This is a genomic window from Streptococcus criceti HS-6 (assembly GCF_000187975.2).
In the GTDB taxonomy this organism is placed as follows: Bacteria; Bacillota; Bacilli; order Lactobacillales; family Streptococcaceae; genus Streptococcus; species Streptococcus criceti.
This window is the reverse complement of the sequence record NZ_AEUV02000002.1, coordinates 403,378-461,048: the sequence shown is the minus strand read 5'-3', so window position 1 is coordinate 461,048 and position 57,671 is coordinate 403,378. Positions and strand designations below refer to the sequence as shown.

Genomic DNA, 57,671 nt, shown 5'->3' with positions numbered 1-57,671 from the left:
GAACGTCCAGCAGTGCCATAGTCTCCCTTTAACCAATAAGGATAAGGAAGTGAAATAAATTCTAGTTTTTCCACACGCTCCCATTTAGGAATCGGCAAATTTAACTGGTCTGAAATTTCAGCAAAAGCGATCTTCCCGGCTAACTTTTCAAATTGTTCCTTATCAGCAAGCGCTACTGGCAAACAAGTTGGTAAAAACTTCTTCCCACTCGCCAATAACCAGCCTTCTTCATGTGTTGGCAAAATAGCCACATAATTTTTTGATGAAACAGCTGATTAACTTGTTTCAAATAATCTACAGGAAAACGATTCACATCAACTGTCGGAATTCTATGAGTGAGTCGACTGAATCTTGCAATAGAAAACTTATCAGGAGACAAGACATCAACCTTGTAGCCCCCTTTTAGCAATACTGTTAGCGTCTCTCTTGAAGTTAAGCTAGAACCTTCTAAAAATAGCAGTCTATTTTTCATTTTTCAAACACCAAAATTTTATATTCAAGCCTCATGTCTCAATATTTAATACGCCTGAATTATAAAGCTTTGCTTCCGATGTCATGTCGGTAGAAAAGTCCGTCTGTGTTTTGTTTGGCGAGTTCCTTGTAAATTTTGTCCTGACAAGCTTTGACCGTGTCTGCTGTAGTGACTAGCATGTAGACACGTCCGCCGTTGGATAGCAGGGCTCTGCCATTTTCCGCAAACTTAGCCCCTGCATAGTAAGTGATGATATCGCCGTCGGTCTTAGCTGGCAGCTCCACACCCTTTTCATAGGCGAGGGGATAGCCGTTTGATGCGACAACCACGCCCAGAGTCACTCCCTTATCCAGCCAAGTCATGTGCGGTTCTTTACCCTCCAAAATATCCGTGATGTTCTGCGCAAAATCAGACGTCAAACGCGGCAGGATAGTCTGAGTCTCAGGATCGCCAAAGCGGGAGTTGAACTCGATGACCTTAGGACCATCAGCGGTCAGGATAAGCCCCGCGTAAAGCACGCCAAGATAAGGACGCCCTTCCCTAATCATGCCTTCAAGCACTGGCTTGACAATGCTGTCAACCGACTGGTCAATTACGCTTTGCGGTAGGTGGGGAACTGGTGCATAGGCCCCCATACCACCTGTATTTGGCCCCTTGTCGCCATCATAGGCACGCTTGTGATCCTGCGCCGCAGGCATGACGTAGAACTTATCCCCATTGACAAAGGCAAAGAGCGAGAACTCCTCACCGTCCAGAAATTCTTCGATAACCACACGCGCACCAGAATCGCCAAACTTATTGTCCAGCAGCATTTCATGCGCTGCTTCGACCGCTTGCTCCACGGTTTCAGCCACGACCACGCCCTTGCCCAGCGCCAAGCCGTCCGCCTTCACGACGATTGGTGCCCCCTGCTTTTCGATGTAGGCCTTGGCTTCCTCAAAGTCGGTAAATGTGCCATAGGCTGCAGTCGGAACACCGTATTTGGCCATGATCGACTTGGCAAAATCTTTGGACCACTCCAGCTCCGCTGCTAATCTGGTTGGACCAAAAGCTTCAAGCCCAGCCTGATTAAAATCATCAACGATCCCAGCCGCTAGCGCATCATCAGGACCGATAAAGGCCCAAGCGATATCATTGCTCTTTGCAAAATCAATCAGCTTGGAATGTTCGGAAATTCCAATATTAACCAAATTCAACCCATCAAGGGTCATGCCATCATTGCCGGGCGCCACAAAGACCTGCTCAACCTGCGGAGACTCCAACAATTTCTTCGCAATCGCATGCTCGCGACCGCCAGAGCCAACAACCAAAAGTTTCATAGCTAAGATACCTCAATATAAAGAAAACGTCTGGAAAAATTTCCAAAAACTGAGTTTATTTCGTAAAATACAGATGTTTAACGAATTATATAGGGTTATTATAACATATTTGTTCGGGAGTTTGAAATGAAGGGAAAGAAAAAGTACACGCTAGAATAGCCTAACGTATACTTACTTGTGCCAATTGTAAAAATTTTTCGATATGACCAATTTCTGTTTCTTTTGAAAAGAAAATATATTCAATGCCCTTGCTTGGTTTAGTAACAGAGTAGTTAAGACAGTAAAGGTAATTTTCATAAGCTGAATATAGATCCCCAATAGTGATATTATAATCATATGTCACAATCCATTGTTTGTCAGACATATATTTTTCGATTGTTTTTGCTAAACTCTCGTGGTCTTTAGGTTTATAAAAATTTGTATAAAGACCTGGTCCTTTTTCGTAATATGGTGGATCAAAAAATGTGAAAGAATTTTTTGTTCTAGATATTGACCTTCTAATAAATTCTTCAGCATCTGAATTATAAATTTTAGGCGCTTGTGCTAGTTAACAAAGACATAAAGTAAGGGGTGCTGCACATTCAAGTAAAGACCGACCGAGAAACCCGACAGCTGTCATACCCAGAGCAGCTACTGCTGCTAGGTTAAGGAACCTCGTCCTTCTTTTATTTAGCAAAACGCATGCCAAAGAAAACACTAAAAACCGTTTCAATACAATGCTGAGTTTTTTATGGATTATTGAGGAGCTTGTGCAGAAGCTCAGTCAACAATGTCTGCCAAAGGGCTGATTGTGATGCCTTTCTGTTGAAAGGTTTGTCTGATTTCTTTGACAAATTTAAGTGCTTTGGGGCCGTCCCCGTGGACACAGACAGAGTCAGCTTCAATCGGTATGGTCTTGCCATCAATACTGACAACTGTCTTATCCTTAATCATTCGAATCAAGCGTTCAATAGCCAAGTGTTCATCGGTAATCATGGCGCCTTCTTTGTTTCGGCTAACCAAGGAGCCATCATTTTCGTAGGCACGATCAGCAAAGACCTCCTTTGCCACTCGTAAACCGCTGGCCTTGGCAGCCAGCGCTAATTCACTGGCACCGGGACACAAAAGAATTAATCTGTCATCGTAACTGGCAACCGCCTGAGCAATGGCTCTGGCCAGCTTGCTGTCCTTGCAGGCCATATTATAAAGAGCACCGTGGGGTTTCACATGCTGCAGTTGCATATTGCTGGCCTTAGCAAAAGCATCTAAGGCTCCTATCTGATAGGTCGTATCGGCTGCAGCCTCTTTGGTGCTTATCTGAAGGTTGCGGCGGCCAAAGCCCATTAGGTCAGAGAAACCTGGGTGAGCTCCCATAGCAATTTTATTTTCCTGAACCAACTGGGTTGTTCTTAGCATAACCAAGGGATCTCCTGCATGAAAGCCACAGGCAATATTCGCTGAGCTAATCAAAGGAATAATTTCACTGTCTTGTCCCATGTGATAAGCACCAAAGCTCTCACCTAAGTCACTATTCAAATCAACTTTATATGTCATACTGATCTCCTTGGGTTAAGAATTCATAATGATTCTATCAAATTTTTATCAATCTTACCTTCTCTAAATTTGGGGTCTTCCATTATACTATACTGAAAATCCAAATTGCTTTCAACACCAAGCACTACCATTTCATCTAAGGCTGCCTGCATTTTTTGAATGGCCGCCAATCTATCGGCTGCCTGAACAATAATCTGAGCAATTTCTGGATTATAATTTTCAGGAATTTGATAACCAACATAAAGAGCGGTATCCACCCTGATACCATTTCCCGCAGGCAGATGCAAATGCTTTACTAAGCTAGACTCTGCCTTAGAATCTTTGCAGGAAAGCTGTGTTCTAATACGGCAGGCAAGAGCATGCCCCTTGCTAGTAATGTCTTCCTGTTTAAAAGATAGGAGCTGCCCGTCGGCGATTCTAATCTGCTCAACAATCAGGTCTGTACCCGCTACCATTTCTGTCAAAGCATGACCAGATAAGATGCTAGCAGTGACTCCTCTAAAATAGAATCGATTTGATTTGTCCATCGCAAAGCTAACCGTCCCGGCATTGGTATAGTGTGCAGCCTTAGCGATCTCAACAGCAACCTGTCCTAAATTTTTTCGACTTTTCGTATCAAGAGCAGGTGAGGGCGTCTCTTCCAGTATTGTCTGTCCATTTTCCTGACTCAAACAGTCCCTTTCTCCCAAAGCAACAATATTGCCAAAATGATCAGCAACAATTGGGACTTCAATCGTTCGAGAAGAGTCCACGAATTCTTTTGCAGTTTCATTAGAATTAATAGCTGAATTTTCAGATAAGAGATTAGGATTGACTTTTGCCACTATCTGATCCATTTGAGAATTATCATGCAGCTGTTCAAGAAGCTCGGGACTCGGTCCAATAAAAATAAGACCGTGTTGTTGACAAAGCTTGGCAAACTCGGCATCTTCTGCCAGAAAATCATAGCCCGGATGAATAGCATCGGCTCCCGTATATAAAGCAGCCGAAATCATATGCTTCTGGTTCACATAACTGTTTTCAAGCGAGTCCTGACCGATGCAAAGGCTTTGGTCTGCCAGCTGTACATGAAGGCTCCTAGCATCCTCTTTGGAATAAACAGCAACTGACTGGATTCCCAGGCAGCGGCAGGCTCGAATAATACTGACCGCTATCGTGCCGCGGTTGGCTACAAGTATTTTTTCAATCATCACATTTCCTACTTAAATATCACACAATTGCAACGTTCAACCCTGCTCAAAAAGGGCGGCCAGACGTTTAGCGGTAGGACGTCTCGTCAATACTTCCGGGCAGGGCTGATGAATCCGGCTGCGCATTTGTTCCAATTCAGCGGCTTCCTTTCGCAGCAAGTCTTGGGCTTCTTCAATCGAAACAGTCTCAAAGTTAATGCTGTGATTCATCTTTCTTTGAACCAATTTTGGAATATCCACAGAAATAACCGCTGCTATTTTAGTATAGCCACCGGTTGTCTGACGATCGGCCAATAAAACAATGGGTTTGCCATGAGCCGGTACCTGGATGGCACCAAAAACAGTCGCATCCGAAATAATATCTGCCTTGTCCTTGTGGGCAATAGAGGGACCGTCTAAACGGCAGCCCATGCGATCAAAATCTTTGGTAACCGTATAGGTTTCCCTTAGAAAAGTCTGCAGACCTTCTTCCGTAAAATGATGTGCCTGAGGCCCTAAAACAACCCTTAAAACAGCCACATCCTGATCAAAGTCATCCGCCGGTAGTTTTCGGGATAAAAAGTGAGGCAGGTACAGACGCTTGCTGCGAAAGGGAATATAGTCATCCGCTTGTAGCTGCCGGCCTTTAAAGCCTCCCAGGCCAACTTTAACATTGGTTGAGCGGCTCCCCATGACTTCTGGAATTTTCAAGCCGCCAGAAAAACTAATGTAACCCCGCGAACCCGTCCTAGCACCGCCAAAGGCTAGAACATCTCCTCCGTGTATATAAAGAGCAGTATACATGGCTGCCGGCTCTCCGTTGATTGTCGGCTGAAAATCACCGCCGGTGATAGCAATAATCGTATCCTGAGTGAATGCTAAGGTTGGCCCCACCAGAGAAAATTCAAGAACAGCTTCATTTTCAGGATTGTCCAGCAGAAGATTGGCTATCCGAAACGATCTGACATCCATAACACCCGAAACACTGAATCCTTGACTTTGATAACCATTGCGGCCGCTGTCCTGAACAGTTGTCATAAAACCCGGTTTGATGATTCTAATGCCCATCCCTGACCTCCTCTCCGGTCAATACAGTAACCTCATAATTTCCTGCCAAAACCGCTTGATAAATGTTATCATAATCGGATTCGTCAATAACCTTAAAACGAATATAATCACCAGCTCCAAAGATAAAGGGCTGCTGTCTTTGAGGGTCATAGGTCTTAAGAGGTGTTCTGCCAATTAAACGCCAGCCGCCAGGAGAAGCCATAGGGTAAATACCTGTTTGGCTGCCGCCAATGCCAACACTGCCAGCTGCAATAGTCAGCCTTGGATTTTCCAAACGAGGCGTATGAATGGTCTCATCGAGACCACCTAGATAAGGAAAACCTGGCAGAAATCCCAGCATATAAATGAGATAGTCACGGCTAGTATGCCTGGCAATGACTTCCATTTCTGTCAGACCAGCATTCTGAGCGACAAAGGACAAATCCGGACCGTATGCTCCACCATAGCAGACAGGAATTTCAATAATTCGCTGTTGAACTTGGCTTTCCTTGACCTCCTGTTGCAATAAAGTATCTAATTGATTTATTAAACTATCGTAAGAGAGGAGACGCGGATCATAACTGATTAGCAGGGAAGCAAATGCAGGAACCATGTCAAGAATCCCTTCAATAGACTGTTCTTTCAGCCATTGAAGGATAGCCTTGATTTTTTGATTCGTCTCCTGCTTGATTTCCTGCTCAAATTCAATCAGCAGGGCTGAATCACCAGCGATTCTAATCCTGTATTCCATACAAGCCTCCTTTCATTCTCATTATGAGAACAATTGCCCCAGATTTCCTAAGGACACTATTCCTAAATAAGCCGTAATCGCAACAACAATGACACCCAGCCAGAACAGCCATTTAGGATGCTTATAAACCGACCCCATAATGCTGGTTTTTTGGCTGGCAATGAGGCAAATGCCTAAAGTCAAAGGCAAAATCAGACCATTTAAAGCCCCAGCAACAACCAGTAAATTGGCCGGCTGTCCTAAAAAAGCCATGATGAGGGTCGAAATAATGATAAAAATAATGGTAACCGCTTTTTCGTATTTAGCAACTGTCTTGCTCAAGGTCTTTAGGAAAGAAACCGAGGTATAGGCTGCACCAACGATTGAAGTTAAAGCTGCTGACAAAAGCACCAAGCCAAAGAAACGGTAGCCAAGTTCGCCAGCTCCCTGCTTGAAAGCATCTGCTGCTGGATTATTGGGATCTAGGGCAGCACCTTTGGCAACAACACCTAAGATGGCCAGAAATAAGAAAATGCGAACAATTGTTGCAATCGAAATTCCCGTGATGGAACTTTTCTTCACATGATCTAAATTTTCCTGTCCTGTAAAACCAGCATCAATCAAACGGTGAGCTCCTGCAAAGGTAATGTAGCCTCCAACCGTGCCACCTAAAAGCGTTAAAATAGCATTGAATAGATTTGAAAAGCCTGCTGATGGCATAAAGGTCTCTTTTAAAGCGCTTCCATAAGGAGGATTAACAATGAGAATAACAAGAAAGATGACGAGAATCATCAGGCCGCCCAATATCTTGGTGAAAGTATCCATAGCTGTCATGGCATTTTTAAAGAGAAAAATTAAAATGGCCAGACCGCCAGCTAAGAAATAACCGACTTCTGTAGGAAGACCCAACAAGGTATTAAAACCAAGCGCTCCTCCGCCGACATTTCCAATATTAAAAACAAGACCGCCTAAAACGATCAGAAAAGCCAGAACATAGCCTAATCCCGGCAGCACTTTATTAGCAATATCCTGTCCTCTCAAACCGCTGACCGTCAATACACGCCAGATATTGGTCTGAACAATCAAGGCTAAAGCAATCGAAGCAAGAATAACAAAGCCAAAGCTAGCTGAGAAGTCACTGGTAAATTTTGCCGTTTGTGTTAAGAAACCAGGCCCGACAGCAGATGTTGCCATGATAAAAGCAGCTCCCAAGAGAGCACCTTTGTTTCTCTTTTTGTTGTTCATATCTATCCTCCCTTTATCAGAATACTTACATTATAGCCCACAAAAGATAACTTGCCAAGGAAAATATACAAATTGATGTTAGGTTTTGTAACATATTCTCTCTTGCTATTTCGAAAATCCTGTCTTTAAAAATTTCAAGCCTCATCATTTTACAGCGGCTTAACAAAAAGCTCTGCATGTTGTATGCAGAAACTCTTTTGTTCAAATACAGTCTTGGCTTGAACCTGACATAGACGGCTTTTTGTCTGGCTTAATTTTTGATCATTTCAGTCCTAAAAACTGCAGTTGTTGGAGAATTTTTATAGTACAATTGACCGGACACAATAACTGACAACAGCTATAGACTCAAGATAAGTACAATCTTGAGTTGTTTTTATTCTTCTTCAGGATAGGTCATTCCCCATTCCCTTCGCAGCTGGGTCATGATAACCATGACATCCTGCGTGTAATCCAGATGCATGGTGTTTTCGATACCTGCGACAGCCTTTTCCATATCAGCGACTTCGTAAGCGAGAGCCTGCAAAGTGTCGCCTGCTTCGACCACTTCCTGATGGCCATCCTCGGTATAGGTGATGACTGCTTTTTGACCGCGCGGATAGTCATAAAGTTCGATATAGCCTTTATCATAAGCAATGGTTCCCCGTTTAGGCTGCTTAGCGTGGAGGCTGAGGGTAATCGTCGCCATTTGACCTTGCTCATTGGTCAAAAGAATACCGACCTGCTCATCTACACCAGTCGGTGCCAGCTTAACCTGCGATGCTATTTGGTTGGGGCTCGATGCCATAAACCAGCGAACAAAGGACAAAGCGTAGACGCCGATATCCAATAAGGCACCGCCGGCTAAATCACGACTAAAGAAGCGATTGGTCATATCATAGTCCTTATAGCTGCCAAAATTCATCTGGATAAGCTTGAGCTCACCTAATTTCCCCGAATTCACAATCTCTGATAATTGGCGGTAAATAGGCATGTGGAAAATCGTCATAGCTTCTGCTAAGACAACATGATTGTCCTCAGCTAAGTGAATAGCCTCTTCTAACTCTTCAGAATTAAGGGTAATAGATTTTTCACAGAGCACATGCTTACCGTGGGCCAAAGCCTTACGCAGGAAATTGATATGGGTATTGTGGGGTGTTGAGATATAAATAATATCAACGGCTGGATCTTCAAACACCTCATCAATCTTGTCATAGACTTTCTCAATCCTATATTTTTCAGCAAAGGCCACGCCCTTTTCGTAAGTGCGATTAGCAACTGAGTAGAGTTTTCTGCCCTGAGCCTGCAAGGCCTGAGCTAACTCATTAGCAATGACACCCGTTCCTAATGTTGCCCAATTGTACTGCTTGGTTCCTGTCATAATAGTCTCCTAACCTTATCCTCTGAGAGTTTCTTTATACGCTTAATTATAGCAAAGTTCTGATAAAACCTACCAAGGTAAAAGCAAAAGGATTAAATCCGCTAATATAGAAATCCAATCCTTCCATAAAAATCATTCAACTTTTTGAAAGTCTTACCTTAAGTCAAATACTTTTTCACAAATTAAAAAAAGCCAGCAACACCACTGAATCGGTCGCCTGCTGGCTCTCTCAGTGCTATCGTTTTTCAAGAAGTTTCCGCCTTTAAGACCTCCTTCTGAGCACTAATTTTTTATCTGTAAGTATTTTAACACTTGTAAAGATCAACCTACTGCAGTTTTTGTCCGTTGACCAACTCATAGTAACGGGCAATGGCTGAATGGTCGTCTGAACCGTAATCATGAGCTTTCAGCACTTGTAAAATTTCCATGGCTTGAGCTGTGAACGGCGTTGAGACATTGTAGGAATGCGAAGCATCCAGAGCGTTTTGTAAATCCTTGATATGCAAATCAATACGGAAGCCTGGCGCAAAGTCACCGTCAAAGATTTTTTGTGACTTTTGGTCCATAACAGTTGAGCCAGCAAGACCGCCTCGAATAGCTTCGTAAACCCGCGATGGATCAACACCAGCCTTCTTAGCCAAAGAGTAGGCTTCTGACACCGCCGCAATATTGACTGCAACAATCATTTGATTAGCCAACTTAGTCAGATTACCAGCACCAACTTCACCGACTAAGGTTACACTGCTAGCCATAGCCTGCAGGACATCCTTATATTGTTCAAAGACTTTTTCGTCACCGCCAACCATAACAGCAATAGTCCCGTCAATGGCCTTAGGTTCACCGCCAGATACAGGAGCATCTAAGAAGGAAACAGACTGTTCCTTCAATTTATCATGAAACTCTTTACTAGCTACTGGTGAAATAGAACTCATGTCAATAACTGTTTGACCGGCACTCAAACCTTCAGCAATCCCATTTTCATCAAACAAGGCTGCTTTGACGTGCGGTGAATTTGGCAGCATAGTAATCACGATATCGCCCTTCTGAGCGGCATCCTTGCCACTGTCTGCAGCATGACCACCGGTCGCCACCAAAGCATCAATACCCGCTTGATTAAAATCGAAACCATAGACTTCATGACCAGCTTTTACTAGATTGATAGCCATTGGTTTTCCCATAATACCTAATCCGACAAATCCGATTTTCATCTTTAATTACATCCCTTCTAAATTCTTATTCTACATTGTAACAGACCTTAACAGCAAGATAAATAGTCTATATACTACAATTATAAGGTGTTATCGTCAATTATTTGGTCAATGTACCAAATAAACTGATAAGATTACGACTGGCTGAAGCGACTAAAGTTCTCGTATCAGCCATAGCCTCTTCCAAGCTCATTGGCCGATTAACGACATCAAAGACACCCGCTATACCCTGATGGTAAACGTCATCCAAGTCTAAAGAACGGCTACCAACAATAGCCACCGTAGGCACATGATATTTCTGAGCAATGGCAGCAATGCCAATAGGGGCCTTCCCGTTGATGGACTGGCCGTCCATACGCCCTTCGCCAGTGATAACCAAATCCGCCTGTTTGATATCTTCCTCAATATGGATCATTTCCAGAATCTTATCAATACCACGCTCTAATTTACCATCCAAGAAGGCCATCAAACCAGCTCCAAGGCCGCCAGCCGCCCCTGCTCCGGGAATATCTTTAATATCCTTTTGCAAACGTCTCTTAATAACCTCAGCGAAATTGGCAAGACCCTCATCTAAAACAGCAATTAGGTCAACAGTGGCACCTTTTTGCGGCCCATAAACTGCTGTCGCACCGTTATCACCGCAAAGCGGATTGGTCACATCAGATAGAATATGTAATTCTACCGAGCGACAGCTATCCCTTATAGCAGAAGCATCCAAGTCAGCTATTTTTCCTAAATTTTCAGCTGTCGCTGCTAGTTCTTGTTGGTGGCTATCAAAGAATCTGACACCCAACGCTGATGCCATGCCCAAGCCACCGTCATTAGTCGCTGAACCACCGATGCCGATGTAAATACGTTCTACACCATGCTCCAGAGCATCTTTTATGAGCTGCCCAGTACCGTAGGTGGAAGCTTGCATCACATTTAAAGACTCAGGCGCAATCAAGGTAATACCAGAAGCTGATGCCATCTCCAAGACAGCCGTTTTTCCATCGTCAATAATAGCATAGGAAGCGTTGACAGGGGTACCGAGCGGCCCTTGCACACAAACTGTAACCTTTTCACCGTGATTAACATCAAGAATAGCATCAACCGTTCCTTCACCGCCGTCTGCAATCGCAAAAATTTTGGTCTCATAATCAGGATATAGGCTGCGGATACCTTCAGAAATATAGGTTCCAACCTCTTTAGAACTGGCACTGCCCTTAAAAGAGTCCGATGCAATGACAATCCTTTTCCCCATACAGATACCTCCTGCTAATATTATTATTCAGATGGAAGAAAACCACCTTTGCGCATTTCTTCTTTCATTTTTTCTAGGACAGGGCCTACTGTTGCTTCTGTCGGCAAGATTGATTTACCAACGTCCATTCCCATCAGATTGGCCATATCTTTAGTAGCAGCTGGGAAACTTGCCGCATCCTGAGACAGACGAATTGGATTTAGTTTAAACTGAGCTTCCAGAGATTTATCGAAATCACCAGCAACATAGTAATCATAGATGCTGCTGACCAATCGAGTGTACATATTCGCCGTCGAGCAAACACTGCCGACAGCTCCTACGCAGAGCCCCGGAAATACAACGGTATCCTTACCCGTTAGCACTCGGAAATTGACATCCTGAGTCTGGCGGACCAATTCACTGCAAAATGTGATATCTCCGCTTGACTCCTTGATACCGATGATATTGGGCACATCGTGAGCTAAACAGACAATAATATCCAACGGAACAGAATAGCCAGAGCGACCGGGATTATTGTAAATCAACACGGCCGTATCCGAAATACTGTCCGCAATAGCCTTAAAATGATGGTATAAAGCCTCTGGTGTCGGCTTAATAAACATCGGATTCAAAATGGATACAGCAGCAATGTCTCTTTTGGCAGCTCCCTGCGCAAGCTCAATACATTTGCGGGTACGAATAGTCCCTATGCCAAAATAAATAGGAACACGGCCAGCAGCTTCTTCCAACATCACATCGAGGGCACAAAACATTTCATCCGGTTCAAACATGTAAAACTCTGAATTGCTGCCAAAGGCTAAAATGCCGTGTACTCCATTGTCAATGACATGATTAACAATCTTTCTTAATCTGACATCATCAATATTTTCATTATCGTCTACCGGTGTAATAATCGGAACGATAATACCTTTTACATCGTCTTTATCAAACACTGAGATTATCTCCTATCTTACTAAACTTGGCTTTTTATTGTCAAACGTCCAATCTGGAATCAAATATTGCATGGCAGCCGCATCATCACGCGCGCCAAGATTCTTATCAAGGTAGAGCTGATGGGCTTTTTTGATGGCAGCCAGATCAGGTTTGATTCCTAAACCAACAGAATCTTTGGCAATATGAATGACACCATCTCTGATAATATAAGGATTTTCGGTCAGAGCCTGACCATCCTGCCAAATATAATGCGTGTCACAAGCATTGATGTCACCCGGTGCTGCAGCAGCCGCATGGGCTACCATGGCCAAGGAAATATCGAAGTGGTTATTGGAGTGAACGCCCCAAGTCATACCAAAGTCATGGCACATCTGAGCGACACGGACAGAGCCCTGCATGGTCCAGAAATGCGGATCAGCAAGCGGAATCGTTACAGAATGCAAAGCAACAGAATGCTGCATTTGCCGCCAGTCTGTCGCAACCATATTGGTTGCCGTCGGAATTCCAGTAGCTTTGACAAATTCGGCCATGACTTCACGGCCACTAAAGCCATCTTCTGCCCCACAAGGGTCTTCGATATAAGCAGCAATGCCCTTTAAATCTTTACCGATTTCAATGGCCTCCTTCAAGGACCAAGCACCGTTTGGATCAAGAGTGATACGGGCATTTGGAAATTCTTTTTTCAAAGCTTTAATAGCCTTAGCTTCTTCCTTGCCCTCCAGAACTCCGCCTTTAAGTTTAAAATCCTTAAAGCCGTAGCGCTTGTAGGCAGCCTTGGCTAAATCAACAATAGCTTCCGGTGTCATAGCTTCCTTGCGACGCAGGCGGCCCCAGTCATCGGAATCGTCATCTCCTTGTAGATAAGGAAGATCGGTTTTATTAGGATCAGCAACATAGAAGAGATAACCTAAGAAAGGCACATCTTCACGAACTTGTCCATCTCCTAAAAGAGCAGCCACCGGCACTTGCAGATGCTGACCCAAAAGGTCAAGCAAAGGCGTTTCTACTGCTGTTTGAACGTGAACAGTTGTCCGGAGGTCAAACGTTTGGAGACCGCGGCCGCCTGAGTCAAGCTGGCCAAATTGCTGACCAATTTCTTTGACAATATTCTTGTACTCTCCGATGCTGCGTCCGACAACCAATTCTTTAGCCTTTTCCAAAGTATCTGTAATTTTCTGGCCGCCCGGAACCTCGCCGACACCCAGATTACCTGAGCTATCCTCCAGAATCACCACATTGCGCGTGAAGTAGGGCCCATGAGCTCCGCTCAGATTTAATAGCATGGAATCATATCCAGCAACCGGATAAACATCCATTTTAACAACTGTAGGCACTGACATATTTTATCCTCCGAAATCATTTTTTATAAATTACTGCTTATTGAAACAGCTGAGCATCTACTTGTAAGTCCGGCAAAACATCCTGATTGAGGGTCAATCCTAGGCCTAGACGTGTCGGCACTTTCATCTTGCCATCTACCAATTCTACCTTTTCTTCAAAGAGTCCCACTGTTTCAAACCATTCAAAATGTTCCACCCAAGCATCACCGCTATAGCAGGCTGTCAGCGGTAAATGAAGTTCCATACTGTAGTGCGGCGCCAACACTAAATGATTTTCTTCTGCCCGCTGAAGTACCTTTTGAAACTGTGTGATGCCGCCGATACGCGGTGCATCTAATTGACAGACATCAAAAGCCCGTTTTTCAAAGAAGGGAACCCCTTCTTCATAACTGGTCAGCATCTCTCCTGTTGCAATCGGTGTCCCCAGAGCTTGTGACAGGCGCAGGTGGCCTTCAACATCATGGCAGGTTACAGGCTCTTCAAACCAGACGAGATTGTAGTCATCAAAATACTTACCAGCCTTAAGGGCCGTTGAGACATCCCACTGCTGATTAGCATCAATCATAATAGGGACATCATCACCCAGCGCTTTCCTCAAAGCAGCGACACGTTTGACATCCTCCTTGTAGTCGGGTTGGCCGACCTTAATTTTTACACCGCCGACACCTTGTTCCAATACTGTACGAGCATGGGCAATGACCTCTTCAATGGTATCTTGCAGAAAACCGCCGGTTGTATTGTAGCAAGGAACGTATTCCTTGTGCTGACCCAAGAGTTTACTCAAAGGGAGACCGGCACGCTTAGCCTTAATATCCCACAGGGCAATATCAAAAGGCGTGATTCCTTGAACAGCAACACCGGTATTGCCGATGGAAATACTGGACCACAGCAATTTATTCCACAGACGACTAATGTCATTAGGATCCTGTCCCAGCAGCAAGGGTGCATATTCTTTTGACAGAGCATACTGAGCCGGGCCACCATTACGCTTACAATAAGTATAGCCCATCCCCGTGTAGCCTGCTTCAGTTTCAATAAGAGCCGCTGTAATCATGACTTCTTTTAGGGGTGTCTGCTTACCTTGGATAACCTTGGCATCACTGACAGGCTTTTTGAGCGGAACGCGTATCAACTTTACTTCAACTTTTATAATCTTATCTATCATACAATCGAACCTCCATGTAATCAGTGACAGAAGACCGGCCGATTAGGATCGAACTGCCAATCTTTTTCTAAATACTGCATAGCAATCGTATCATCACGATCTTTAAATGCCATTTGATGGTAAAGTTCATTTTGCTTCCCTAATTTATCCAAATCAATCTCAACACCTAAGCCGGGTTTATCCGGAAGCTTGATTTTCCCATCAATAAAGCTGAGCGGTTCTTTAAGCAAGGACTCACCGTCCTGCCAGATCCAGTGGGTATCGACCGGAGCAATCTTGCCTGGAGCTGCAGCCGCAACCTGTACAAAAGTCGCAAGGGTAATGTCAAAATGATTATTGGAATGCGAGCCCCAAGTCATCCCCCATTCATTCAAGAGATAAGCCATGCGAACACTGCCATTTAGAGTCCAAAAATGCGGGTCGGCTAAAACAATATTGACGCTGCGCAGAGCCGCAGCATGGTGAAATTGCCGCCAGTTGGTCGCAATCATATTGGTCGCCACAGGAATTCCCGTGGCATCGCGGTATTCTGCCATGATTTCCCGACTGGAGAAGCCCTGTTCCGGACCGCAAGGATCCTCAATATAAGTCAGCACATTTTTACGGTCTTGTGTCAGAGTAACCGCTTCTTCCAGCGTCCAGGCTCCGTTAGGATCAATGTTGATGCGAGCATCCGGAAAAGCAGCCTTCAAAGCGTCAACCGCCTTCATTTCTTCTGCACCGGCTAAAACACCGCCCTTTAATTTAAAATTATTAAAACCATATTTGTCTTTGAGCACGCGCGCCTGTTTGACAATCGCCTCAGGTGTCATCATTTCCGTTCGGCGCAAAGACTCCCAGCTGTCGCTGCCATCACCCTTTTCATAGGGTAAATCAATCTTGGAAGAATCTGCCGAGTAAAAGAGATAACCTAAGAACTCAACCTCATCACGTTGAATACCACCTTCACCCAAAAGGGCAGCAACAGGCAGCTCTAAGAACTTCCCAAGCAGATCCAGCATGGCACATTCAACAGCTGCTTCAGACTGAACAACAAATTTTAAATTGGAAATATTTAACTGCTGCAGACCCTCACCAGTATCTTGGGCCGCTCTCTCACGGCTCCTGCGAATATTGGTCAGAACCTTGCGGTATTCACTGACCCGTTCACCAAGAACAAAGGGCTTATAGCTCTCAATCTGCTTGGTAATATGCTCTCCGCCGTGTATTTCTCCGATACCAAGATTACCGCTATCGTCTTTTAAAACAACAATATTTCTTGTAAAGTAAGGAGCGTGACAGCCACTTAACGTTAGCAAGGGACTGTCATGACCAGCAACAGGATAAACAGCCATTTCAATGACTTTCGGTGCTTTACCCATATTTTTCTCCTTTATTTAAGATACAAAGGCGTAAGCGACACACAGCAAAATAGGAAAGCTGACGAAGATGCCTAGCATCTAGGAAGTCTTTATCTTTTTGCACAGTGTCGTAGCCGTGTTCAATTACATAAGATACTAAGGGCGTTAAGAAAGCGAGAAGAAAATAGGAGGCTGACGCCATGCCCTTGCGCATAAGGCAGGCTATCTTTTTCTTGACGCTCCTTCAAATGTGATAATTGGCCTTAAACAATACCAAACGAGGCGATAATAGCAATGAAAACTGAATTCAACAGAGGGAAAGCAGCTCCCAGCCAAAATTCATGATAGTAGCCTTCTTTATGAGTTAAGTGAGTATAGTTGAGACGGTTGATAACCGAACCGTTGTGGGGCAGAGAATCCAAACCGTAACAAGAGATATTAACCATACGGTGCAAAACATCTGCGCTGATACCTTGTTTTAAGAAACGCGGTGCAAAGACATTGAGCGAAATAGCTTCACCACCCGAAGCAGAACCTGTAATACCAGCAATTAAGTTCGTCGCAATCGCTAATTGAATCAGCGGCGGTCCTGGGATTTTGTCCAAGTTATTAACCAGATAATCAAAGCCTGGTGCCGCAGCAACAATACCACCGAAACCAACAACAGAGGCAACATTCATGATAGACTTCATCGTTGAGTTCACACCGTCAGCCATGGTATTTTTAAAGTTAGCAAATTTATTATAGTAGAGAGCAAAGCAAGCCAAGCAGCCCAGAGTCAAAGAAAGGTAAGGAGGGACATTAAAAACATTCATAGCGACAATCAGAACAATAGAGGGCACAAGTGCTTTGATAAAATCTAGCGTTGTCGTCTTTTTATCCATAGCCTTTAAGGCTAAAATTTGCGAAGCTTCTTCCATTTTATGCCCAGTCTTTTCGAAACCTTCTCCGCGCTTTTCATTGCGTTTGAGCATCCACCAGATATACCAAGCCCCAAAGATGATGGATACGCCGGCAGCGATAATACCAAGTATGGGTGCCGCCGTTGGTTTGGTTCCTAATGTCTCCATCGGAATCAAATTTTGAATGGCAGGCGAACCTGGTAGGATAGCTGTCCACATAGATCCACCATAAACCGCAACAGCAATGATGAAATGCCAAGGAATATCCAACTCTTTAAAAATACGGAAACATATAGGAGCAATGGTAAAGATAACAACGAAACCACTAACACCACCAAATGAGAGAATAGCCGTAATGAGAGAAAGCCCCATTAAAACCCAAAACTTAGCATTTTTATTGCCCATCTTTAAAGACCACTCTGCAATCTTATTAGCAATATCTTGGGCTGCTCCGCAGTCTCCGAGCATCGAACCAAGAATCGTTGCTGGTAAGAAAATCAAAAAATTGTCTTTTGCGAAATCAGCAAAAGCTGAGGCGTAGTCAGTCGTTAAACTCTTTGTCACTGGTAAGCCTGACAAGAGAATAACGATAAGAGAGGCAACCGGTCCTAAAATCAGAATAGGAAACTGCTTATAAGATCCCCAGATCAAAAAGGTCAAGGCAGCCAGAACACCTAACAAGCTAATTAGTCCACTGTCCATAATCGTACTCCTTTAGTATTGAAATTTAACATTGAGAAAGCAATTAACCAAGATAAAACACTTTATAGTGACATCCCTGCATTAGCATTCTCAATTACCGATGTCTGAGAATTGACAGGCTATCATAAATAACAACTCTATCCTCAGTTCCGATGGCTTCATGGTACCACATCCCTCTTTTTATGTTCAACGTTTCACAAACTATAGTTTACTAGAAAGTTTCCCCATGTTCTTTGGTATACATAACAAATTATTTTCTTAACAGCTAATCCTATTTAGAATTTCAAAAACTTAATGCTTTGGCGATAGCAATTGGAATGAAAGGAATAGTCCGCATTGTTTAAGCAATAGAAAGGCATGAGAGCCTAAAGATTATTCTCTTTTTGACACTTTTATCCAAAAAACTGCGACCGACTAACCATCGTTCTTTTTTATTACAAAAACTAATACCAAAAGTAGTATAATAACTCTAGCACCTGTGTAAGGATAAGGGGAGGAAAAACTTATGATTGAGGCTAGTGTCGTCCAGGATATCCTGACTCGTATGAAAAAAATTATCAATCAGGAACTGAACTTCTTTTCGACCGAGGGAGTCATTATTGCCAGCACCGATCCTAACCGTATCGGTCAAGTCAATCATGAAGGGGCGCAGTTTGCTCTTGATAAAAATCAGCCTATCGTCATTGAATTCGATAACCAATACGAGGGGGCTAAACAAGGGATCAACCTACCTGTTGATATTGATAACCAAATCGTTGGCGTTATCGGTATCACTGGCAAAAAAGAAGAGGTCGCTCAATATGGAGAAATTATTAAAGAGATGACCAAAGTTTTAATCCTAAATAACGCCGCTAGGGAGCTTGTTTATAATCGGCGCAATGTCCACCGAAACATTATTGATTATATTCAAAATGATGATCAGAGCGATGCTTTTTCAGTTGAAATGCTTTATGGTATCAATCTGTCGTCTAAAAAATATACAGCTATTGTTGGTTTGCCAAGCGATGACCGTCTCACGGAGCAATATTTTGAGGATATTTCTAATGTTTATCTGGATTTGGAGCTTCTCTTGGGAGATGAAGATGCCATCTTTGAAGTTAGGGGAAATATGATTCTGGTTCTCTTACAGCTCAAACAGCCTTCAGCTGCTTCTAAAATTATTAAAAAGATAGATGACGTTATCAAAAAGAAATATAACACCACCTTATTGTTCGGTGTTGGAATGTCTGGGCAAGGAAAAAATGAATTAAATCGGAGTATCAGCCAAGCCAAAACAGCTCTGGGCTGGAATAAGACGTTTTATCAAAAACGAGAACTTTTATTTAGCGATATGGAATATGGACTGGTTCTGCACAGTATTGCCGATACTAATAAAAAGTATTTTTTAGATAAGATTTTTACCCATCTCTCTCAAAAAGACATTGAAGACATGATACCGCTTTTAGATACCTACGAAACTTGTAACGGCAGTATTAAAAAATGCGCCGAAAAACTATTTATCCACAAAAACACAGTCCAGTATAAACTTAATAAAATTACCGAGAAAACTGGCCATGATCCAAGAAAGCTTTCAGATTTTTTCATTCTAAAGTTAGCTTCTATTCTTTACAAAATGCAAAAATAAACAGGCGAAAGTCTGCATGCCAAATTCTATAGCATTAAGTCGGAGGTACTCATTATGCATAATGCCTTATTACTACAACCTAAATTAGGAATCGGGACCTGGTTCTTAGGAGAAAAAGCATCTGCTGAAAAAGAAGAACTAGCCGCCTTACAGTATGCTTTGGATAGAGGGGTAACCATTATTGATACAGCAGAAATGTACGGTAATGGTAAAGCCGAGAGGTTGGTCGGTAAGGCCATTCAGCCTTTCAATCGCGATAAGCTCTACCTTATTTCCAAAGTTCTTCCTTCAAATGCTAACAAAAAGCGTATGGAGGCCAGTCTCGATGCTTCACTTAAAGCCTTACAATCAGATTATTTAGACCTTTACCTCTACCACTGGCGTGGCGGAACCCCACTTTCCGAAACGGTGTCTGAGTTAGAACGTTTAAAAAGCAAGGGAAAAATCAAAGCTTGGGGAGTCTCTAATTTCGATCTAGAAGATATAGAAGAACTCCTAGCCTTGCCAACAGGCAGTCATTGCCAAGCTAACGAAGTTTTATATCACCTAGGCTCCCGTGGTATCGAATACTGTTTGAAACCCTTTCAGGACCAGCATCATATTCCCACGATTGCTTACTGTCCTTTAGCTCAAGCAGGATCCTTGCAAAGAAAGCTACTCCACAATAAGAGTCTCGCTGATATTGCCCAAGCATTAAATATCAATATTTACCAACTTTTACTGGCTTTCACTCTGGCCCAGCCTAATATGATCTCAATTCCCCGAACAGGACAAGTGACACACATGAAGGAACTCATCGCTGCCCAAGACGTCAAGCTCACCCCTGACATTATGGAACAGCTTAACAAACTGTTTCCGGCACCCCAGCACCGAGTTCCTTTGGACATTGAGTAAAACCTGTCTTTAGACCTGTATACAAAAAAGCACCTAGCTATGAATGCCGTTAGGTGCTTTCTTATCTTAAATCACTAATTAGTTGTTGAATGACACGTGGACATGGTCCATGTGATTAGCTGTTGCATCACCACGGTCTGGCATGTCATTCCAAGTGTAAGCCGGACCATAGATATTATCGGTTGGAGCATAGAATTTTTGCTGATAAATCACGTAAGAGATATTATTTGCTTCCATGTTTGAAGTGGCATAATTAGCAACTTCTTGACCGAGTTGAGTATCATCATAAGTCATGACATCAACAGCATTACCAGTTCCGTGATCGCCTGAGTCACCTGGACGAACACCGCCGATATCAGTGGTTCCATAACGGTTAGCAACATCATTAGCGAAATTGGCTGCTGATGGTTGAAGACCTGTTGTATCAACAGAAGCATTTTGCGGAGCGGCTTGCTCAGTCGCTGTTGGCTGCTCTGCCTCTGGAGCTACTGGTGCCTGTTGGTCAGCAGGAGCTTCTGCTTGAGCTTGGCTTTCAGAAACTGGTACTGAAGCTTCTGACAAATTGTCTTCTGATGAAGCGGCGGGCATTTCTGAGCTGGCTGGCTCTTGGGCTTGCGGAGCTGTTTGATCGGCCTGAACTTGTTCAGCCACTGGCTGCGCCGCATCAGTTGCTTGATTGTCTGGATTAACAGTTTCTGCTTGAGCTTGGTTCGCTGTTTCCGATGAAACTGGTGCTTGACTAGCTACTTCTGAAGTTTGAGCTTGCTCAGATGCAGGTGCCTCCGGAGCAGGCATAGCTTGGCTAGTATCAGCAGCTGGTGCTTCACTCGAAGCTGGTGTTTCAATAGCATCCAAAGAAGTTGTATTATCACCAACGGTCACCTGATTATTGGATAAATCAACAGAAGCTTGTGGAGCTGTTTGATCGGCAGCCTGAATAGTCACACCTGTCGCACTGTGGTTAGCATCATAAGTGGCCGTAATGACAGTGCCTGGAAAAATCACATTGACATCCGCAATGGCATTGACCTTAGCCAAGACATTAACATCAATTCCCATAGCTTCGGCAATCGTGCTGAGCGTATCACCTGGCTTAACAGTATAGGTTGTTGTGTCACCTTGGTTAGCCAAGTCAGCTTTAACTTCTTCGACAGAACGGGGCGTCCAGTTTTGATTGGCATTGACATCTTCAGCCTGAACTTTAGTGGCTGCAAAGATAGACAAAGCAAGTGTTGAGGCTAGTAGCATTTTTTTATTGAATTTCATGTTATAGTCCCTTTCTTCCTACCCAGTCAAATAACTGAGTTTTATTGGATGAGGCCCGCCACCAAAGAAGCGAACACGCCTAATCATTTTTAGTACGCTATCTATCCTAACATAGATTTTTTAAAAATCCACTTCAACTGCTTGCCTTAACAAAAGTATATTATAGCTGTAACATTTGACTTATTTGTCACATATCACTAACTAGTATTAGATTAGGTTGAACTCACGAGATATCCGCTCAATGCTTATTGTACCTGTAATGCTCAAATACCTGCTCAATTTTCGGCATTAGGCCATGTAACCAAATGACATTGAAGTAAATAAGAGGCACCACTGCCACGAGATAGAGAAAGAAAATCCAGAGGCTTGTCACTGCCTGTCCATAATGAAAAAGCATGGGAATCACCAAGGGTAATTCCAGAATAGCGGTAACAACACCCGGAACATAGCCCTTAAACCAAAAGCAACTGAAATAGTGAAAAAAGAAGTGCAAACTGTAACCTGCTAGAACAGCCAGATAAAAGAGATGATTCCCGCTGGCCTGACAGTAGAGAGCGATCAGTACCAAGAGAAGCAACTCCTCTAAAATACCAACCGCAAAAGCAGACCCATCAATCACCGTTCCAAAAAAAGGACGTTTCAGCTTCTGCAACTTCTGGCTGTGTCTTTGTTTCCACAGAGGCATCATAATCAATTCCTCAAAATCGTGAACAATAAATAAAATCGGTAAAAACCAGTAGTTCATTATCAATGACATTTTTTCTCCTTTGCTTGAACCAAATTTAACTTATACTATAATAGAAATAAGTTGACTGCAGTATAGAAAAAATATCAGGTAAATACAAGAGGAGAAAGGAAATTGGCACAGTTAGCCAAAAGTGTGTCAATTAATCTTCTGGTTAAGGAGAAATATGCAGATAAGAAAAGAAATTGAAGAAGCCTTATTTGATTTATTGGCTGTCAGAAAATCACTCAAGACCATCAGTATTACTGAACTCAGTGAACACGCGCAGATTTCACGCCGAACCTTTTACCGTTACTATCGTTCCAAAGAGCAGGTACTCACCAACTACGCCAATCGTTTGATTGAGCACTACATTAAGACCCTGCAAAGTGCACAGTCTTATTCTTTTCAGCAATTGATCGCTGTCTTCTTCCACTATTGGACAACCTACCAGAATGAATTGAAAATCCTGCAGGAGGCTAATCTGTTGACCTTTTTCTTACATAGCTATGATCAGCAATTACTGACTATTTATACTTCCATTATGGCCCCTTGGCATGTGGCTAATTCTCATGACAAGCAAGTCATTTACGACAGCCGCTATATCGTCGGGGCTCTTTCTGGCATCTTAGAAGAATGGCTACGTTCCGATGATTACCAAGTCATCTCCGTAGAAGACCTTATTGCTATCGCGATCGACAGCAATAAACGCCTCCAATAACTTGTCTGAATCTAACAAAAGAGGCTGAGATAAAAGTTCTCAGCCTTATTTATTGGTCAATTTTATTTGCTAGGCGCAGTGGTTGAGAGAAGGACTTGTTTGCTCTGCCAAGAAGTCTTTCTCCTGCACAGTTTATTAGGTGCTTTAGCACCAATGAACCACTGCTGGTTAAATATCCTTATCTTGGGGTGCAGTCCCATTTTCAGGCAACCCCTTAAACAGTCCACTGGACTGTTTAACGACCACGCAAGTGATAGCAGCCAACTTAATCAACTGTGCGGAGGTGAGACAACGAAATCAAATTCTTCGAATGATTGATTTCTGTCCCACTCTCTTTTCAGGGCTTGTAAACCTTTAGGTCCTAGAATTTGTCTACAATAGCTAATGTCAGCTTAAATGGTAACACCGCCAAGAGAAGGCCAATAAGTCACTGTTATGAAAAAGTACACCCACTATGGCAGTAACGGATATCGGACCATATTCCGTTAAAGTTTTAACGATAGCCGTTGTTGCTTTAGCAACTTACGAATAAAAGATAAACCATCGCTTCACGGACCCGTAACGATGACGGCTATTATCCACCAAGATAAACTACAGTCGAAAGCCTAAATCAATGTCTAAAATGACGAACTCCTGTAAAGACCATGGCAATTCCATATTTATCCGCCGCTTCGATGACTTCTTGGTCGCGCACAGAACCACCCGGCTGGATGATCGCCTTGATGCCTGCAGCTGCAATTTCTTCAACGTTATCGGCAAAGGGGAAGAAAGCATCGCTGGCAAGAACTGCCCCATCAAGACGGTCCGCTGCGTGTTCCAGAGCAATCTTAACCGCTCCAACTCGGTTAGTCTGACCTGGTCCGACACCAAGGGTCATGTGGTCGTTGGCCACTAGAATGCCATTTGACTTGACGTATTTGATAGCCTTCCAAGCGAATTCAAGCGCTGTTTGCTCACGATCATCAGGCTGACGTTTGGTGACAACTTTCCAGTCGGCTGGGTTTTCCTTGATCACATCTTGGTTTTGTACCAACATACCGCCAACGACACCGGTATACTCTGCTTCTACTTCGCTGACTTCTTGAGCGTCAAAAGGCAACTCTAATATGCGTAGATTTTTCTTTTTAGTCGTAAGAATCTTAAGCGCTTCATCTGAGTAAGATGGAGCAATGATGATTTCTAAGAAGATGCTGTGCATTTTTTCAGCAGTAGCCGCGTCCACCTCACGATTGAGAACGACGATGCCACCAAAGATAGAAACAGAGTCAGCCGCGTAAGCATTGTCCCAAGCGCCTTCAATACTATCTGCCTGTCCAATCCCGCAAGGGTTCATGTGCTTGAGAGCGACAACGGTTGGACGTTCAGTGAAATCACGGATGATACGGATAGCCGCATCAGCATCACGGATATTATTGAAAGAAAGCTCTTTACCATTAAGCTGTTTGGCTGAGGCAATGGAATACTCGGTCGGAATCGCAGACTGATAGAAATCCGCAGACTGCTGTGGATTTTCTCCGTAGCGCATAGGCTGTTTGAGATCATAAGTAACAGTCAGCTTTTCAGGTTTGGTTTCACCGACCTGTGCTGTGAAGTAGTCAGCGATCAGCGCATCATAAGCTGCGGTATGACGATAAACTTTGGCTGCCAAACGCTGACGAGTGGCGTAAGTTGTTTCACCATCCGCTTTAAGCTCATCAAGCACCACCGCATAGTCCGCAGGATCCACGACAACCGTGACACTGGCATGGTTTTTAGCAGCTGAACGCAGCATAGACGGTCCGCCGATATCAATATTTTCTACGGCATCCGCATAAGTGACATCTGGTTTGAGGATGGTTTCCTTGAAAGGATAAAGATTGACCACCACGAGATCGATGAGCTCAATATTATTATCCCTTGCAGCCTGCAGATGACTATCCAAATCACGGCGTGCTAGGAGTCCACCGTGAATATTAGGGTGAAGGGTCTTGACACGGCCGTCCATCATTTCAGGAAAGCCAGTCACATCATCAATAGCGACAGTCTTAAGTCCAGCCTCATCAAGGGCTTTTTTAGTACCACCAGTTGAGATGATATCCCAACCAAGTTTTTTAAGTTCTTGGGCAAACTCTACGATGCCCGCTTTGTCTGAGACACTGATTAGTGCGCGTTTAGTCATGATTCTTCCTTTCATTGATACTTTTTAGCATCGTATCCATGTTGCTTATTTTTATTCTATTAGTATTTTCTGATTTTAGGTGCTTGGTAGGTTTTTATAAATTCTTCTATTTCTACTAAATTATCAGAGAAGAGAATTTTATCGCGGTCTGCCTGACTGAGAAATCCTTCCCTTACCATATCATCATATTGGTCTTGTAAACGATCAAAATACCCAGATACATTATATAAAATACAAGGGCCGTCATTTTGACCGATCCGAGACCAGGATATAACCTCAGTAATCTCCTCCAAGGTTCCTGGGCCACCTGGGAGAGCTATAAATGTATCACCGAGTTCAACCATTTTTGCCTTACGACTAGGCATATCATCAACTACGATTAGCTCATTTATATCGGAATGTGCGATTTCTCTATCCTTTAAAAAACTTGGGATAACTCCTATAGCATAACCTCCATTCGCTAGAACAGTATCCGCTATAAGCCCCATAAGGCCGATTTTGCCGCCACCATAAACTAAGTCATGACCATTATGAGCCAGCCATTGTCCAAGTTCTCTGGCTTTAGTTTGGTAAATATCCTTATGGCCCAAGCTAGCTCCACAATAAACAGTTACTTTCATGGTGCAAATCTCTTTTCCAATTTATTTTTATGGGTTTCCATAATATCCTCTAAGGAAATTTGATATTTGTCCGCCAAGATAAAAATATTATCCAACACATCTCCCAGCTCTTCCTTGATATCAGCAAGATTTTCAGCATTACCTTGAACGAGCTCATCAGGCCTATCCCGACCGATCTCTCTTTTTCTAACAGCCTGTGCTAACTCGCCAACTTCTTCCGTCAAAAAGTTACAGCGGATAAAGGGGTTGTACTGATACCAATGGCGCTTTTTATAAAAAGTACTGACCCACTTTTGATAATCTTTTAGATCCATTATTTTTCCTCAACTTCAAGTTCTCTCAGCACCTCTGGATACAACTGATACTCAGCCTCATGGATCCGAGCTTCAAAGGTTTCAATGGTGTCATCAGCTAGGCGTGGCACGCGCACTTGTTTGATAACTTTGCCCGTATCAACTCCACTGTCCACCCAGTGTACCGTTACACCGCTCTCAGAAACACCAGCCTTCCAAGCATCCTCAATACCATGGGCACCAGGAAATTCCGGCAGGTAGGCGGGATGAATGTTAATAATGCGACCTTCATAGGAAGTCAGCAGAGTTTCACCGACAATTTTCATGTAACCAGCGAGAACAATTAGATCTATCTGATGTTGCTCCAAGAGTTCCAAGATAGAGGTTTCATAGTCAGCCTTATTGTTGAATTCCTTAAGTTCAAAGGCATAGGACAAAATATCTAGGTTCTGTGCCCGCTCAAGCACATAGGCATCTCGATGGTCTGAAAAGAGAAACTCAACGGGGAATTGCTCAGCAATAACTTGGAAATTGGAGCCATTACCAGAAGCAAAGACTGCGATCTTTTTTCCCATTACTTGATCACCACACTAGCGTCAGTTTTTTCCACAATGCGACCCAACTCATAGACAGCCTCATCTAGCAGTTCCTTGACGCGGCCGACATTTTCAGGACTAACAGCCAGCATCAGGCCAATACCCATATTGAAAATTTCAAACATTTCTTGGTGTTTGATATCGCCGTATTTTTCAAGAGCCTTGAAAATTGGTAGAACAGGTACCTTATCTTCTTCGATTTCAGCTGCCAAATGGTCACCAAACATACGGGGAACGTTCTCGATAAAGCCACCGCCTGTGATATGGGCAATCCCATTGACTAAGCCTTCCTTAACCAGAGGCAGTACTGACTTAACATAAATCCGTGTTGGCTCAAGCAGGACTTCCTTAAGTTTTTTGCCGTCTAATTCTGGCAGCACTTCTTCACCCGTATAGTCTGCAAAGACATGGCGCACCAAGGAATAGCCGTTAGAATGGATACCGCTTGAGGCCAAGCCAATCAGAATATCACCAGCCTTGACCTTTGACCCATCAATAATTTGGGATTTTTCAGCGATTCCGACTGCAAAGCCCGCTAAATCGTAGTCATCTTGGTCATACATACCAGGCATTTCAGCCGTTTCCCCGCCGATAAGAGCCGCACCAGCCTGCACACAGCCTTCAGCGACACCAGCAACAACCTGTTCCAACTTGGCAGGCTCATTTTTGCCAGTAGCCACATAGTCTAGAAAATAGAGAGGCTCAGCACCTGCCGCAATGATATCATTCACACACATAGCAACACAGTCCTGACCGATAGTATCGTGCTTATCATATTTGATAGCCAGCATGAGCTTGGTACCGACACCATCTGTTCCCGATATGAGAACGGGCTCTTTAACACCAGTCGTCGTCAAATCAAACATACCACCGAAGCCCCCGAGAGCTCCCATCATACCTAGGCGCTCTGTCCGTGCGACGTGTTTTTTAATACGCTTGACCACTTCATAACCAGCTTCAACATCAACACCCGATTGGGCGTAAGCATTCTTTGTCATAATCTAAAATACCAAGAACGTTGAAAAAGTTCACCAGACTTTTTTAATCAGGTAATAGAGAAAGCTGGGCTTCCTCCCACTAGCAACTCATACAACGTTCAATTCCTTTCATTTTGTCGTTTTGGGGAAATAACAGAACTAACTGTTTATTTTCTTCAATAAAAGCTCGTCTTCTCTTTCAGACTTTCCAGATAGCGTTCTTCGTAATCATAGAGCGGTGTTGGGTAGTCACCATCAAAGTAAGCAACACACAGGCCGCCATTTGGTGCATCTGTCTCAAGACCAATTGAGTCAATAAGCCCATCAATTGACAAGTATGTCAAGCTGTCTGCACCGATGATTTGGCGTACTTCCTCCACCTCATGATTAGCTGCAATTAGCTCCCAGCGCGTTTGAATATCAATCCCGTAAAAACACGGGTATTTAAGCGGTGGACTGGCAATCGCCACATGGACCTCTGCCGCACCGGCTTCACGCAGCAGCTGGACAATCCGCCGACTGGTTGTCCCGCGGACAATGGAATCATCCACCATAACCACACGCTTACCTTCGACAATGCTGGATACAGCTGACAACTTCATCCGTACCCCTTGTTCACGCAGTTCCTGTGTTGGCTGAATGAAGGTACGCTGGGTGTATTGATTTTTTATCAAGCCCATCTCATTTGGCAAACCAGATTCTTCCGAAAAACCACTGGCGGCCGACAGAGATGAATTAGGAACTCCAACGACAATATCAGCTTCATGCTGGAATTCCTGAGCCAGACGACGGCCGGTATTCTTGCGGGCAGTATGAACATTGACCCCATGAATCACTGAATCGGGACGTGAAAAATAGATGTATTCCATAGAGCAGATAGCCAGTTGAGTATCATCAGTATAGGTATCGTAATGAATACCATCTTCATCAATAACCACTAATTCGCCCGGTTTCACATCGCGCAGCCACTTGGCACCGATCACTTCAAAAGCACAGGTCTCACTGGAGACAACAATAGCACCATTAGCCATCTGACCGATAGACAATGGTCTAAAGCCATTGGGATCAAGAGCTGCAATTAACTTATCTTCCAGCATAAGCAGGTAAGCAAAACCGCCTTTAACCGTATTGAGCGCTTCTTTTACCTTACCGATAAAATTAGGATTATGACTGCGACGAATAAGGTGAGCCAAAATTTCGGTGTCAGATGAGGATGAAAAGATTGCCCCATTATGCTCTAATTCTTTTTTTAACGTTTGCGTGTTAGTCAGGTTGCCATTGTGGGCTAGACCAAATTCCATATCATAAAATTTGAAATGGAAGGGCTGAATATTATCAATAGAGGCCTCACCAGCTGTCGCATAACGAACATGGCCGATAGCAGCCTGACCTGTTAATTTTTCCAAATCAGCTGGATTGTTAAAAACTTCTGATACCAGTCCTGTATCGCGGTGACGCAAGAGTACCCCATCATCATTGGATAAAACACCCGCACCCTCTTGACCGCGATGTTGAAGACTATGGAGGCCAAAATAAGTTACTTGTGCAGCTTGAGGATGCCCCCAAATGCCAAACAGGCCACATTCTTCATTAAGAGATTTTACTTCGTATGTCATTGCTTCTCCTACTGTTGAAAACTAATTTTATTCTGATAAAGCCCAATCTTCTAAAAGAAAATTAGGGATCTCATTCGGCTCTACTCTCTTATAGTTAGTTGCCCCTATATTATTTCCTAAATTAGGTTCACCAAAAAGTTCTTGACTAAGCAATACTAATTTTTCATCTTTCCTTATTTGATCCTTGATTTTTGGAGAAAAATAATAATTTTCAGTATACGCAAATATCAAGTAATTAAGAAATTCTAACTTCTTCAGTCGAGAGCTACTATTAAATTGACTTTTTAAAGATTTATACTTCCTATCTCTTTTATGATAAAAAGCCAATACCATTGTATTTTCTCTTAGGGGAAGAACTGCTAGATGTAATTTCTGAATACGATTTTCTTTTGAAAAGTCTTTTGTATTATTAACGGGATACCCGTACATATCTCTAATCAAAGTTAACGAACCCTGAAAGGCAATCGGTGTCTTGTAGGGAAGTATTTCATAGAAAATAACTTGATAGCCACCTGTAAGATTGTTTTCAATTACCTCTTTATGTATTAAAATTTCACTTAAAAAATCTTCAATATCATAATCAAAGGAATTATGAAAATCCTTCAATCTTTTGGATAAACCGTTCAAATAATTTCCAGATATGTCATTATAGTTTATTTTTAAGACTTTTGTAACATTTTCAAGTGACCGTAATTTTTGATGCTCATACTTTTCTCTTTTTCTTCTGACTAGTTCTAAAAGAAAATTTTTTAAAGCAATTTGGGCTAATATTTTATCACTTGGATAATTTAATAAATTATTTTCATTCTCATATTCTTGAAAATAGATTGAATCACAGTCATTACATATAGTTTGAATAGTTCCTGAATTATTCAAACCTCTTTTATTTTCAATATCATTACCAATTAAATAACTTGATTGAAGCAACATACCAGACTCTGAGATATTTTTGAGTGATAGTTGAGGAATTGTATGTGAATTACAAAAACCATTCCTTTCATTTCCACAAAGAATACATTTCTTAGGTTTTATAGCCTCTCTTATTTCTTTTCGGGATTTAGATATAAACTTTCTAAATTCCACTTGATCATCAACATTTTTCATTTTTTCAGCATTTTTACTATCTTTCCTTCAGTGCTACGGTACGTTGCTTTATTTCCCAGTAAAATAACGAACCGCTGATTCAAAGAGTTTTTGATCCTTATTACCCGGAATATTTTGAAAGAGACCATCTTCATAACGCTCAGAGTGTCCCATCTTACCGATAATTTGACCGTTCTTGCTGGTAATTCCTTCAATAGCATGACTGGAACCATTTGGATTGTACTTAGAATCCATAGATGGCTGACCATCAAAATCTACATATTGACTCCAGATTTGGCCATTGTCACGCAGTTGTTCAAATTCTTCATCGGTTACGACAAATTTACCTTCACCATGTGAAACCGGGATTGTATGAACATCATCAACTTCAACGCCTACCAACCACGGTGAATTAGTATTGGCAATACGAGTTTCGACCATCTTAGCCACGTGCTGATTAGCATCATTATAGAAGAGGGTTGGGCTCTTTTCTGTCGCATCTTCAAAGTTACCGTAAGGCAGAAGACCTGATTTGACAAGAGCTTGGAAACCATTACAGATACCGATAATCAGACCACCTTTTTCGATAAAGCTGTCAATAGCAGAGCGGACTTTTTGGTTCAGTAAGATATTGACAATAAATTTAGCCGAGCCATCTGGTTCGTCAGCAGCTGAGAAGCCGCCTGCAAAAAAGATGATATTAGCCTTGTCAATCTTATCGACCATAGTGTCAACAGAACTGTCAATAGCCTCTGCATCTAGGGTCACAAATGGAACGAGCTCAACTTGAGCACCAGCCGCCTCAAAGGCTTTGGCTGAATCGTATTCTGAATTGGTTCCAGGGAAAACAGGAATGTAAACCAAAGGCTTATCTATCTTGTTCTTAGCCTCTTTGACAACCATTGTTGAGACAGCTGGTACTTCTTCAAGTTCCATCGCCTGTTTAAATTCAGTCGGGTAAACCTCCTCAAGTTTGCCTTCAAAAGCTGACAGAAGCTTTCCCCCAGACATGTTGACACCATTGACAAGGAGTGTAAAGTTTTTACTGGTTTGACCCAACTTGACAGCTCTGTCAATCTGATCAGGAGATGTAAAGACAAAGCCTCCCAGCTGACCTGTCAAGCTAGTGTCAACTCTGTCAATATTGATATCTGCCCCGATATGATTGCCAAAAGCCATCAGAGCCAGACTCTCCATCAAACCACCGTATTTGATGGCAGATGCTGCTGTAATCTGATAATCTTCTTGCAGACTTGCAAAAGTCTCAAAGTTTCGCTTAATCAGATCAAAATCAATAGATTGACTCAGAGCTTGACCAGGAAGGTAGTAGATATTTTCTCCAGCCGTTTTAAATTCTGGCGAGAGAATCTTATCGCTATTGGCTGTTGTTACTCCGAAAGCTACCAGAGTTGGCGGAACCGTCAATTCTTCAAAGGTACCAGACATAGAATCCTTACCGCCGATAGAAGGCAGGCCTAATTGAATCTGAGCTTCAATAGAACCCAGCAAGGCTGCTAGAGGCTGACCAAAGCGTTCTGCTTTCTTGTCCATTCGCTCGAAATACTCTTGATAAGAGAAACGAGCCTTGGACCAATCCGCCCCTGTCGCCACCAAACGAGCCGTCGCTTCAATAACAGCATAGGCTGCTCCATGGTAAGGCGACCATTCAGCCAAATAAGGATTGTAACCTTGAGCCATAACTGAAGCAGTCTTGGTTACCCCATGCTCAACTGGTAATTTTTGCACGGAACTTTCTGGTGGAGTAATTTGGTAGCGACCGCCCAGTGGATGGTTGACCGTTGACCGGCCGACCGAGCTATCAAAGATGGTCTGCAAACCTTTCTGACTAGCATGGTTGAGATCAGCAAGGACCGCAAGCGTATCTGCCTCCAGATTAGTTTGCGATGTCCGCCGTACTTCAGGCAAGTTTAGTTTTTTATCCACAACCTTGGCATCAACTACGACACGAACACCGTTAGTATCAAGAAAAGAGCGTTCAAGATTGACAATAGTTTGGCCATTCCAAGTCATAACCAAATTGGGTTTTTGAGTAACCTCAGCCACAACCACCGCCTGAATATTTTCCTTAGCAGATTCGGTAATAAAGGCATCCACATCTTCTGGACGAACCACAACAGCCATCCGTTCCTGACTTTCTGAAATGGCAATTTCGGTTCCGTTAAGGCCAGCATATTTGAGCGGTACCTTGTCCAAATCAATTTTCAAACCATCAGCCAGCTCACCGATAGCCACACAAACACCGCCAGCACCGAAATCATTAGACTTCTTAATCAGACGAGTCACTTCTTTTTTACGGAAAAGCCGTTGAATCTTACGTTCTTCTAAAGCATTCCCTTTTTGAACTTCTGCACCAGCAGTTTCAACCGATTCCACCGTTTGCACCTTGGAAGAACCCGTCGCCCCGCCAACACCGTCACGCCCAGTCTTACCGCCAAGAAGGATAACGACATCACCAGCCTCTGGCTTTTCGCGAACAACATTCTCCTTAGGTGCCGCACCGACGACTGCCCCCAGCTCCATCCGCTTAGCCACAAAACCTGGGTGGAAGTATTCTTTAACATAAGTAGTCGCAAGTCCAATCTGATTGCCGTAGGAAGAATAGCCATGAGCAGCCGTTTTAGAAATGACCTGTTGGGGCAATTTCCCAGCTCTGGTTTCAGCGATTGGTGTCGTAATATCACCAGCTCCTGAAATCCGCATAGCCTGATAGACATAAGAACGACCTGACAATGGATCGCGAATAGCACCACCGATACAGGTAGCTGCACCACCAAAGGGTTCAATTTCTGTCGGATGATTGTGGGTTTCATTCTTGAACATGAGGAGCCAAGGTTCTTTGATCCCATTAACATCAACTTCGATTTCAACCGAGCAGGCGTTGATTTCGTCGGACACCTCCATATCATCCAGACGGCCATTTGCCCGTTCATACCGACCAAAGATTGTTGCCATATCCATCAGGGTTTGAGGCTTATCATCACGGCCTAATTCATGCCGCATAGCTAAATATTTATCATAGGTTGCCTGCAGCTGTTCCTGAAACTTGGATTGCGAAAAATCAACGCCTCTAAGTTCTGTTTCAAAGGTTGTGTGACGGCAGTGATCGGACCAGTAAGTATCCAAGACTTTGAGCTCTGTTTCAGTAGGAACCCGTCCCAACTTTTTAAAGTAATCCTGAATAAAGAGAAGGTCATCCACTTCCATGGCCAGACCTTCTTTGACCTTATAAGTTTTGAAGTCTTCCGCCGAATAAGCCGCAAAGAAATCTAAACGAGGAATAGTCTTATCAGAAGCCGCAAAAGTTTGCGGTGCCAAGCCTTGATTAATATCCTTAAAACGAGAGTCCACCGGATTAAGGAGATAGTCTTTAACGGCCGCTAGTTCTTGGTCTGAAATATCCCGATTGACCAGATAAAGTTGAGCTGTATTAACCTGAATGTCCGGACTACCGCCCAATAGTAAGAGAGCTTCCTTAGAACTGGCTGCCCTTTGATCAAACTGACCCGGCAAGGCTTCAATAGCAAAGTAAGTGTAAGTTTTCAAAGCCTTTTTAACCTCAGTCTCATCCAAAACGTGATCGGTTACTTTTTCAGAAAAAATATGGGCCTCAGCCTTAGCCAAAAGATCCGACTTAATATTGAAAACATCATAAACCTGAACTAAACGCAACTTTTTCAAACTCGACAACTGTAAATTATGTCTCAATTCCCTAACTAAAGAAACAGCTTTCATCCGAAAATCAGCCTTTTTCTCCACAAAAATCCGCTTATCCATGATTAAATCCTTCGTTTTAAATTTCCTAACTCGTATTTCTATCTGCTTAGCCAATCAGCCTAGTCTAGACCTTGCAACTTTTCCAAAACAACTTCATAGACATCAGTCAGATTCCCTAAATCCCTGCGGAAAACATCTTTATCCATGTGATGGCCTTGGGCATCCCAAAGACGGCAGTTATCTGGCGAAAATTCATCTGCCAAAATAATCTTTCCATCCTTGTCAAAACCAAATTCCAACTTGAAATCAATCAATTTCAAACCGATTTGGCCGAACCAGCCTGTCAAGAGTTCATTGATGCGGCGAGTCTCTTCCTTGAGAAAGGCGATTTGCTCATCAGTGGCAATCCCCAAAAACTTAATATGTTCATCATTGATAAAGGGATCATCTAAATCATCATTTTTGTAGTAGAATTCAACAATTGGACTTCCAAATTTGATGCCTTCTTCCATACCAAAACGTTTAGCAAAAGAACCCGCCGTATAATTCCTAAGAACGACTTCCAAAGGAATAATTTTAACTCGCTTGTTGAGCTGTTCAGTCTCTGATAATTGCTTAACAAAATGGGTAGCCACACCTGCCGCATTTAATTTCTCAAAGATTAAAGACGAGATTTGATTGTTGAGTACCCCCTTGCCCTTAATGGTCTCCTTACGAGCTCCATTGAGCATGGTTGCTTGGTCCTTGTAAACCGCTACAATCTCATTCTCGTCTTCCGTATTATAAATATCTTTGGCCTTACCTGTGTAAATCAGTTGTTTTTTCATCAGAATGTTCGCCTTCCATGTTTGTTACCCTAGATTTTAACACAACTCAGTAGCTTATTCAACATTTTACAAACAATATAATATTACATTATTATTAATGTTCGGTTTTAGTCTGAAAGCACTCAATTTTCCCAGACTTGTTACTAAAAAACCCCATGATAGACTACTTTCGACGCTAAATAGTTTCAAAATCAACTACGCTGGTGGTTTTATTGTTTTTCACTGTGTGAAAAACTTGCTTCAATCCATCATAAAAACGAGGCCTTTTTAAAACCTCGTTTCTCTTTAATTTTGCTAATGCGTTCACCTAAAAGGTAAACAAAACCATCGTTGCTGCTAGCAACAAAATTGCAACTAACCTTTTCATTTTCTCTATCCTTTCTTTTCGATATTTTCATTATATAAAATCTTCACCAAAAAGAAAGTGACATTCATGTCACTAGACTAGATCATCCTCAGCTTTTTCATCACGCAGACCATCTGCTAAAACCTCATCTCCCAACAAGGTTGCGAAGTTAATGGCTTGATCATAAAGTTGAGTAGCCCTCTCTTTGTCCTCCTCAATATTAAGATAGTATTTAGCCTCCACCATCATAACACTAGGCCGATAGATAGGCTGTTGGGTCTTCTCAATCAGCTGGTAAATCTTCTTGATCACCGGCAGAGTTGCCTGATAATTCCCATGTTGTACATAAACACCTAAGACTGAAATAAGAATTGATAAGAGGTCAATATTATAGAGCTCATTTGTCGAAGGTTCTTGCTCTAGTAGACGATTTTTTAACTTATTGAAAAGTTTTTTATCATAATATTTTTTGTTATGAATTCCAAACAAGTAGTAGCCAACAACCATGAGGTCATTCATAGTATAGACTTTTTTCCTTTGAATCTGCTCGAAAGCGTCCTCATAAATTCCTTTGATATCTACTATCTTTTGCGTTTGGCTCCAATTTAAAATCTTTTCCGAAAGGTCTAAAAAGAGCAGTTCCTCCTCGGGCAATACCGTGAAATACTTCTCATAGGCTTCTTCAATCATGGCCTGTTTTTGCTCCACTCGTTCAGGATCGCCATAGGTGGGAAATTTTACTAAACGATGCTTGAGTTCAAAATAATCAGCCGGAATAACTAGGCTTTCCTCCGCTAATAAATCAGAAAGTTCGACCTTTAACTGCTTAGCAATGTAAGCCAACTTCTCTAGTGATGGTAACGATTCTCCCTTTTCAATACGAATTAACTGACGAACAGTCAGATGACTACCATCGCGACAGACTGAGTCTCGAGAGAGATTTCGGCTTTCTCTAGTCTGACGAATTCTGGGACCAATTGTTGATTTGAAAGGCATAAAGGCCCTCCTTCTAGCTTTTATTACCCTTCATCTCTCATCTCTATTTTATCAAATATTAGTATCGTTTAAATAACAATCTTGTATCTTTATTTACAGAAAAAGTTAAGATTCTAAAACTTAAACAAAGATTAAAATTTCCTTTTTCCCAGCAAACAAAAAGGGGAGTAGAATCAACCCAAAAAATTGAAAATTTTGGTTCTCACCACGTCCTGATTTTAAGGTTGTGACCTGAAATGGTCTCTCCCCAGACCATTTTACTCCCATCCTCGCACAATTGATTAGGATGGTCGCTAACAAGGGGTTAGGACCTCAGTGCTTCATTGGTGCTAGCTAAAGCACCTAATGAACTGTGCAGGGGTAATAGTCACCAAGTCCTACTCCCAGCCACTGCGTCAAACTGCTATTACTGCAAAAATAGAAGGCTGGAATACTTTTTTCCAGCCTCGACTTCCTTATTTTCCAATTCGACCTTCTAAGTAATCTAACATATCTCCCAACTTTACTATATCTTCAATGTCATCATCTGGAATTTCGACAGAAAATTCATCTTCAAGATTGACGACAAATTCCATTAGATCAATAGAATCAACGCCAAGTTCATCCTTTAAAGATGTATCTTCTGTTACCTCCATGTCCTCATGATGCATTTGTTCCTTAATCATTTGACTAATCTTGTCAAAAATTTCATTTCTGGTCATTTGCTCTCCTTTCAAGAAGATTCATAAAGTATATAGTAAGGGTGTTAGGGGAGTCCGATCAGCTCCATTTTTATTTACTTTTTTCTCCTTTCTTATCAATGGTCCTCCTTAGAGAATTCATCTACAATCTTATCTACAACCTTGTTTTCCAACATAGTGCGGACCTGCTTGATAGTATAATAAACAGATGTAGCATCACTAGAACCATGGCATTTCACAACAGGAGCCTGCAGTCCAATCAGAACAGCCCCTCCAGCTGAAGAATAATCCATAATCTCCCGCATGCTATAGAGGCTATCTTTAAGGAAGAAAGCTCCTAATTTTGCCTTTTTCCCGCCATTTTTGATAGCGGATTTCAAAGCAGAAAGAATAGAGAGACCAGTTCCTTCAATGGTTTTCAACACAGCATTACCAGTAAAACCATCTGTTACAACAACATCAGCTATCCCGTTAAGAAGTTCACGCGCTTCAATATTTCCGATAAAATTAATTGCAGGCTCCTTGGACAGAAGGTCATAAACCTCTTTACGCAAGGGATCTCCCTTGGTACTTTCAGTCCCATTATTTAAAAGACCAACCCGAGGTTTAGTTATCCCTTGTACAGCTTCCGAATAGAAGGAGCCCAAGATGCCATACTGATGGAGGTGCTGAGCCGTGTTTTCAGCATTGGCTCCCAAGTCTAACATAACAAAGTTTCCCCCATCAATAGTTGGTATAGTAGACAGTAAGGCTGGCCGATCAATCCCTTTGATGCGACCAACAACAAATAGTCCAGCTGCTAGAAGAGCCCCTGTATTACCAGCAGAAATGACTGCATCAGCCTGACTATCCTTAACAGCTTGAGCTCCCAAGACCATGGAGGCATTTTTCTTTTGTCGAATGGACTTGACTGGCTCATCATCCGAATCGATTTTTACTTCGGTATGGACAATCGAAACACGATCACTGGCCTTTAAATATTTTTTTATTTTTTCTTCATGACCGTAAAGTTTAATCTCGATATCCGTAAATTCACCAAGGGCTTGATTTACCCCCTCTACAATAGCCTGGGGGGCGTTATCTCCGCCCATAGCATCCACAGCAATTGTCTTCATTTCGATCCCCTTTTCAGTCTCTTTAGTGTCAGTATTATAGCATAATTTACCCCGCTTTTCATCCCCAGTTAGTAACAAGTCCCAGCAAATTTAGCAAAACGTTTTAATCCAATTAACTTTATCAATATCCTATTCATAGGTTTACTAACTTTATCATACCCAAGAGCCAAGAAAAAGACCTAGACCTTACTAATCCAGATCTTTCACTTATTTCATAATATCGCCCCAGCTAGATAAATCATCAATAAATTTTTTGGATTTTAAATGTAGCCCAACATAATTTTCATAAATATCATCAATAAACTTCCGCAATTTTCGCTTCATTTCAGGTTTAACCGAAATTGTTTTCAAATCATCAAAAGAGATGGTTTGAAAACGATCTAAAAGATAGAGAACATTGGGATCTAGATGACTGCGATGGCTATCCTTTTCATAATGCTGAGGGCAAAGAAGCCCCGAATATTGGTAAGAAAAATCAAAAGGCAGACCGATACGGTGACAAAAGACACATTCATGAAAATTTAGGCGAACACCAAAACGCTCTAAAATCTGTATTTCAAAAATATTGGTCAAAATCTCATAGTCTAACCCCTGCTCCATCATCTCCAAGGTCTTAACTAGAAAATCAAAAAGGGGAGCATCACGGAGGCCATCATCAATAGCTGCATCTACCAAAGACACGATATAACTAGCATAAGACAAACGAAAAATATCCTCATTAATGGTCTTAAAAATCTGAACTTCCTTGTAATCATCAATATACGATAAGCCAGCATCATTAATTTTCATGAGAAAATCAGCTACTGTCAAAGGCTGGATGACCGAGGTTAACTTAGACCGACTAATATGTTTCACGAAAAACATTCGCTTACCAGCCATCTCCGTAAAAATTTTAACCAACTTATCATCCTCACGGTAGTTGCGATTAAAGAGGACTAGACCACGTGATTCCTTAGTCTGCATACTGTTCCATAAATTCCTTTAACCGTCTCATAGCCTCTTGGATAGTTGCCATGCTAGCTGCGTAGGAAATTCGCAAGTAACCTTCACCATACTTTCCAAAAGCCACCCCTGGGATCATGGCAACTGCTTTTTGATGGGCGAAATCTTTCAAGAATTGAAAAGAATCCTGTCCCTCCGGTACTGGAATTTTAGCAAATATATAGAAGGCCCCCGTTGGTTTAATGATTTTAAAATTCATCTCAACCATTTTTTTGATAATATAATCCCGACGTTTGATATATTCTTCCTTCATTGGCAGAGCATCATCCTTACCGACTGTCAGAGCCTCAATAGCAGCAAACTGAGCATTGGTCGTTGCAGCCGTAACTAGATATTGATGGCTTTTAATCAACTGCTGAGTGAATATCTCAGGTGCAAAGATAAAACCAATCCGCCATCCTGTCATCGCATGAGATTTAGACAAGCCATTGATAACGATAGCTTGATCTGGTAGATATTCCCCAATAGAAACGTGTCCCGCATCAGTATAAGTTAGCTCCGAATATACCTCATCACTCACTACAAACACATCATACTTTTTCAAGACATCCGCAAAAGCCTTAATTTGCTCACGTGAATAGGTCACTCCTGTCGGATTTGTTGGATAATTTAAAAGTACGGCCTTAAGCTTATCTCCCTGCTCAAGAATAGCCTTCTCTAATTGCTCAGGTGTCAAAACAAAATCATTATCAGTTGTGTCAATTTCAACAATTTCAGCACCAACAAGGTTAACAATTGGTTCATAACCCGGATAAGCAGGAGCAGGCAATAAAACAGTATCACCAGGCTCCAAAATAGCAGTCAAAGTAGCAGATAGGGCTTCTGTTGCTCCAATTGTCACAAGAATTTCTGAATCAGGATTATAAACCAGATTGTACTTTTCCTTAACAAAGTTCGACGCTGCTTGACGTAATTCCAAGAGTCCAGCCATACCTGTATAGTGGCTCTGATTAGCATCAATCGCTGCCTTAGCAGCCTCTTTAACATGATCAGGCGTTGTAAAATCAGGTTCTCCTAGAGTCATTTTTAAAATTCCAGGCACCGAAGAAATCGACTGATCAAACTGTCGAATTAAAGAAACTTCAATTTTTTCTAAATTTTTATTGAAACGCTTTGTTAAATCCATAATGCCATCTCCTATGAAATATTAACTCTATTATACAGTAAATCATTAAAAATTCCAGCAAGCCCACAAATACATATTAAAAGCCTGCTTGCACAGGCCTTTAATTTATTTAGAAAGTTCAAATTCAAAAAGTGGAGAAAGTGGACGTTTTTCGTGAACACGAATAATAGCTTCACCAATTAAATCAGCAATTGAGATTTGCTCAATCTTATCAATCAAACGCTCTTCTGGCAGATAAATAGTGTCCAAAACAACTAATTTTTTAATCGCAGACTTATCAATATTATCCAAAGCAGGCCCCGAAAGGACTGGGTGAGTACAAGAGGCATAAACCTCAGTCGCCCCTGCTTCAGCCAAAGCATCTGCCGCATGGCAAATAGTACCAGCTGTATCAATCATGTCATCAATGAGGATACAAGTCTTTCCTTTGACATCCCCAATGATATTCATCACTTCACTAGTATTCATCTTATCGACACTGCGACGTTTGTCAATAATAGCAATTGGTGTTTTGAGGCATTGAGCCAACTTACGGGCACGGGTAACACCTCCATGGTCAGGACTGACAACAACAACATCCTTACCAACAAAGCCATGGCGAATAAAATAATCAGCAATCAGTGGAGCACCCATCAGGTGGTCAACAGGAATGTCAAAGAAACCCTGTATTTGAGCAGCATGCAAATCGACAGTCAAAAGGCGATCAACACCAGCTACTTCAAGCATATTAGCCACCAATTTAGAAGTGATTGGTTCCCGTGAGCGAGCTTTTCGGTCTTGCCGAGCATAACCATAATAAGGCATCACTACACTGACAGTCTCAGCACTCGCCCGTTTAAGAGCATCCACCATGATTAATATTTCCATCAAGTTATTATTAACTGGCGAACTCGTTGATTGAAGAATAAAAGCATGATGTCCACGAATAGATTCCTCAATATTGACCTGAATCTCACCATCTGAAAACTGTCGAATCGTTGCCTTTCCCAAAGGAATTCCAATAGAATCCGCCACCTTTTCAGCCAACTCTTGATTAGAAGAGAGGGCAAAGAGCTTCAAATTATTAAATGACATGACTTCCTCCAAAGATTTTATCCTTCACTATTTTAACGTTTTTCCCTTTGAATTTCAATGTCTAACAAAAAGGAATGAAAAGAATCCGAAAAAGGAGAGAACCTTGATGGCCTCCCCTTAAAAATTAACTTATTATTGATAGATAAAGTAGTGTTCACCTGAAGAGTTAATATCAAAGCTTCCACGATAATCACCAATTGATTGGTTACCAGCATAGTTAGCTTCATTAACAGTAACAGTAGAACCATTTACAGAAGTCACGTAAGCAACGTGTCCATAGCCACCACCATCATTTGGCCAAACAACAACTGAACCAACTTGTGGAGTTGAACCAGTTGTATGACCAGCAGCTACCGCACTAGCTCCCCATTGGTTTGCATTACCCCAATAGTTACCAACCCAAGATGCTAATGATTTAACACCCCAAGTACATTGACCTGCTGGATAAGTATTAGTATCATCAACCGGTGCAGCAGGCGCTGGTGCCGGTGCTGGAGCAGCTTCTTGACTTGCACTTGAATCTTCAGCAGCTGGAGCTGGTGTAGCTTCTTGTTGCTGTTGATCTTGAGCTGGCGCTTCTGAAGTATCAGTTGTTGGTGCATCAGTAGCAGCTTCTGAAGCAGATGTTTCAGCTGAAGCAGATTGGTTATCAGCAGGTTGTTGTTGACTTTGCTGAGCAGCGGCTTCTGATTGAGCAGCAGCTTGAGATGCGGCAACTGCTTCTGACTCTGAACTTGCAGCAGATGCAGATGCTGCAGCACTAGCAGCTTGTGACTCAGCTGTTGATTTAGCTGCCACAAGAGCTTGCTTATTAGCTTGTGCATTAGCAATTTCTGCTGAGATAGCAGCTTGTGCAGATTCAAGCACAGCCTGCTGTTGAGCAAGTGCTGATTGGTTAGCTTGGATTGTTGCTTGGTTAGCAGCAACTTGGTCCATAGCAGCTTGATTTTCGGCTTGTTTTGTTTCAAGCGCAGCCTGATCGGCTTGTTGTTGAGCCAACTGACTTTGACTTGCAGAAACAACTTCATGAACAGCAACAATACGGCTGATAGCTTCCGAAATTGATTTTGAGTTCAAAATCGTATTAATATAACCTGTTGCTGTGTTATTCTTTTGAGCATTTTGTGCTTGCGCCTGAATAGAAGCGTTACGAGCAACAATTTTAGCTGACAAGTCTTGAATTTCACTTGCAAGAGTATTTGACTGAGCTTGAAGTTCATTGTTTTGTGCCTCAAGTTCAGCATTCTGTCCTGCAAGAACAGCTGACTGATTTTGAACCATAGCTGACTGAGCTTGTGCAGCCTGTGACTGAGCCGCCAAGTTACTGATTACAGAATCTTGATTAGCAATCGCTGTATCATAATCATCGGCTTTTACAGCTGTAGCTGCTGTAAGAGCAACACCACTAAGCAATACTGTTGATAAAATACGTTTTTTCATGTTAATTAAACTACTCCCATATTGATAAGACCTCTATATTATATCAGAAACTGACCCTTTTATTGTTACGCCTATATTACAGTTATATGTTTATTTAGCGCTATTTCTATGGACAAATTTGTCTAAAATGACAAAAATAATCACATTTAGAAGCAGAGTCTCTGCTAGCTGATAGGTTACAAATGATAAAAGACTATAGGTAGTTAGATGGTAGAGAAAAGCCAAGCCATAACAGCCAACCTCAAACAAAAATAAGAGTAGAAAGAAGGCCAAGAAACTTCTTGTAGGAGTTACAAAATATTTTTTGCTTCTTTTTATCAAATAGACTAAAAGAGGGAGCATAAAAAAGGTAATTCCAATAAAATTTAGATAATAACTATCATAAATAAGACCAAGAATAAAACCCAAAAGATAAGCGAAAAAGTCAGTGTCTAAAAATCTCAAAAGTAAGAACATAAAAATTATAAGAAGATGAACACGCAAAAAGGCATAACGCCCAGTTAAAGTCGTCAATAAATCTGAAAGCTGTCCATCAATTAACAAGAGAAAAAAAGTCAGAACTGAGATGAACCATTTATTTTTTAGCAATTTCATTTTAATTTCCAATCAGGGTAACATAACTGATATTATCCAAATCAGCTGTTGGAGTAACATAAACCTTCCGCTTACTTAGCTCTTTAGCATCGCTAATAGATGATATTTTTCCAACACTGATACCAGCAATACTTTTACCATCTAAACCACTCGTTATAACATTGTCATCCTTCTTAAGTTCCTTATCTGCATTCAATTCTTCAATGATTAAAACATTCTTCTTAGCATTATAACCTGTTAAAATACCGTAGACATCACCTGCTGAGCCCGTCATCTTAACTGGAATCTCATAAGTCCCTTCCGAATTAGAAACCAATTGAAGACTTGAATCAGAGCTAGTTAAGTTAGAAACTCTGCCAACCAAGCCACCATCAGAAACAGCCAACATATTGTCTGACACCCCATCTGATTTTCCAACACTGATTGTTAAGCTTTCATACCAAGATAAGGTGGAGCGAACAGTAACTTTACTGGTAATCGTTTTGTAGCTAGAAAAGTTCTTTTCAACTTCCAAAGCTTTTGACAAACTCTTGTTTTCCTCTTTTAAAGTACTTAAATCAGATGACTGATCCTTCATCTCAGCAAGATTTCTCTTCAAAGACTCGTTCTCATCATAGGTATTAAATAAATCAATTAGGTCATCTTTTGCCGTAGAAATTAATTGAAACGGATAAGAAATAACTTTATCAACTTTTGAAGTTACACCACTGATAGGGATAGTAATATTTTTTATAATTACCGTATTTCTAAAAATAAAAAAAAGAAGCACCAAAGCGATTAATAGACTTGTCACAGATAGGGTAACGACACGGGAAAATCTAATTTTTTTCATAAGGGACCTCTTTTTTATATAAACAAAACGAGATATCTTCCGATAACTCGTTACTTCACTAATACGGAGAATGGGGGATTCGAACCCCCGCGCCAGTTTCCCGACCTAACGATTTAGCAAACCGTCCTCTTCAGCCTCTTGAGTAATTCTCCAACAATAGTCCGTACGGGATTCGAACCCGTGTTACCGCCGTGAAAAGGCGGTGTCTTAACCCCTTGACCAACGGACCTTTGTCGCTAATGGGCACAAGTGGACTCGAACCACCGACCTCACGCTTATCAGGCGTGCGCTCTAACCAGCTGAGCTATGCGCCCAAACTCTTGTTTGGTTTATAATTTTCATTATAAAGCGGGTGACGAGAATCGAACTCGCGACAACAGCTTGGAAGGCTGTAGTTTTACCACTAAACTACACCCGCTAATTAAAACTAAATGGCGCGAGACGGAATCGAACCGCCGACACATGGAGCTTCAATCCATTGCTCTACCAACTGAGCTACCGAGCCTCCCTACCCTATCAGGTATTGCGGGAGCAGGATTTGAACCTACGACCTTCGGGTTATGAGCCCGACGAGCTACCTAACTGCTCCATCCCGCGATGATATTAAAGGAGGATGTGGGATTCGAACCCACGCGTGCTCTTACACACCTGACGGTTTTCAAGACCGTTCCCTTCAGCCGGACTTGGGTAATCCTCCAATTGAAAATAACTAAGTAATATGGACCTTGTAGGACTCGAACCTACGACCGCTCGGTTATGAGCCGAGTGCTCTAACCAGTTGAGCTAAAGGTCCAAAGTCACCCATATCCTAATAATAGCGGCGAAGGGGATCGAACCCCCGACCTCCCGGGTATGAACCGGACGCTCTAGCCAGCTGAGCTACACCGCCAAAAATCGGGAAGACAGGATTCGAACCTGCGACCCCTTGGTCCCAAACCAAGTACTCTACCAAGCTGAGCTACTTCCCGTATCTGATGCACCCTAGAGGATTCGAACCTCTAACCGCCTGATTCGTAGTCAGGTACTCTATCCAGTTGAGCCAAGGGTGCTTATCTATGCTATTATGCCGAGGACCGGAATCGAACCGGTACGAAGGTTCCCCTTCGCAGGATTTTAAGTCCTGTGCGTCTGCCAGTTCCGCCACCCCGGCAAATCCTCAAGCGAACGACGGGATTCGAACCCGCGACCCCCACCTTGGCAAGGTGATGTTCTACCACTGAACTACGTTCGCAAATGCCGGCTACATGACTTGAACACGCGACCCTCTGATTACAAATCAGATGCTCTACCAACTGAGCTAAGCCGGCCTATTGCTTCCTATGCGGGTTAAGGGACTTGAACCCCCACGCCGTTAAGCGCCAGATCCTAAATCTGGTGCGTCTGCCAATTCCGCCAAACCCGCATCTATGACCCGTACTGGGCTCGAACCAGTGACCCTTTGATTAAAAGTCAAATGCTCTACCAACTGAGCTAACGAGTCTCCTCTTACTAACGGTCCCGACGGGAATTGAACCCGCGATCTTCGCCGTGACAGGGCGACGTGATAACCGCTACACCACGGGACCTATTCAAGTAATTCTATTCGAACTAAAAAGCTAGTATTGAGAGCAATCCTCTTGAAGTCCTTAAACCTCTGAGCGATTCCTAAAATCAACCGCTTTTTTTACGTCCTCATTACTTAATCATGGGAGTTAACGGGATCGAACCGCTGACCCTCTGCTTGTAAGGCAGATGCTCTCCCAGCTGAGCTAAACTCCCTCGCGGGGCTTAGCTCAAACTGGTCCCTGTCGTGCGCTAACGCTTCGACAAAGTCGAACTTCCGTCCTCCTTAGCTGAGCTAAACTCCCTATCGCTAAGCGACTCCCTTATCTCACAGGGGGCAACCCCCAATTACTTCAGGCGTGCTAGGACTTAACTGCTGTGTTCGGCATGGGAACAGGTGTCTCTCCTAGGCTATCATCACTTAACTATGAATGGGTTAGGTGGGAAACGTCGTTTCCTGATTCCCCAACCCAAACAATCCTCTGGATTGTTTGTGCACTCAAAATTGAATACCTATCTATTGTACCAAGCTCAACCTCTCGCTGTCAATACCTTTGGATAAGTCCTCGAGCGATTAGTATTGGTCCGCTTCACATGTCACCATGCTTCCACTCCCAACCTATCTACCTGATCGTCTCTCAGGGCTCTTACTGATATAAAATCATGGGAAATCTCATCTTGAGGGGGGCTTCACACTTAGATGCTTTCAGCGTTTATCCCCTCCCTACATAGCTACCCAGCAATGCTCTTGGCAGAACAACTGGTACACCAGCGGTAAGTCCACTCTGGTCCTCTCGTACTAGGAGCAGATCCTCTCAAATTTCCTTCGCCCGCGACGGATAGGGACCGAACTGTCTCACGACGTTCTGAACCCAGCTCGCGTGCCGCTTTAATGGGCGAACAGCCCAACCCTTGGGACCGACTACAGCCCCAGGATGCGACGAGCCGACATCGAGGTGCCAAACCTCCCCGTCGATGTGAACTCTTGGGGGAGATAAGCCTGTTATCCCCAGGGTAGCTTTTATCCGTTGAGCGATGGCCCTTCCATGCGGAACCACCGGATCACTAAGCCCGACTTTCGTCCCTGCTCGAGTTGTCGCTCTCGCAGTCAAGCTCCCTTATACCTTTACACTCTGCGATTGATTTCCAACCAATCTGAGGGAACCTTTGGGCGCCTCCGTTACCTTTTAGGAGGCGACCGCCCCAGTCAAACTGCCCGTCAGACACTGTCTCCATTGACGTTTAGCCAATCGGGTTAGAGTAGCCATAACACAAGGGTAGTATCCCAACAGCGCCTCTGCCGAAACTAGCGTCCCGGCTTCTATGGCTCCTACCTATCCTGTACATGTGGTACAGATACTCAATATCAAACTGCAGTAAAGCTCCATGGGGTCTTTCCGTCCTGTCGCGGGTAACCTGCATCTTCACAGGTACTAAAATTTCACCGAGTCTCTCGTTGAGACAGTGCCCAAATCATTACGCCTTTCGTGCGGGTCGGAACTTACCCGACAAGGAATTTCGCTACCTTAGGACCGTTATAGTTACGGCCGCCGTTTACTGGGGCTTCAATTCATACCTTCGCGTTACCGCTAAGCACTCCTCTTAACCTTCCAGCACCGGGCAGGCGTCACCCCTATACTTCATCTTGCGATTTCGCAGAGAGCTGTGTTTTTGATAAACAGTTGCTTGGGCCTTTTCACTGCGGCTGACTTTAAGCCAGCGCCCCTTCTCCCGAAGTTACGGGGCCATTTTGCCGAGTTCCTTAACGAGAGTTCGCTCGCTCACCTGAGGCTACTCGCCTCGACTACCTGTGTCGGTTTGCGGTACGGGTAGAGTATACATTAACGCTAGAAGCTTTTCTTGGCAGCGTGACATCACTCACTTCACTACTAAACTTCGCTCCCCTTCACAGCTCAACGTTACAGAACTAAGCATTTAACTCAGTTCACGCCTCACTGCTTGGCCAGACACGTCCAATCGTCTGGTTGAGTTAGCCTTCTGCGTCCCTCCTTCACTCTATACTCTAGTACAGGACTATCAACCTGTTGCCCATCGGATACACCTGTCGGTCTCTCCTTAGGTCCCGACTAACCCAGGGCGGACGAGCCTTCCCCTGGAAACCTTAGTCTTACGGTGGACAGGATTCTCACCTGTCTTGCGCTACTCATACCGGCATTCTCACTTCTATGCACTCCAGCACTCCTCACGGTATGCCTTCATCACACATAGAACGCTCTCCTACCATCCCTTTCGGAATCCACAGCTTCGGTAAATTGTTTAGCCCCGGTACATTTTCGGCGCAGGGTCACTCGACTAGTGAGCTATTACGCACTCTTTGAATGAATAGCTGCTTCTAAGCTAACATCCTAGTTGTCTGTGCAACCCCACATCCTTTTCCACTTAACAATTATTTGGGGACCTTAGCTGGTGGTCTGGGCTGTTTCCCTTTCGACTACGGATCTTAGCACTCGCAGTCTGACTGCCGACCATAAATACTTGGCATTCGGAGTTTATCTGAGATTGGTAATCCGGGATGGACCCCTCACCCAAACAGTGCTCTACCTCCAAGATTCTCAATGTCGACGCTAGCCCTAAAGCTATTTCGGAGAGAACCAGCTATCTCCAAGTTCGTTTGGAATTTCTCCGCTACCCACAAGTCATCCAAGCACTTTTCAACGTACTCTGGTTCGGGCCTCCAGTGAGTCTTACCTCACCTTCACCCTGCTCATGGGTAGGTCACCTGGTTTCGGGTCTACATCATTGTACTCACTCGCCCTATTCAGACTCGGTTTCCCTACGGCTCCGTCTCTTCAACTTAACCTCGCACAATAACGTAACTCGCCGGTTCATTCTACAAAAGGCACGCTCTCACCCATTAACGGGCTCGAACTTCTTGTAGGCACACGGTTTCAGGTTCTCTTTCACTCCCCTTCCGGGGTGCTTTTCACCCTTCCCTCACGGTACTGGTTCACTATCGGTCACTAGGGAGTATTTAGGGTTGGGAGATGGGCCTCCCAGTTTCCGACGAGATTCCTCGTGTCTCGCCGTACTCAGGATCCTGCTAGGCTTATAAACGATCTCAAATACGAGGCTGTTACTCTCTTTGGCGACCCTTCCCAGAGTCTTCTTCTATCATCTATAAGTCCTCATTGCAGTCCTACAACCCCAGAATGTAAACATCCTGGTTGCCCTCTTGCCCTTTCGCTCGCCGCTACTCAGGCAATCGCTTTTGCTTTCTCTTCCCGCAGCTACTGAGATGTTTCAGTTCACCGCGTCTTCCCTCAACTAATCTTAACAATTAGTGATGACAACCTGTAGTTGCCGGGTTCCCCCATTCGGATATCTCTGGATCTCTGCTTACTTACAGCTCCCCAAAGCATTTCGTCGTTAATCACGTCCTTCATCGGCTCCTAGTGCCAAGGCATCCACCGTGCGCCCTTATTAACTTAACCTTATTAATTAACTCATTAAATATTTACAGCGTTTCGGTTTATTTTCTTGTTACTATTTGATAGATATTCAATTGTCAATGGACAAGTGCATGATATCAAGATCCGGTGCGACCTGTCGCAAAACTTGCGTAGAATAAGGAGACAACCAACGACGTGTCGCTAAGACACTAGGTGGTTTTGACTTATTCCTAGAAAGTTTAGGATCGTATTCTAATATCAGCTTATCTAGTTGAACACGAGATTAATTTCTTAGGAAAAAAGATAAATCTCCTTGTGTGCAAGACACACTGCGTCGATTTCCTATTTTTCTACAGAAATTTCGGCAAGCCGAACATCTCTTTGTATCCTAGATAATGGAGCCTAGCGGGATCGAACCGCTGACCTCCTGCGTGCAAAGCAGGCGCTCTCCCAGCTGAGCTAAGGCCCCACAAAACCTCTGAAAACTAAATAGACACTCCCCAAAACGTGCTTCCGTAGCTAAATAAGGGTACCATTAACCTTATCGGCTAAATTGTACTCGGGCTAAAAGCTTGTGATTTAGATAAACCACCTTGTATGCAAGCATACTGCCTTGGTTTCCTAAAATCAAGTCGCTTTTAAACGCCCTCCGTTACTTAGTTTTTCCTTAGAAAGGAGGTGATCCAGCCGCACCTTCCGATACGGCTACCTTGTTACGACTTCACCCCAATCATCCGTCCCACCTTAGGCGGCTGGCTCCCGAAGGTTACCTCACCGACTTTGGGTGTTACAAACTCTCGTGGTGTGACGGGCGGTGTGTACAAGGCCCGGGAACGTATTCACCGCGGCGTGCTGATCCGCGATTACTAGCGATTCCGACTTCATGGAGGCGAGTTGCAGCCTCCAATCCGAACTGAGATTGGCTTTCAGAGATTAGCTTGCCGTCACCGGCTTGCGACTCGTTGTACCAACCATTGTAGCACGTGTGTAGCCCAGGTCATAAGGGGCATGATGATTTGACGTCATCCCCACCTTCCTCCGGTTTATTACCGGCAGTCTCGCTAGAGTGCCCAACTCAATGATGGCAACTAACAATAAGGGTTGCGCTCGTTGCGGGACTTAACCCAACATCTCACGACACGAGCTGACGACAACCATGCACCACCTGTCACCGATGTACCGAAGTAACTCCCTATCTCTAGGGATGGCATCGGGATGTCAAGACCTGGTAAGGTTCTTCGCGTTGCTTCGAATTAAACCACATGCTCCACCGCTTGTGCGGGCCCCCGTCAATTCCTTTGAGTTTCAACCTTGCGGTCGTACTCCCCAGGCGGAGTGCTTAATGCGTTAGCTCCGGCACTGAGTCCCGGAAAGGACCCAACACCTAGCACTCAGCGTTTACGGCGTGGACTACCAGGGTATCTAATCCTGTTCGCTACCCACGCTTTCGAGCCTCAGCGTCAGTTACAGACCAGAGAGCCGCTTTCGCCACCGGTGTTCCTCCATATATCTACGCATTTCACCGCTACACATGGAATTCCACTCTCCCCTTCTGCACTCAAGTTTAACAGTTTCCAAAGCAAACATTGGTTGAGCCAATGCCTTTAACTTCAGACTTACTAAACCGCCTGCGCTCGCTTTACGCCCAATAAATCCGGACAACGCTCGGGACCTACGTATTACCGCGGCTGCTGGCACGTAGTTAGCCGTCCCTTTCTGGTAAGATACCGTCACTTGAGTAACTTTCCACTCTACTCAACGTTCTTCTCTTACAACAGAGCTTTACGATCCGAAAACCTTCTTCACTCACGCGGCGTTGCTCGGTCAGGGTTCCCCCCATTGCCGAAGATTCCCTACTGCTGCCTCCCGTAGGAGTCTGGGCCGTGTCTCAGTCCCAGTGTGGCCGTTCACCCTCTCAGGTCGGCTATGTATCGCAGCCTAGGTAGGCCTTTACCCTACCTACTAGCTAATACAACGCAGGTCCATCTGATAGTGGTGCCATTGCACCTTTCAAGTCATTAACATGAGTTAATCACTATTATGCGGTATTAGCTATCGTTTCCAATAGTTATCCCCCGCTACCAGGCAGGTTACCTACGCGTTACTCACCCGTTCGCGACTCTTCTTCCTTGTGAGTGCAAGCACTCGGTAAAAAAGAAGCGTTCCACTTGCATGTATTAGGCACGCCGCCAGCGTTCGTCCTGAGCCAGGATCAAACTCTCATTAATGCTAGTTTGTCCGGCTAAGCACTCTGGCTTATCCGTTTATTGTTCCTTGACAGGTTAATCTCTTAACCCGCACGTCTTGGTTCGTCTCTATTCAGTTCTCAAAGGTCTTGTCCCCTGTCGAGGACAGCTCCTTTATTCTAGCAAACACCTACCGCTCTGTCAATACTTTTTATTAAATTTTTTTATTTTAAAAAGTAGTGCTAGGATAGGATAATAAAATTGGAGATAAAAATAATTTTCATTTTGGAAATTATTTGCCATTACTTATGTTTCTTAAATATAGAGAAATAAAAAATGAACAAAATTAGATTTTTCGTTATTAAAAATCTAGCTCTGTTCGTTCTTTAATTTTGTTGTCGAAATTTTTATATAAGGTTGAGACAAGTTCTGCTTCTTTTATACTGATCTAGAATTACCAGATTGACGCAGTGATTAAGAGTAGAACTTGTTGGTTATATCGACTTCTAGTCTTCCCTCTGCATTCATTAGGTACTTTTGCACCAATGAACCACTGCTGTTTGGCCTTCTACAATGGGGCTTCTTATAGTTTTTAAGCATCCACTTTAAATAATGCAATGGGCTGTTTAAAGTAGACGCAAGTGATAGGTCAAACAATCTGAGAGACTGTTTGAGAAAATCAATATCAACTGTGTGAAGGTGGAATTGAAATGCTCCAGTGGAACTTAGCAGTCTATCCCCAGACTGCCAAAGCCTACCACTTAGAAGCAGGAAAATAGCTGAGATCTGAGTCTTAAAATGGGAGAGCGTGGAAAATCAAAATCGTGATTTTATCATGATTTACTAATTTTTGTCCCACTCTCAGAATTTTTATAACCATAAAGAAAATAGATAAGAAGACCAATAAGCACAGAAATACCAAAGGCGATCCAGGTAACAGTCATAAATTGACTCATGAGAGATAGACAGATAATGATTGAAATAATCGGTAAAATTGGGACTAAAGGTGTCTTAAATTGATCCTTCTGGGGGGTTCCTTTGTCCTGACGCAGCTTAATCAAGGCTACTGCAAGGACAATCAAATAAGCTAAAGTACAGATATTAACAAACTCTGCCAAAGCTGCTAGAGGAACAATACCAGCAAAGATAATGGCGAAGATTCCAACTAATAGTGTCGCATTATCTGGAATCTTCGATTTTTCTGAAATATGGCGGAAGGATTTCGGTAAAAGTCCATCTCGACTAATACTATAAACTGTTCGTGAAAGAGCGTAGGTCATCGAAATACAAACGGTAATTAAGGTTAAAATGGCTACAGTCGAAACGTAGTTAGCAGCCCATGACAAGCCAACATGACGCAGGGCAAAAGCAACAGCATCAGCAACACCAAGCTTAGTGTAATGAACAATACCCGTTAAAACAAGGGTAACCACAATATAGACAATCGTCACAATAATCAAAGATAGAGTAATTCCGCGAGGAACTGTTTTTTGCGGTTCCTTAGCCTCGTCAACTGCCATAGACAACGATTCAAAACCAAGAAAGGCGAAAAACATAATCGATGCTCCAGCAACAATTCCCGTCTTACCACCATAAAGTTGACCAAATCCAAAAGGCATGAAGTTTGACCAATTATCTGGTTTGATAAAAAAGAAACCAGCGATAATAAAGAGGGCTAAAGCTGAAAATTTCAAGATAACCAAGAAGCTATTAAAGCGTAAAACTGATTTAGAATTCATCATAACCAGAGCTGTTACAGCTACCATAACCAAGACAGGTAACAAATCAACATAGGTCCCTTTACTTGGATCAAAAGTTCCATTAAGTGCTGTAGGCAAGGTAATATTAAAACTGGCCAAAAGCCCCTTTAAGTAAGCTCCCCAGCCTGAAGCAACACTGGAAATGGCAATCAGGAATTCCATTATAATCATCCAACCGACCATCCAAGCTGGAAACTCTCCTAAAGTTGCATAAACATAGCTATAGGCGCCGCCGTTTGCAGGTAAGCGAGATGCAAATTCTGCAAAGAAGAGGGCCGAAATACCAACAGCAACAGCAGCAATAATAATGGAAATAACCAGACCTGGTCCAGCATAGTTAGCAGCACCAATACCAGTAATAGTAAAGATACCTGTTCCCACCATCGAACCCAAACCAAGAAAAACGAGGTCAATAACCCCTAAACTTCTAGCCATTTCTGCTTTGGCTTGACGCGGGTCTTTTTTTCGAAAAATATTCACTTATCTCTCCTTGAATTTTTTATAGTTGTAAGTTTATCATAGGGAAAAATGATTGTAAATACTTTTTGAGATAAAGCAAAATTTAAGACCTAAAACAGAGATATTCGAAAACAAAAGAAAAAGGAGAACCTCTCTCCTTTTCTTAATTATCACTGCTGCTATCGGTCTCAGACATTTTTTCTTTCACTTCATCATAAGAAAGAGCATGGTTGTCATCTCCCGAATTTTCTAAATCCTCTTCAGGCATCTTACCTGTTTCGTAGATAGATTTAATTTGGGCAGCATCCAAAGTTTCATATTTGAGCAGAGCTTCTGCAATCAGCTTATGGGTTTCGCGGTTAGAATTGATAACATCGGCAGCCTTATTACGGGCTTCATTCAAGAGTTGGCGAACTTCTTCATCAATCATAACAGCTGTTTGAGTAGAATAAGACTTATCAGTTGGCATTTGACCTGGATTCATAGCATGATTGCCTTCATACTGAACAGGTCCAAGTTTATCGCTCATACCATATTCAGCTACCATAGCCCTAGCTAGGGCAGTGGCTTGTTCAAAGTCATTTGAAGCACCCGAAGTTTGAACATTAAAAATAATTTCTTCAGCAACACGACCACCCATAAGACCAGCCAATTGTTCTTTCAACTCATCCTTAGAAAGGAGGTTCTGATCTTCCTTAGGTAAGGAAATCATGTAGCCACCGGCACGCCCTCGAGGAACGATGGTAACCTTATGGACATCTCGAGCACTTGAGAGAACCAAACCAACAATGGTATGGCCAGCTTCGTGGAAAGCCACAATTTGCCGTTCTTTTTCAGAGACCTTTTTATCTTTTTTAGAAGGACCTGCAATAACGCGGTCTTCAGCTTCGTCAATATCGCTAGCGTCAATCTTGGTTTTATTGCGACGAGCCGCAACAAGGGCAGCTTCATTCAAGACATTTTCAAGGTCCGCACCAACAAAGCCTGGAGTTTGCTGGGCAATCACCTTGAGGTCAACATCATCCTTTAATGGTTTATTTTTAGAATGGACTTTAAGAATAGCTTCTCGACCCTTGACATCAGGACGACCAACTAAAACTTTCCGGTCAAAACGTCCAGGACGAAGAAGAGCTGGATCAAGGACATCGCTCCGGTTGGTTGCAGCAATGACAATGATACTTTCATTACCTTCAAAACCATCCATTTCGACTAGGAGTTGGTTAAGAGTTTGTTCACGTTCATCGTTTCCGCCGCCCATACCGGCACCGCGACGGCGACCGACAGCATCAATTTCATCGATGAAAATCAGAGCTCTCTCAGCTTTCTTGGCATCCTCAAAAAGGGAACGAACCCGGCTAGCACCGACACCGACAAACATTTCCACAAAATCAGAACCTGAAATGCTGAAGAAAGGAACACCAGCTTCACCGGCAACTGCCTTAGCTAGGAGAGTTTTACCAGTTCCGGGAGGGCCTTCAAGGAGAACACCTGTCGGAATGCGGGCACCCAAAGCCCGATACTTCTTCGGATTTTTTAAAAAGTCAACAACTTCAACCAGTTCTTGCTTTTCTTCCTCTGCACCAGCAACATCAGAAAAACGAACCTTAATATCATCCTTGCTAGCAGCCTTAGCCTTGTTGCGACCGAAGCTCATGGCACCACGAGCTCCACCGCCGCCTCCTTGACTCATCATAAAATAGAAGAGCAGTCCCATAATAAGTAATGGAACAAAGAGACTAAAGACATAGGACATGATTGCCCCACTGGAACTTTCAGGGACCACCTTAATTTTAGTACCAGATTCATCAGCTGCTTTTTCCAATTGATTCATGGAAGAATCGCTGGGTAAAATAACTGAAGTGAATTTTGTAACCTTTTCAGAACTATCAGAATTCAAAAGGTTGAAACTTGAGCTATTTGACGAAACCTTCTTAGCCTTGGCATAATCACCAGTCACTTTTACAACACTACCACTAGGTTGATAAGTAACCGATTTGATCTCACCTTTTTTTATTTCCTTAACCAAGGTTGAGTAACCAACTTCTCTAGTCTGGCCAGAGGAACTGCTAAAATAAAAGTTTGCAGCTGTCACTGCCAAAACAATGACAACCAGATAAATATAGGCATTTTTGACAAGCCCATTTTTATTTTTATTATTCATTGGCTAATTAAAAACTTTCTAATACTTAGTTTGCGTAAATTTCTTCCTTGAGAACACCGACATAGGGAAGATTGCGATATTTTTCATCATAATCAAGACCAAACCCGACTACAAATTCATTAGGAACATCATAGCAGACGTAGTCAGCATCAATATCTACAACTCGACCCTCAGGTTTATCAAAGAGGGTGACAATCTTAATAGACTTAGCCTTACGGTATTTAAACATATCTCGCAGATAAAGGAGTGTTCTTCCTGTATCGATAATATCTTCGACAAAGATGACATCGCGGCCTTCGATATTAGTATCAACATCTTTTAGAATTTTAACTTCACCGCTACTTTGGGTGCCACCTTGATATGATGAAACCACCATAAAGTCAATTTCAATATGTATATCAATATGCTTAATCAATTCAGCCATAAAGGGAACAGCTCCCTTTAAAACGCCAACAAGTAAAGGATTTTTCCCTTGGTAGTCCTTTGTTAATTGCTTACCAAGTTCCTCAGCCTTAGCCGTGATTTCTTCAGACGAATAAAGCACTTTTTCAATATCGTTATCTAAGGTCATAAATCACCAATTTCTTTAGTTTTTATACACAATTTAGCTTTAATTGTAACACACTGGGGAGCTTTTCTCAAATATAAGTGTCCATTGACAAGGACAAAGAGAAGGATGCCATCCTGTTCACCTACAATGGCTTTATTACGCTCTTTTGATGGAATTTTTTCGTCAATAAAAAGACGGCGTAACTTTTTATGAAAATCGCCAAAATCAATCCGATCACCAGATTGTCTTGGCCGTAAAATAATAGGTTTCAGACTGGTTAAGGGAACCTCTCCTGTCTGATTAAATTCAAAACTATTTTGACCAATACTGACGATTTTGCCATATTCTAACACTTTCCTTGCAAAAGTGCTATCCGTCTCAGGGCCGATTTTATCAAGCCAAAATTGCTCTTTTCTCAAATGTAGATAGTAGCCTGATTTTAGGTAGCTATCTTCCTCCCGCTTGTTTTCTCTTAGCCTGTCTAAAAGAGCTGTAAACTGTCTTCTGGACAACTCCAAATCTGTAAATTGGCTCAAATAATCTTGCAGAAGATAATATTGAACAGCTGCGGTTTTCTGTTGAAAAGTCTGCAAATTTGTTGCTTCTAATTCAGAACTTAAATCAGAGAGAGCTGTTAAAAGATACGTTGTCTCTTGACCTAATTCTCTAAGGGCTGTTGATAAATTAGGATTTTCTCGGGCTAGATTAGGGAGATAGATATTACGAATCCGATTACGCAGATAGTTCTCACTCGCATTAGTCTCATCCTCAAAATGAAAAACCCGAGGTAGGTCAGACTTTTTAACGTTTAGAAAAGGACGAATCAATTGACCTGGGCCAAAGTTTTGGATTATTTTCATACCAGCCAAATGCCTGAGTCGACTTCCTCGTAAAAGACGCATAAAAATAGTCTCAGCTTGATCGTCCGCATGGTGGGCTGTCACTAAGGCCGTATAACCTTCTTTCTGCATGACCTGGTTAAAGAAACTATAACGAAAGGAACGCGCAGCCTTTTCTGAAAATTTTCCCGTAAAATCAGTGACAAAAAAGGGCAGCTGATGCTGGTCAGCCCACTTTCTCAAATAAGCTTCTTCCTCATCAGACTGAATTCGCTGTTTATGATTAACATGGGCAATGCCAATAGAGATTGCTAAATCTTGCTGATGTTGATGTAAGAAATGGAGTAAATTCATTGAATCTACTCCACCGGATACGGCTATTAAGACCTTATCATGGTCAGTAAAATAACCTTCTTTTTGAATGGTTTTTAAAATCTTTTGATAAATCATTTTAACATTCTGTAGATATCATCAGCAATAGCTGTAATATCATCATAGCTAGCATTTTCCGTAAAGATAGATAGAACAAAGGGTGTTTCACCATAGACAATAGCCACATCGTGGCGATAATCGTAAGCATCCCCAATCTTATGGGCTACCTTGACAGAAATATCCTTAGAGATTCTCTGATCATCATAGTCAGTTGAAGAGAGGTAGTTGGTGATATCACCATTTTGCTTATAGATAGCCTCCATCATCAGGCCGGCTGTCTTAGCAGAA

At 42.8% G+C, this 57,671-nt stretch carries 42 protein-coding genes, 19 tRNA genes, 3 rRNA genes and 2 pseudogenes (2 of these 66 only partly in view); 3 read left to right on the top strand and 63 right to left on the bottom strand.

The window, feature by feature from the left end:
• The 16 genes and pseudogenes from STRCR_RS02265 to STRCR_RS02190 all read right to left on the bottom strand — a co-directional run.
• A pseudogene (locus STRCR_RS02265) lies at positions 1-472 on the bottom strand (ATP-grasp domain-containing protein) (it extends 709 nt beyond the left edge of the window).
• 59 nt (positions 473-531) lie between these two features.
• Positions 532-1,791, bottom strand: coding sequence for a phosphoribosylamine--glycine ligase (gene purD, locus STRCR_RS02260; RefSeq protein WP_004226173.1), 1,260 nt, complete (start codon positions 1,789-1,791; stop codon positions 532-534).
• 160 nt (positions 1,792-1,951) lie between these two features.
• A pseudogene (locus STRCR_RS12455) lies at positions 1,952-2,323 on the bottom strand (DNA adenine methylase); the annotation flags it as partial.
• A 227-nt stretch (positions 2,324-2,550) separates the two neighbouring features.
• A complete protein-coding gene (locus STRCR_RS02250) occupies positions 2,551-3,324 on the bottom strand; it encodes a LamB/YcsF family protein (RefSeq protein WP_004229610.1) in 774 nt (257 codons plus the stop codon).
• A 23-nt stretch (positions 3,325-3,347) separates the two neighbouring features.
• Positions 3,348-4,514 carry a biotin carboxylase N-terminal domain-containing protein gene (locus STRCR_RS02245; RefSeq protein WP_004230014.1) on the bottom strand — a complete coding sequence of 389 codons (1,167 nt, stop codon included), beginning with the start codon at positions 4,512-4,514 and terminating at the stop codon, positions 3,348-3,350.
• 36 nt (positions 4,515-4,550) lie between these two features.
• A complete protein-coding gene (locus STRCR_RS02240) occupies positions 4,551-5,561 on the bottom strand; it encodes a 5-oxoprolinase subunit C family protein (RefSeq protein ID WP_004228430.1) in 1,011 nt (336 codons plus the stop codon).
• Positions 5,551-6,291: a 5-oxoprolinase subunit PxpB gene (gene pxpB / locus STRCR_RS02235; RefSeq protein WP_004227164.1), complete on the bottom strand. Its 741-nt coding sequence runs from the start codon at positions 6,289-6,291 to the stop codon at positions 5,551-5,553. Before pxpB ends, STRCR_RS02240 begins: the two co-directional genes overlap by 11 nt.
• 21 nt (positions 6,292-6,312) lie before the next feature.
• Positions 6,313-7,515: an NRAMP family divalent metal transporter gene (locus STRCR_RS02230; protein WP_004226801.1), complete on the bottom strand. Its 1,203-nt coding sequence runs from the start codon at positions 7,513-7,515 to the stop codon at positions 6,313-6,315.
• A gap of 373 nt (positions 7,516-7,888) precedes the next feature.
• Positions 7,889-8,872 carry a Gfo/Idh/MocA family protein gene (locus tag STRCR_RS02225; RefSeq protein WP_004229304.1) on the bottom strand — a complete coding sequence of 328 codons (984 nt, stop codon included), beginning with the start codon at positions 8,870-8,872 and terminating at the stop codon, positions 7,889-7,891.
• Positions 8,873-9,198: 326 nt separating this feature from the next.
• A complete protein-coding gene (garR, locus tag STRCR_RS02220; RefSeq protein ID WP_004228294.1) occupies positions 9,199-10,080 on the bottom strand; it encodes a 2-hydroxy-3-oxopropionate reductase in 882 nt (293 codons plus the stop codon).
• Positions 10,081-10,180: 100 nt separating this feature from the next.
• Positions 10,181-11,323 carry a glycerate kinase gene (locus STRCR_RS02215; protein ID WP_004226527.1) on the bottom strand — a complete coding sequence of 381 codons (1,143 nt, stop codon included), beginning with the start codon at positions 11,321-11,323 and terminating at the stop codon, positions 10,181-10,183.
• A 23-nt stretch (positions 11,324-11,346) separates the two neighbouring features.
• A complete protein-coding gene (locus STRCR_RS02210) occupies positions 11,347-12,255 on the bottom strand; it encodes a dihydrodipicolinate synthase family protein (protein ID WP_004226053.1) in 909 nt (302 codons plus the stop codon).
• 12 nt (positions 12,256-12,267) lie between these two features.
• Complete coding sequence (locus STRCR_RS02205) at positions 12,268-13,596, bottom strand: enolase C-terminal domain-like protein (protein WP_004226481.1); 1,329 nt, start codon at positions 13,594-13,596, stop codon at positions 12,268-12,270.
• A gap of 37 nt (positions 13,597-13,633) precedes the next feature.
• A complete protein-coding gene (locus STRCR_RS02200) occupies positions 13,634-14,761 on the bottom strand; it encodes an L-talarate/galactarate dehydratase (RefSeq protein ID WP_003048825.1) in 1,128 nt (375 codons plus the stop codon).
• Between the two features lie 20 nt (positions 14,762-14,781).
• Complete coding sequence (locus tag STRCR_RS02195; protein WP_004229498.1) at positions 14,782-16,122, bottom strand: enolase C-terminal domain-like protein; 1,341 nt, start codon at positions 16,120-16,122, stop codon at positions 14,782-14,784.
• Positions 16,123-16,364: 242 nt separating this feature from the next.
• Positions 16,365-17,705, bottom strand: a complete 1,341-nt coding sequence (locus STRCR_RS02190) for a GntP family permease (RefSeq protein WP_004229566.1) — start codon at positions 17,703-17,705, stop codon at positions 16,365-16,367.
• Positions 17,706-18,210: 505 nt separating this feature from the next.
• Here STRCR_RS02190 and STRCR_RS02185 point away from each other — a divergent pair.
• A complete protein-coding gene (locus STRCR_RS02185; RefSeq protein ID WP_004228057.1) occupies positions 18,211-19,329 on the top strand; it encodes a CdaR family transcriptional regulator in 1,119 nt (372 codons plus the stop codon).
• 54 nt (positions 19,330-19,383) lie between these two features.
• The gene (locus STRCR_RS02180; RefSeq protein WP_004227249.1) at positions 19,384-20,223 is read left to right on the top strand and encodes an aldo/keto reductase; all 840 of its coding nucleotides are present in this window, start codon (positions 19,384-19,386) and stop codon (positions 20,221-20,223) included.
• A gap of 78 nt (positions 20,224-20,301) precedes the next feature.
• Here the strand turns inward: STRCR_RS02180 and STRCR_RS02175 are convergent, their stop codons facing one another.
• Together STRCR_RS02175 and STRCR_RS02170 are read right to left on the bottom strand one after the other, a co-directional pair.
• Positions 20,302-21,489 carry a LysM peptidoglycan-binding domain-containing protein gene (locus tag STRCR_RS02175; protein WP_004225908.1) on the bottom strand — a complete coding sequence of 396 codons (1,188 nt, stop codon included), beginning with the start codon at positions 21,487-21,489 and terminating at the stop codon, positions 20,302-20,304.
• Between the two features lie 238 nt (positions 21,490-21,727).
• On the bottom strand, positions 21,728-22,246 hold the full coding sequence (locus STRCR_RS02170) for an HXXEE domain-containing protein (protein ID WP_004227761.1): 519 nt from the start codon (positions 22,244-22,246) through the stop codon (positions 21,728-21,730).
• A gap of 154 nt (positions 22,247-22,400) precedes the next feature.
• Here STRCR_RS02170 and STRCR_RS02165 point away from each other — a divergent pair, with 154 nt between their 5' ends.
• Positions 22,401-22,934, top strand: coding sequence for a TetR/AcrR family transcriptional regulator (locus tag STRCR_RS02165; protein WP_004226734.1), 534 nt, complete (start codon positions 22,401-22,403; stop codon positions 22,932-22,934).
• A 610-nt stretch (positions 22,935-23,544) separates the two neighbouring features.
• Here the strand turns inward: STRCR_RS02165 and purH are convergent.
• From purH to STRCR_RS01940, 45 genes are all read right to left on the bottom strand, one after another.
• Positions 23,545-25,092: a bifunctional phosphoribosylaminoimidazolecarboxamide formyltransferase/IMP cyclohydrolase gene (purH, locus tag STRCR_RS02160; RefSeq protein WP_004225787.1), complete on the bottom strand. Its 1,548-nt coding sequence runs from the start codon at positions 25,090-25,092 to the stop codon at positions 23,545-23,547.
• A gap of 59 nt (positions 25,093-25,151) precedes the next feature.
• Complete coding sequence (locus STRCR_RS02155; protein WP_004227163.1) at positions 25,152-25,712, bottom strand: LOG family protein; 561 nt, start codon at positions 25,710-25,712, stop codon at positions 25,152-25,154.
• The gene (locus tag STRCR_RS02150; protein ID WP_004225830.1) at positions 25,709-26,026 is read right to left on the bottom strand and encodes a MazG nucleotide pyrophosphohydrolase domain-containing protein; all 318 of its coding nucleotides are present in this window, start codon (positions 26,024-26,026) and stop codon (positions 25,709-25,711) included. The genes STRCR_RS02155 and STRCR_RS02150 overlap by 4 nt, the downstream gene beginning before the upstream one ends.
• Complete coding sequence (gene purN / locus STRCR_RS02145) at positions 26,026-26,580, bottom strand: phosphoribosylglycinamide formyltransferase (RefSeq protein ID WP_004227156.1); 555 nt, start codon at positions 26,578-26,580, stop codon at positions 26,026-26,028. The genes STRCR_RS02150 and purN overlap by 1 nt, the downstream gene beginning before the upstream one ends.
• Positions 26,580-27,602, bottom strand: a complete 1,023-nt coding sequence (purM, locus tag STRCR_RS02140; RefSeq protein ID WP_172459631.1) for a phosphoribosylformylglycinamidine cyclo-ligase — start codon at positions 27,600-27,602, stop codon at positions 26,580-26,582. The genes purN and purM overlap by 1 nt, the downstream gene beginning before the upstream one ends.
• 152 nt (positions 27,603-27,754) lie before the next feature.
• Positions 27,755-29,194 carry an amidophosphoribosyltransferase gene (purF, locus tag STRCR_RS02135; RefSeq protein ID WP_004229000.1) on the bottom strand — a complete coding sequence of 480 codons (1,440 nt, stop codon included), beginning with the start codon at positions 29,192-29,194 and terminating at the stop codon, positions 27,755-27,757.
• 27 nt (positions 29,195-29,221) lie between these two features.
• Positions 29,222-30,298, bottom strand: coding sequence for a hypothetical protein (locus STRCR_RS02130; protein ID WP_004225211.1), 1,077 nt, complete (start codon positions 30,296-30,298; stop codon positions 29,222-29,224).
• Between the two features lie 48 nt (positions 30,299-30,346).
• Positions 30,347-34,072, bottom strand: coding sequence for a phosphoribosylformylglycinamidine synthase (locus STRCR_RS02125; RefSeq protein ID WP_004226832.1), 3,726 nt, complete (start codon positions 34,070-34,072; stop codon positions 30,347-30,349).
• Positions 34,073-34,131: 59 nt separating this feature from the next.
• Positions 34,132-34,839 carry a phosphoribosylaminoimidazolesuccinocarboxamide synthase gene (gene purC, locus STRCR_RS02120; protein WP_004229631.1) on the bottom strand — a complete coding sequence of 236 codons (708 nt, stop codon included), beginning with the start codon at positions 34,837-34,839 and terminating at the stop codon, positions 34,132-34,134.
• A gap of 439 nt (positions 34,840-35,278) precedes the next feature.
• Positions 35,279-36,181 (bottom strand): helix-turn-helix domain-containing protein, encoded by a 903-nt coding sequence (locus tag STRCR_RS02115; protein WP_004227297.1) that lies wholly within the window; start codon positions 36,179-36,181, stop codon positions 35,279-35,281.
• 455 nt (positions 36,182-36,636) lie between these two features.
• Positions 36,637-36,882 (bottom strand): acyl carrier protein, encoded by a 246-nt coding sequence (locus tag STRCR_RS02110; protein WP_004229666.1) that lies wholly within the window; start codon positions 36,880-36,882, stop codon positions 36,637-36,639.
• Positions 36,883-36,977: 95 nt separating this feature from the next.
• On the bottom strand, positions 36,978-37,976 hold the full coding sequence (gene plsX / locus STRCR_RS02105; protein WP_004225475.1) for a phosphate acyltransferase PlsX: 999 nt from the start codon (positions 37,974-37,976) through the stop codon (positions 36,978-36,980).
• Between the two features lie 207 nt (positions 37,977-38,183).
• Complete coding sequence (gene recO, locus STRCR_RS02100; RefSeq protein ID WP_004226755.1) at positions 38,184-38,939, bottom strand: DNA repair protein RecO; 756 nt, start codon at positions 38,937-38,939, stop codon at positions 38,184-38,186.
• Positions 38,929-40,104: a pyridoxal phosphate-dependent aminotransferase gene (locus STRCR_RS02095; protein WP_004225243.1), complete on the bottom strand. Its 1,176-nt coding sequence runs from the start codon at positions 40,102-40,104 to the stop codon at positions 38,929-38,931. Before STRCR_RS02095 ends, recO begins: the two co-directional genes overlap by 11 nt.
• Before the next feature lie 105 nt (positions 40,105-40,209).
• A complete protein-coding gene (locus tag STRCR_RS02090) occupies positions 40,210-41,178 on the bottom strand; it encodes a ribose-phosphate diphosphokinase (protein WP_004226341.1) in 969 nt (322 codons plus the stop codon).
• A gap of 132 nt (positions 41,179-41,310) precedes the next feature.
• A complete protein-coding gene (locus STRCR_RS02085; protein WP_004229378.1) occupies positions 41,311-42,618 on the bottom strand; it encodes a CHAP domain-containing protein in 1,308 nt (435 codons plus the stop codon).
• A gap of 90 nt (positions 42,619-42,708) precedes the next feature.
• A complete protein-coding gene (gene mreD, locus STRCR_RS02080; RefSeq protein ID WP_004226063.1) occupies positions 42,709-43,212 on the bottom strand; it encodes a rod shape-determining protein MreD in 504 nt (167 codons plus the stop codon).
• A 1-nt stretch (position 43,213) separates the two neighbouring features.
• Positions 43,214-44,044 (bottom strand): rod shape-determining protein MreC, encoded by an 831-nt coding sequence (gene mreC, locus STRCR_RS02075; RefSeq protein WP_004227481.1) that lies wholly within the window; start codon positions 44,042-44,044, stop codon positions 43,214-43,216.
• Between the two features lie 64 nt (positions 44,045-44,108).
• A tRNA-Ser gene (locus STRCR_RS02070) sits at positions 44,109-44,196 on the bottom strand.
• 5 nt (positions 44,197-44,201) lie between these two features.
• A tRNA-Glu gene (locus STRCR_RS02065) sits at positions 44,202-44,273 on the bottom strand.
• Between the two features lie 11 nt (positions 44,274-44,284).
• Positions 44,285-44,358, bottom strand: a tRNA-Ile gene (locus STRCR_RS02060).
• A 33-nt stretch (positions 44,359-44,391) separates the two neighbouring features.
• Positions 44,392-44,462, bottom strand: a tRNA-Gly gene (locus tag STRCR_RS02055).
• A gap of 14 nt (positions 44,463-44,476) precedes the next feature.
• A tRNA-Phe gene (locus tag STRCR_RS02050) sits at positions 44,477-44,549 on the bottom strand.
• An 18-nt stretch (positions 44,550-44,567) separates the two neighbouring features.
• A tRNA-Met gene (locus STRCR_RS02045) sits at positions 44,568-44,641 on the bottom strand.
• A 10-nt stretch (positions 44,642-44,651) separates the two neighbouring features.
• Positions 44,652-44,741, bottom strand: a tRNA-Ser gene (locus STRCR_RS02040).
• Positions 44,742-44,763: 22 nt separating this feature from the next.
• Positions 44,764-44,837 (bottom strand) — tRNA-Ile (locus tag STRCR_RS02035).
• 22 nt (positions 44,838-44,859) lie between these two features.
• Positions 44,860-44,933: transfer RNA gene (locus STRCR_RS02030), tRNA-Met, on the bottom strand.
• Positions 44,934-44,938: 5 nt separating this feature from the next.
• Positions 44,939-45,012 (bottom strand) — tRNA-Pro (locus tag STRCR_RS02025).
• 7 nt (positions 45,013-45,019) lie between these two features.
• Positions 45,020-45,093: transfer RNA gene (locus tag STRCR_RS02020), tRNA-Arg, on the bottom strand.
• Between the two features lie 15 nt (positions 45,094-45,108).
• Positions 45,109-45,194, bottom strand: a tRNA-Leu gene (locus tag STRCR_RS02015).
• A gap of 9 nt (positions 45,195-45,203) precedes the next feature.
• A tRNA-Gly gene (locus STRCR_RS02010) sits at positions 45,204-45,275 on the bottom strand.
• A 3-nt stretch (positions 45,276-45,278) separates the two neighbouring features.
• Positions 45,279-45,351: transfer RNA gene (locus tag STRCR_RS02005), tRNA-Thr, on the bottom strand.
• 13 nt (positions 45,352-45,364) lie between these two features.
• Positions 45,365-45,446 (bottom strand) — tRNA-Leu (locus tag STRCR_RS02000).
• 5 nt (positions 45,447-45,451) lie between these two features.
• Positions 45,452-45,524: transfer RNA gene (locus STRCR_RS01995), tRNA-Lys, on the bottom strand.
• 12 nt (positions 45,525-45,536) lie between these two features.
• Positions 45,537-45,609 (bottom strand) — tRNA-Asp (locus STRCR_RS01990).
• A 120-nt stretch (positions 45,610-45,729) separates the two neighbouring features.
• Positions 45,730-45,802, bottom strand: a tRNA-Val gene (locus tag STRCR_RS01985).
• 93 nt (positions 45,803-45,895) lie between these two features.
• Positions 45,896-46,011 (bottom strand): 5S ribosomal RNA (rrf, locus tag STRCR_RS01980).
• A gap of 129 nt (positions 46,012-46,140) precedes the next feature.
• A 23S ribosomal RNA gene (locus tag STRCR_RS01975) occupies positions 46,141-49,038 on the bottom strand.
• Between the two features lie 354 nt (positions 49,039-49,392).
• A tRNA-Ala gene (locus STRCR_RS01970) sits at positions 49,393-49,465 on the bottom strand.
• Between the two features lie 202 nt (positions 49,466-49,667).
• Positions 49,668-51,224, bottom strand: a 16S ribosomal RNA gene (locus STRCR_RS01965).
• Together the 16S, 23S and 5S rRNA genes with 19 tRNA genes alongside form the textbook arrangement of a ribosomal RNA operon.
• 791 nt (positions 51,225-52,015) lie before the next feature.
• Positions 52,016-53,422, bottom strand: coding sequence for an amino acid permease (locus STRCR_RS01960; protein ID WP_004229144.1), 1,407 nt, complete (start codon positions 53,420-53,422; stop codon positions 52,016-52,018).
• Between the two features lie 142 nt (positions 53,423-53,564).
• Positions 53,565-55,562: an ATP-dependent zinc metalloprotease FtsH gene (gene ftsH / locus STRCR_RS01955; protein WP_004226139.1), complete on the bottom strand. Its 1,998-nt coding sequence runs from the start codon at positions 55,560-55,562 to the stop codon at positions 53,565-53,567.
• A 25-nt stretch (positions 55,563-55,587) separates the two neighbouring features.
• A complete protein-coding gene (gene hpt, locus STRCR_RS01950; RefSeq protein WP_004227471.1) occupies positions 55,588-56,133 on the bottom strand; it encodes a hypoxanthine phosphoribosyltransferase in 546 nt (181 codons plus the stop codon).
• Positions 56,130-57,401 (bottom strand): tRNA lysidine(34) synthetase TilS, encoded by a 1,272-nt coding sequence (tilS, locus tag STRCR_RS01945; RefSeq protein ID WP_004228411.1) that lies wholly within the window; start codon positions 57,399-57,401, stop codon positions 56,130-56,132. The genes hpt and tilS overlap by 4 nt, the downstream gene beginning before the upstream one ends.
• Positions 57,398-57,671, bottom strand: partial view of a serine hydrolase gene (locus STRCR_RS01940; RefSeq protein WP_004229782.1) — the end only. The gene runs 1,031 nt beyond the window's last position; the window shows 274 of its 1,305 coding nt (coding positions 1,032-1,305); the start codon falls outside the window, past its right edge; the stop codon is at positions 57,398-57,400. Before STRCR_RS01940 ends, tilS begins: the two co-directional genes overlap by 4 nt.

Bases quoted from the DNA above. Each gene is read 5' to 3' on its own strand.
- STRCR_RS02230 (WP_004226801.1), bottom strand. From the start codon at position 7,515: ATGAACAACAAAAAGAGAAACAAAGGTGCTCTCTTGGGAGCTGCTTTT.
- purC (WP_004229631.1), bottom strand. From the start codon at position 34,839: ATGAAAAAACAACTGATTTACACAGGTAAGGCCAAAGATATTTATAAT.
- STRCR_RS02090 (WP_004226341.1), bottom strand. From the start codon at position 41,178: ATGTCATTTAATAATTTGAAGCTCTTTGCCCTCTCTTCTAATCAAGAG.
- plsX (WP_004225475.1), bottom strand. From the start codon at position 37,976: ATGAAGACAATTGCTGTGGATGCTATGGGCGGAGATAACGCCCCCCAG.
- STRCR_RS02185 (WP_004228057.1), top strand. From the start codon at position 18,211: ATGATTGAGGCTAGTGTCGTCCAGGATATCCTGACTCGTATGAAAAAA.
- purN (WP_004227156.1), bottom strand. From the start codon at position 26,580: ATGGGAAAAAAGATCGCAGTCTTTGCTTCTGGTAATGGCTCCAATTTC.
- purD (WP_004226173.1), bottom strand. From the start codon at position 1,791: ATGAAACTTTTGGTTGTTGGCTCTGGCGGTCGCGAGCATGCGATTGCG.
- STRCR_RS02110 (WP_004229666.1), bottom strand. From the start codon at position 36,882: ATGACCAGAAATGAAATTTTTGACAAGATTAGTCAAATGATTAAGGAA.
- ftsH (WP_004226139.1), bottom strand. From the start codon at position 55,562: ATGAATAATAAAAATAAAAATGGGCTTGTCAAAAATGCCTATATTTAT.
- STRCR_RS02130 (WP_004225211.1), bottom strand. From the start codon at position 30,298: ATGAAAAATGTTGATGATCAAGTGGAATTTAGAAAGTTTATATCTAAA.
- STRCR_RS02125 (WP_004226832.1), bottom strand. From the start codon at position 34,072: ATGGATAAGCGGATTTTTGTGGAGAAAAAGGCTGATTTTCGGATGAAA.
- STRCR_RS02115 (WP_004227297.1), bottom strand. From the start codon at position 36,181: ATGCCTTTCAAATCAACAATTGGTCCCAGAATTCGTCAGACTAGAGAA.
- STRCR_RS02165 (WP_004226734.1), top strand. From the start codon at position 22,401: ATGCAGATAAGAAAAGAAATTGAAGAAGCCTTATTTGATTTATTGGCT.
- purF (WP_004229000.1), bottom strand. From the start codon at position 29,194: ATGACATACGAAGTAAAATCTCTTAATGAAGAATGTGGCCTGTTTGGC.
- STRCR_RS02175 (WP_004225908.1), bottom strand. From the start codon at position 21,489: ATGAAATTCAATAAAAAAATGCTACTAGCCTCAACACTTGCTTTGTCT.
- STRCR_RS02170 (WP_004227761.1), bottom strand. From the start codon at position 22,246: ATGTCATTGATAATGAACTACTGGTTTTTACCGATTTTATTTATTGTT.
- STRCR_RS02250 (WP_004229610.1), bottom strand. From the start codon at position 3,324: ATGACATATAAAGTTGATTTGAATAGTGACTTAGGTGAGAGCTTTGGT.
- garR (WP_004228294.1), bottom strand. From the start codon at position 10,080: ATGAAAATCGGATTTGTCGGATTAGGTATTATGGGAAAACCAATGGCT.
- STRCR_RS02245 (WP_004230014.1), bottom strand. From the start codon at position 4,514: ATGATTGAAAAAATACTTGTAGCCAACCGCGGCACGATAGCGGTCAGT.
- STRCR_RS02195 (WP_004229498.1), bottom strand. From the start codon at position 16,122: ATGGGTAAAGCACCGAAAGTCATTGAAATGGCTGTTTATCCTGTTGCT.
- STRCR_RS02150 (WP_004225830.1), bottom strand. From the start codon at position 26,026: ATGGATCTAAAAGATTATCAAAAGTGGGTCAGTACTTTTTATAAAAAG.
- mreC (WP_004227481.1), bottom strand. From the start codon at position 44,044: ATGAAAAAAATTAGATTTTCCCGTGTCGTTACCCTATCTGTGACAAGT.
- tilS (WP_004228411.1), bottom strand. From the start codon at position 57,401: ATGATTTATCAAAAGATTTTAAAAACCATTCAAAAAGAAGGTTATTTT.
- STRCR_RS02240 (WP_004228430.1), bottom strand. From the start codon at position 5,561: ATGGGCATTAGAATCATCAAACCGGGTTTTATGACAACTGTTCAGGAC.
- STRCR_RS02180 (WP_004227249.1), top strand. From the start codon at position 19,384: ATGCATAATGCCTTATTACTACAACCTAAATTAGGAATCGGGACCTGG.
- STRCR_RS02200 (WP_003048825.1), bottom strand. From the start codon at position 14,761: ATGATAGATAAGATTATAAAAGTTGAAGTAAAGTTGATACGCGTTCCG.
- STRCR_RS02205 (WP_004226481.1), bottom strand. From the start codon at position 13,596: ATGTCAGTGCCTACAGTTGTTAAAATGGATGTTTATCCGGTTGCTGGA.
- STRCR_RS02225 (WP_004229304.1), bottom strand. From the start codon at position 8,872: ATGACAGGAACCAAGCAGTACAATTGGGCAACATTAGGAACGGGTGTC.
- purH (WP_004225787.1), bottom strand. From the start codon at position 25,092: ATGACTAAACGCGCACTAATCAGTGTCTCAGACAAAGCGGGCATCGTA.
- STRCR_RS02155 (WP_004227163.1), bottom strand. From the start codon at position 25,712: ATGAAAGTAACTGTTTATTGTGGAGCTAGCTTGGGCCATAAGGATATT.
- STRCR_RS02085 (WP_004229378.1), bottom strand. From the start codon at position 42,618: ATGAAAAAACGTATTTTATCAACAGTATTGCTTAGTGGTGTTGCTCTT.
- pxpB (WP_004227164.1), bottom strand. From the start codon at position 6,291: ATGGAATACAGGATTAGAATCGCTGGTGATTCAGCCCTGCTGATTGAA.
- STRCR_RS02095 (WP_004225243.1), bottom strand. From the start codon at position 40,104: ATGGATTTAACAAAGCGTTTCAATAAAAATTTAGAAAAAATTGAAGTT.
- mreD (WP_004226063.1), bottom strand. From the start codon at position 43,212: ATGAAATTGCTAAAAAATAAATGGTTCATCTCAGTTCTGACTTTTTTT.
- STRCR_RS02215 (WP_004226527.1), bottom strand. From the start codon at position 11,323: ATGGGGAAAAGGATTGTCATTGCATCGGACTCTTTTAAGGGCAGTGCC.
- STRCR_RS02190 (WP_004229566.1), bottom strand. From the start codon at position 17,705: ATGGACAGTGGACTAATTAGCTTGTTAGGTGTTCTGGCTGCCTTGACC.
- hpt (WP_004227471.1), bottom strand. From the start codon at position 56,133: ATGACCTTAGATAACGATATTGAAAAAGTGCTTTATTCGTCTGAAGAA.
- recO (WP_004226755.1), bottom strand. From the start codon at position 38,939: ATGCAGACTAAGGAATCACGTGGTCTAGTCCTCTTTAATCGCAACTAC.